Source organism: Agathobaculum sp. LCP25S3_E8 (genome assembly GCF_052117165.1).
Lineage (GTDB): Bacteria > Bacillota > Clostridia > Oscillospirales > Butyricicoccaceae > Agathobaculum.
In genome coordinates, this window is record NZ_JBQKJR010000019.1 from 1 (window position 1) to 50371 (window position 50371).

Sequence of the window (50371 nt, forward strand, 5' to 3'; positions counted from 1 at the left end):
CTTCCTTAAATTCTTTGCTGTAACGTTTCATTGCGATCCCCTCCGTCTCTGTTCGTTCAGTTTAACAGATTTTTGGGGAATTTGCGACTGCACTTACAGGGTACTACTCCAGCGCTCTATGGTGGTGTCCTGACCGACTGGCACCGCACTGCGTACGGAAAAGCTGCGCCGCAGTAGGCTGAGCATCTGCAGTATCCGCCCGTTGAGCGCCGCCGTGTCGGCCGCACCGCTTTGAAAAAAGTCCTGAAATACCACAGCATACAGTTCGCGCAGTTGCTGGTAATCCGGCGCATCCTGCTCTCTGCTCTGTGCGTAGCAGGAGCAGTGCAGATCATCCGGCCAGCCGGCAAACTGCAAAAACTGCCGCGAGATACGCATGCAGAGCAAAGATCCGCCCTGTTCGTTATGCAGACGGTACAGTTCAAATGGATTGATTACCAGTATGCCTGCCGCGCCCAGCTCCACTTCGTCTGTACCATGCAGAATACGACTGCTGCCGGAAAGGCCGAAAAAGAGCAGCAGTCCCTGATCGAAGGCAAATGGCTGCTCCTGATTCTGATATACCTGAAACCGAATCTGATCGACCATATGTCTGCCCTCCTAGAAAAATCAAACCAGCCATGACCTGCATGCTGCATGTGCAGTATCCTGCTGCTATTTTTTATTTTAAAGCTAGTTGCACCCCCATGCAACTCACTTTTTCTTTCGGGTCACAGCTATGTCTGCTGGTTTACCCGACAAATATACAATAGCCTCTGCTCCTCGTGCTGCGAAAATATGAATCAGAAACTGAGAAATATTTTATAAGCAGCTTAAAAATCATTCGTCTGGTGCCTGACCCTCATGTGCCAACCACTTGCATTCAGACAATTGCATGTTTGTAAAAATAGCGCGGAAAGAAGACTCTTCTGGGCTGCAAGCGTATATGCCAAACTGGATTTTCCCCGTTGCTTTATACAAATGGCAGACACGCATCTGATGGAAGATAACACCGTCCTCCGAGCATTCAATACAAAAATCATCCTCCCGGCGGCTCAGGCGATACCACATGGATTTTACGTCAGCGGAAATTTCCGTGGTCGCCCAGTCTGAATACCCGTGATTGGTCACAACGCTGCCCAAGTGCTGGAAACTTTCGTTTTCATACTCAACCGAGCCTTTGATCCAGTTTTCACTGTCCAAATACAAAACCACACCGCACTGGTCAAAGCGATGGTGGCTTTCGGCAAATTCTGTTTTAACCACAAAGGAGAAGAACTGTTCTTCCAAAGACATCTGAAGTACTGGCGCGTTGTCATTGCGGAAATGGTAATAGGTTCTCTGCCACAGATCAGTATGTGGTTTCGTTACAATTTCAATCCGTTCCTGAGAAATGGCAAAGCTCTTCGGTTTCCTTGTCCACTGCAATTTTTTCACATCAAAATTCATTTTTCATTCCCCCAATATTTTTATGCATCAAGAACCCTACTCTAAAACTCTCCGGAACATTGCAATAGTTCGGGAGAATGTGAGTGGTTCAGAAAATTTATATATTCGTTTCCCCACGCCTCAAGCACGGATAGTACATCCTTAAATTTTTCACCGATTTCACTTAGATGATACTCTACTTTAGGCGGGATCTGCTGATATTCCACACGCACGATCAAACCCTCGTTTTCCAGAGCTTTCAGCTGCCTTGACAAGGTAGTATGGGTCATCTCCTCAGGCATACGCTGTTGCAGTTCGTTAAAGCGCACTGGTCCTTCAGATAACAGATACATGATGTAAATCGACCACTTGCCTGTTAAAATTTTTTGGGCCGTCACGTAAGGACACTTTCCAAATAGATTTTTCTTTTCCATAGACACGTTCCTTTCTGATACCGGTATCAAAAAATATCGTACTTGTAATATAAATCCTGTGAGATATAATTATACCCGTAAACAGGAAAAACGACAACCTGCATTTTGAAAGGAGTTCTAATCATGAAAGAAGCACTGGAATATTTGAAGTCCTGTGGTACCTTCTATCTGGCCACCGATGAAAACGGTCGGCCCCATGTCCGTCCCTTTGGCGCTGTGTGTGAATTTGAAGGCAAGTTGTACATCGTCACGAACAATCAGAAGAAAGTGTACCAGCAGATGGAGGCGAATGGCAAAGTGGAAATCTGTGGGATGCACAAAGACACTTGGATTCGTGTGGAGGGCGAGGTTGCGGAAGATACCCGTCGTGAAGCTCGCGTCGCTATGATGGATGACAATAAGGCTGCTCTGAGCAGTATGTATACAGTGGATGACAATCTCATGACTGTGTTCTACTTCGAGCATGGCACGGCTACAATCTATTCGTTTACAGATGAGCCCAAGGTGTTTAAACTGTAAAGACCGATAGAAATAACCAATTATTGCATACAGCCTCAAGAAAGAATTAATCTGTTAGTGTGTAAACAAGCAGTCAGAGGACGAATGCGCTCGAAAAGAGCGCTGCGCCAGCTGGCTGCTTGTTTTATATGAACATCAGGCTTATCTTACAGACCAATTATTCTCCGACAAATGGATCACTGCTGTACGCATTTGATGCGTCTCTCGAATCCAGCCTTGCACAGTTTTCAGTAGAGGTTCCATCTCAGCCGGGGCGAGACTTGCAAGATTTTCCAAAGGAAGGTATTCGGTCAGGGTGGAGACGATGATCTCCAGCGGCTTCTTGCTGTCGATGGATTCCTTCTGCACACGCTCTATGTCTATCGTGCTCGTGTTCGGGTGCCAGCCCTTATCCCAATTCTGAGGGAAAACCAAGGTGCCCGTCAAGCCCATTAGATAGCTCATAGACATACCAAAATACTCGGCAAGCTTTTCCCACACGGACTGGTCGCGCGGTGTGCTGCTGTCGTTTTCGTAATTCGTCAGCATGCTTTGTGCAATCCCAAGTGGTTCTGCCAATTTCTTGTGCTGGTGTCGCCGTATGAAGAACGCGGTATATTGCTCGAACTCAGGGGCAAAGGGGCACTTATCTCAACGGGCAGGGCCGCAGCTGGGGCGTATTCTTCCAACACTGCCTTGATGCTAAAGGCATATTCAAGCGGCTGGATATCGCCATAGACGACAGGGCGGGCTTTCTGGATATCCCGAAATTCGTGGAAAAATGCGACCGCGGCGAATGTGTCACACGGTTCCGCCGCTATGAGATTCATAAATCAAGCGTTGTTGCGCTGCGGTTCGTCTGCACCATCTTGATGTTGTCACCGTTTTCCAGCGAGATTGTCGCAAATGAATGACGCAAGGAATGAAGGGTATATTCGCTCAGCCCATTTTCAATCAGTGCTTTTTTTCAGATGTTTATAGACCGTGCGGCGATTGGGCGGGCCACCGAGCTTATTAGTGAATATAAGATCAAGCCGGTTCTCCCAAAGCGGGCCAGCGGCCATACGCTTGAAGACCAAGAATTTCTGATACACACAAGCCGGAGAAAACGTCGAAGAAATATACAAGATGACGAGCAAGCGGTTCAACTTCCAAACAGGTTATTTCTTTGCTTCCAAAGGCCGCACGAAATAACCTGTTCTCTTTTTTTTACGCTGCTTGCCTTAAAGCAGCAGCGTACAGGAGGTCTCCTTGCGGGTTGGGAAAATAAAAAAGCGAAAGTGCCTGTGGCATTTTCGCTTTCTTTCAAACAGCATCGTTCCGTATCCTCTCAGTAATTAGTGATTATTACTTCTTTTCCGGATCGTTTTGAAGCATCTCTGTTAATAGCTCTGCGGACATTTACCTCTTTAATCGTAAAGCCACTATATAATTCATGCACAAGAGGAACGTTATTGTTGCTTAACATCACTTTGACCCCTTGCTCTGAAAGCCTCTTATAAAGAGTCGCTAGCCTTTTATGATCTTCCAATGTGAAGCCATCTTTGGTATAATCAGTAAAATTTGCCGTCTCGCTCACTGGCACATAAGGAGAATCGAAATAGATAAAGTCTCCCGGTTGGACATCAGCGCACGCAGCTTCAAAATCTCCTTGATGGATTGCAACATCTTTAGTTCTAAGATAAAGGCCGATGTTTCTAAGGTTAGTTGCATCGATTGAAACTCCGCCTTGTTTATTATTATAAGGGACATTGAATAGCCCCTTCGAGTTCACCCTGTAAAGTCCATTGAAGCAATGCTTGTTAATCCAAATCATAAGGGCGGCACATTCAGCGTCTAATTCATGCGCTTGGATTTTCGCATTATAGGCTTGGCGAGTTTCCATGTAGCGGTCTACATCACAAGGTTTTGCGTCAAGAGCATTTACTGCAGCAATAACAGCCTCTGCGTCTGTTTTCAGTTGCCTATATACATTTAAAAGTTGTTCGTTAGTATCGTTGATTACCGCTCTTTCGGGTTGCAGGTGAAGTAAAAGCGCACCACCACCTATGAATGGTTCGTAATATCTCCCATACGTTGCTGGCATATGGGCTTCCAATCTATCAAGTAACTGCTTTTTTCCTCCGGCCCATTTCACGAACGGTCCTGTCTTGCATTGCATCTTAGATTTCCTCCTAATTCCAAATTGGGTTGTAGTATAGATGCCATATCTTTTTCCGTTTATTTAGCCCATTTCGGAATATAGTTTCTGTATGGTGTGTTTCTGAATCGAAACCATGCCACTATCTATCGATGTGGCGAATGTCATAAACAAACTGCTTCTGAAAATAAAAAGCGTGGTTCTTGTTAGATACTTTTCTTTTGTATATCTGCGAATAAATCGGATGGTAGTTACCGCTTGCGCCACGAGCATCTTTGCTTCTGACTTGAAGATGTGTTCCATTCGATGTATGTATAAAACCGTCTGAGCTATTCTCAATATGGAATCTGAGCTGTTCACAGATAGAATAATAATCGTTGCGCCAAATATCTCTTAATGACGAAAACTCTGGGAGTGACAGATCAATATGAATGCTGGGTAAAAACTTCCAATCTTCGGGTCTGCCATCTTTGCAAACCGGGACATAGAGAATGTTGCTTATTTTCTCATATAGATGAGTTTGTTCAAATGGCTTTTCTTGTATCAACTCGTCAATAACACCGCTTATCTGTGTGATAAAAACAGTCTCCTTCGGATTTCCGGACGCATCACACTTGTTCGTTTTCAACTCGCCATCATCAAAATCTAAATTCGTGTTTGAAAGATGCATTCCAAGGGATAGCTCAAGTAATTGTCCGGTCTTTCCTTTGTTTCTGATAATCGTATTCATGTCATCCGGAGAGAAAAGATCTCCAAACCTGATGTCAGCGAGTTTATTAATGCGTCTACATGCTTCCTCAAGTTTCATGATTGCTCATCCATCCCAACGGGTGGTACCAACACCCGTGTCATATTCCTGCTGGAATAGCCCAGTCACAAATGTCTTGTTCGATAAAGAATTTCTTTATCGCTTTGAGAATATGAGCGACCGACAATTCGGTGTTGAATTGAATCGTCTCCATCTCAGCCATAGAAACATCGTCACATTCAAACACTCGTCTCAACATCAGAGATATACATATCGTATCACCGAACTGCATATTTTTCAATCTTGCATTTGTATTTTATGCATTCCAACTTTGCAAACTCAAAGTTGGGTGCTAATTTTATTACTGTCCAAGTCAATTACAAGTATCTTACAAGTCAACTCCATGTAGTTGAGGACAAATATTTATTAAAATTCGGTTGTGAGTCAAATTTTACTATGCGGAGGTGCTAACGGATGCCACTTGAAACATATGCAACACTCTCCGCTCCAGTGGAAAACCACTGCGCCTGCGTCCCCAAAGGATTCATGCGAAACCGTTGTAGCCACGGTTTGCGTGCAGAAAGGTAAAACCAAGATGTAATTTACGAAGATGCAAACGCTGATCTGTTTAAGGAACCACAGCTGTATTGTCAGCGGGTACCTTACTAACGGCGAGCGCTGCGGTGGACAGCAAAGATACACGCGCATATTGCGAAGCGGTGGATGATATACCCTATGCAAGCTCCTATCTGGTCGACTTTGACGGCGACGGATCGGACTGGTTGCTGAGATGAACGCCAAATATACGCGTGTGGGGATGCTCTAGGCCGATCATTCCGACCGAAATGCGGTGATTGCTGTGATTGGCGCGCCGAGTAGTTGGGCATAGGCCGAGCTGTGGCATGCGGCAGGCTATATCCAGCAGCAGACCAGCGAGCGGGTGATGACCGCGGGCAGGTCGCTTACGGGTTACACCGATGCGAACCAGGTTTCAGCATACGCGAAGGAGGCGATCGCTTCTCTGGCGCAGCACAGTATTATGAAGGGCATCAGCACAACCAAATTATTTCCGCAGAAAAACTGCTCGGTCGAGCAGAGCGTGCTGTTTGCTGTTGGCTTATCGCATGATGCGGAAGCTGGGCTGAGGGTCAAATAGAGGAAAATGATGATTTACCATCTGTCTTGCCGCCGCAATTCTGCACGGTACGGCAGGATGCATGGTACAGCAGATGCCTGAATAAACCGAAGCCGCGCAGGAGAAGCAATCCCGTCTTGTTTAGACTTTTATACCCTGCGTCTGCTGCCACCTCTTGCTACCAGACATAGTGAAATCGCTTCAGCAGTTCGGACAGGTGTTCCCATTTCTTTTGCTCCCGACTTTTTTGCCTGCCGCTTCCACGCACAAAAGCGATGGATTGGGCAGACTTCTCCAACCATACCCGTGGTTGCGTTATGCAAGTGCAGTTGATAGATTGCAGCACCTACTCCTTTACCTTGGTCAGGTGCTTTTCTACACTTTTTCGTCACACAAAGCTATAACGACTCGCATCACTTTCTATCTTTGCTCCGCCAATGAAGATGGCTTGACGGTCTACCTCCCCTGAAAGTACGTCCTACAGCCTAAAAACATAAAAATAACTGCGTCCAAATATTCTGGATATCACGACGCTTTATACGAAACGAAACGGGATAACATAGAAACAGCCCGCAAGTTCAAAATTTGGCTCTTCAAATCCCAGACTCTACGCGAAAAACCGCACTTTATCTTACGATGAAGTGCGTTTTTTGCGAGATGTTGTATGCAGGCCGAAAAGAAGCGTGATGACCGCCTGTATCTGTAAGGTGATCAACACTTGCAGGTTTACCTGATGTCCGGATACTGTAGTTTCGTATCACAGCTTTATAATGCTTTCTGGAATCAGGCTATCTGGTTTCAGTATTTTTTTGTTTGCATACAGTATCGGTTTTATCGGTGAAAACACTTAAATCGCTGTTGTATTTGGTGCGGATGGCGATATCGGTATAGATCAACGTCTGCGCGGGTTTTTTCTTGTGCATCAGATATTCATAGAGCAGATAGGGGGAGCGATAACCTTGCTCAAACGCCTCTTGATCGAGTACGCAGCTCAGGCTGTCGTGCTGCAGCAGCCGCAGATTGGGGGCGTTGAGATCAAACGCAATCACCTTGACACGCCGCTTGCGCCCCATCTCTTCGACTGCCCGACATACGCCCTGCTGTCCATTTGAGGCGACATAAATGCCTGCAAGGTCAGGCTCGGACTGCAGCACATGTTGCGTGATTTCGTAGGCGTAATCGTCGCGATCGAAGCAGGGCTGGAACGGCAAAAGTGTAATATGGTAAGCGGTCTCTTGATGCAGTACGTCGAAAAAACCGTTGAGACGATTGTTGTGCGCGGTGTTGTTTAGGTGTCCGGCCAGCGGGAACACCTTGCCGCCGTCCGGCAGTAACTGACACATCAGGCCGGCTGCGGTCTGTCCGCCGCGGTAATTATCCATACCGATAAAGCACAGCCGTTTGCTGCCTGGCACATCTGAGTTGAGCGTGACAACCGGAATATTCTGCTCATACAGGTCGTCAATACAATGTCGGATCTCACTTTCGGTACTTGGTGCGATGGCTAAGCCTCGAATTTCAAGCCCAACCAGCTCATCAATTGCCTCAAGGACTAGCTCGGTATCCAACCCGACAACCTCGCGTAATACCAGCTCAACTCCCGAGGCGCGCAGCTCCTCGGCGGCCTGACGCACACCGGCAGACACAATCTGCATGGTTGGTGTTTCGGCCGATTGTAAAATGACGCCGATCCGGAAATCCCGGGGCGTTTTGACCAATGCCTGTCCAATCGGATTAGGCCGATAACCCAATTCGTCTGCAACCTTACGGATGCGTGCGGCGACCTCTGGTCTAACGCGGCCGCGGTTGTGAAGTGCGCGATCGACCGTTCCGCGCGAAACACCTGTCAGATCCGCGATCTGCTGGGCGGTCACTGCCATGTGATTCACTCCTTTCTTGTGATGTGTTAATTATATCACAATGCACGCACGATGCAAGTCGCAGTTTTTGCAGTTTTTTCGAACTTTTGTGTAGCAAAAGCAAGCTGTACAAGTTGTTCGCCTAGGTTTGTGTTATATTGTACATAAGATTGCACGCAAATGCACGCAAAAATCGATTTCCTTCCGTCACTTTCACGAACCGCCGGACAGCTTTTTGTCCGTTAATAACGAAAATGTTTTTTTGCTTTTTTCTGCTTGAAATATCGTTTTTGTGGTGTTATTCTTGACTCAACAAAGAGATTCCGACACGATAAGAGACTTGATGAACATCCGATTTCCTACGATGACAGAACTTCCGAAACGTGCGGATTTTTCTTTCCTACATTGCGTTCACGTGAACATATTGTAAAAACTTTGATTGGAAACGGGGGATACCAAATGACATTTTTTCATTCACTTGCTTGGACAGGAATTTCCTTTCTGCTCTTCACCGCACTGGTCGCTGTGGTTTCTGCGTGGAAAACTCGTGACGACAAATTGGACACTGCCGAAGGTTATTTCCTCGCCGGACGCGGTCTGCCGGGCGTAGTCATCGCCGGCTCGCTGTTGCTGACCAATCTGTCGGCTGAACAGCTGGTCGGTCTGAACGGTCAAAGTTGGAAAACCAATATGGGTCCGATTGCGTGGGAGGTCGGCTCAATGTTTACCCTATTGGTACTGGCCTACTACTTCCTGCCGCGCTATCTCAAAATGGGTGCAATGACGATTCCGTCTTTGATGGAGCAGCGCTATGGCCGCGCCACTAAGACCATGTTCTCGCTGGTTATTGTGGTCATGTATTCTATCCTCAATCTACCGGTCATTCTGTATTCCGGTGCAGTCGTATTCGAACAGATCTTCGATATTTCCGGTATGCTGGGCACCAGTAAATTTGTTGCCGTTGCCATCATCTGCGTGATCATCGGCATCATCGGCGGCTGTTATGCAATTTTCGGCAGGCTGAAAGCGGTCGCCGTGTCCGACACGATCAATGGTATTGGACTTCTGATCGGCGGTTTGATGGTTCCGTTCCTTGGTTTTGCAGCATTGTCTGCGGCAACCGGCGGCGACGGCATTCTTGATGGCATCCGCTATATGATTGAGGCTGATCCCGCAAAGCTCAACGCTATCAATGCATGGAACGCACCCGAACCCGAGGTGCCATGGGTGCTGATCATCACCGGTATGTTTTTCAATAACCTATACTGGTGGTGCACCAATCAGTCCTTTGTCCAGCGTGCGCTGGCAGCTAAGAGCTTGAAAGAAGGCCAGAAAGGCGCCATCTTCTGTGGCTTCCTCAAGTGCATTGGTCCGCTGTATCTGGTTATCCCTGGTATCATAGCCTTTTATCTGCCTTCTATTCAGGAGCAACTTACGGCTGTTGGCGACAAAGCAATCGACTTTGCTTATCCCGCTTTGATTGCCGAAATCATTCCCGCACCAGTGATGGGCTTCTTCGCTGCGATTATGTTTGGCGCGATTCTTTCGTCCTTTAATTCGGTACTGAATTCCGCGTCCACCATGTTCACCCTTGACCTGTATCGCTCGTCGATCAATCCAAAGGCATCCGATATCCAGTGTGTGCGGATCGGCAAGATCTATGGCACGATTGCGGGTTGCGTGGCTATCATTATCTCTCCGTTTATCATGAATGCAGGCGGTATCACGACCTTCCTCAATTCGATGAGCCAGTTCGTGTCGCTCCCTGTGCTGTGTACCATTCTCGGTATTTTCCTATTTAAGCGCAGCCCCAAGTGCATGCCCAAGGTCATTACGATTTTCCATGTGGTATGCTATGGCGCGTTTTTGCTGCTCAAACCCTGTTATCCGGGCAGCGATAACCCCATTCATTACTTATACGCAATGGCAGTACTGTTCCCGATTGAGCTGGGAATCATGTGGTGGCTCAACAAGTACCATCCGGGTGACGTTTACGAAGTGCAGGATGTCGGTGCGGTCGATATGACGCCATGGAAGTACCGCCATATCGTATCTATTATCGGTCTGTTGTTCGCCATTGGCGTTTATGTTCTGTTCTCCCCGCTCGGCATTGCGGCATAATGGACAGAAATTGATTTCTTTTTGCTGAATAATTGCTTGCTGGCCTTTCAGTGTGCATTATTTCATATCGTTAATCACAAATCTACATAACATTTTCAGGAGGAAAAAACAATGGAACTGAATATTGCAGTAATCGGCTGCGGCATGATTGGCCGCGAACATATCGAGCGCATTCAGAACCGCATTCGCGGTGCGCAGGTTGTCGCTGTATGCGACGTATTTGAGGAAGGCGCGAAGAAGGGCGCGGAAATTGCTGGTGGAAACGTCAAGGTATATACCGATTTCCACAAGGCAATCAACGATCCGGATGTCAACGCAGTTGTTGTCACCACGCCGGGCGCATTCCACAAGGAGCCGGTTATCGCGGCGATTGAGGCAGGCAAGCCGGTATTCAGCGAGAAGCCGCTGGCCAACACCGCGGCGGACTGCAAGGCAGTTGTGGATGCTGAAATGGCGTCCGGCAAGCATCTGGTACAGGTTGGTTTTATGCGCCGCTACGACCGTGGCTACAAGCAGGTCAAGGAACTGATCGACTCGGGCAAGTTCGGCGCGCCGATGGTGATCAAGTGCACGCACCGCGCAGACGGTGTCGCTCCGGACTATACCACTGCAATGGCGGTCACCGACACGGCGATTCATGAAATCGACGTGCTGCCGTGGCTGATTGGCGATGAGTGGGACGAAGTACAGTGCATCATGCCGAAAACCTCTTCCAAGGCGCACGAGGGCCTGAAGGACCCACAGATCATGATTATGAAGACCAAGGGCGGCATTGTCAATGTGCTCGAAGTTAACGTCAATTGCGGCTTTGGCTATGATATCAATTGCGAAGTGGTATGTGAAAACGGCGTCATCAACCTGCCGTGCCCGTCTTTCCCGACTGTGCGGTACGCAAACAACGTATCCACCAAGATTGAGGACAATTGGATTCTGCGCTTCATCGACTCTTACGACGTTGAAATTCAGGACTGGGTCGACCACGCCGTTAAGGGTGAGACCGGCGGTTCTTCCGCATGGGATGGCTATGTCGCTTCCATCACCGCGGACGCATTGGTAAAGAGCCAGACCTCCGGCAAGGCGGAAAAGGTCGTCACCGGCGGCACTCCGGATTTCTACAAGAAGTAAACACCACGAAGGGAGAAAACTACCATGAAAATCGGATTTAATGAAGGCTGCAACCGCTTCTGCGAAAATCATTCCGTGCTCGAAGACCTCGATCTGTGCGAAAAATACGGTTTTGACTACATTGATATCCAGTCCGAATGTCTTGACCGCGAGATTGCGGCGGGCAAGTACACCATCGACGACTTGGCGGCATGGTTTGCAGACCCCAAGCATCATCTGAAAATGCTGTCTTATAACGCGCTGATCTTCTTCAATATGAAGCAGACGCAGGAGGAAAAGAATGCCGTTATGGATAAACTCGACCAAATTATTGCGGACTGCCTCAAGCTGCAGTGCAAGATGATTGTGGTTGTGCCGTCTATGGATTTGCCGGTGCCGGCAACGGTAGACGAAATTAAGGAGGATGCCGTAGCCGTACTGAAGGAAATGGTCAAGAAAGTGGAGCCGCACGGCATCAAGCTGTCACTTGAATTCTGCGGTGCGCCGGGGATGTCCATCAATCGCTTTGAGTATGCGTATGATATTGTGCAGGCGGTCGACTCTCCACTGGTCGGCATTACGCTTGACCAGTACCACTTCCATGCGATGGCGTCCGGCTGGGATGCGCTGGAAAAGGCAGACGGAAAGAAGATTTTTGTCTGGCATCTCAACGGAATGGAGAACATGCCCTGCGGCGCGGCATATAACAACGATGAGAAGCGTCTGTGGCCAGGCGAGCCGGGTGACTGCCTCGACCATAAGCGTTATGCCGATACGCTCAAGAAGATTGGCTTCGAGGGTGATGTATGCACGATGGAGGTGTTCCGTCCGGACTACTACAAGCTGACCAACGAGGAAAACATCAAGAAGGCTGCGGAAGTCACCCGCGCACATGTTGAAAAATACTGGTAACTGCCATTCCTCTCTATTCATTATTCATTGCGGAAAGCAGGCGCATCAATTAGGATGCGCCTGCTTTCGGTTTGCTTGGAAATGAAACAGAAAATGAGTGAAAGGGGGCGGCGGATAACAAACTATACTGGATATTTGCGGAACAGACCGGGGGAAATACCCACATGCTTTTGAAAGCTGTGGATAAAATTCTCCTCGCTGTTGTAGCCGGTGGCATAGGCGATTTCTCCTACCGTCTGCTCGGTCGATGTCAGCAGATATTTGGCCTTGTCGATGCGCCGCAGCACAATATATTCATAGGGCGAGTAACCGGTGCGCGCTTTGAACTGTCGTGAAAAATGCGACGGACTCAGGTTGACCGCTGCCGCTGCGTCTTGCACACTGATTGGCTCAAACAGATGCCGATTCATAAAGCGAATGGCTTGGGCGATGCGGTCGCTGCCGTCCGATGTGCGTTTCCCCTCGCCCAGCAGCAGGAGACATAGCAGCCGATGAATCAGCTGCGAGCAGGCCGCTTCACTCGGACGTTCATCCGCGGCGCAGCTCTCGAGCAGCGTGCTGAGCGCCTGTGCTACCGGTGCGACGGCATCCGGCGTAAAGCACTGTCTTCCGCCATGCGCTTGCAGAATGCGTCGGTAAAATGCGCGTATATTCAGACCGTTGAACAGCAGCCAGGTAAATTCCAGTCCGTCTGATGCGACATACTGGTACGGCTCACGGCAGTCGAACAGCACGACTTGCCCCGCCGCCGCCAGCACCGGCATACCGGCAAGCAGTAACTCCATCGCGCCGCCTTGGATGAGGAACAGCATGATATTTCGGTTGTGATCGCCCTCCATCGCGATTTCCGAGCGATGGCTGAACGAATACCGGCTGTCGCAAAAATAATGCCCGCAGCGCGTTGGATAATAAAAAAGCTCGCGTGCAAGCGAAGATGGGGTGAAAAAATAACGTTCCGATGTTTGATGAACCCCCGCTTCGGGAATCAGCATAGTCCTCACACTCCTTTTATTTATCGTATCAGATGCGTGTCAGACCTGCAAGATAAAACAGCAGGATTTCGCAGGTTTTAGGTGGATTGTATCATTGGAAATCGGCAGGCACCGCCGTATAATAAGACCATCGAAAGGGCCCGAAAGCAAATCCAAACAAAGCCGACAAGGAGGGCGCACAAATGAAAATCGCATTTGACGTGGACGTACTGGCCAAGCAGATGTCCATCAATGACTATGTACATAAGGTAGCCGATTGGGGCTACAAATATATTGAGCAGTCCCCGCACCCGCGCATCAACCCGTTTTACAAGCACCCGCTGTTCTCCAAGGAGTGCGAGGAGGAATACCGCCGCGCGCTGCGTGAGACAGGTGTCGAGATTTCGTCCTTTATTGTGGTCTACCGTTGGTCCGGACCGACCGAGGAGCAGCGTCAGCACGCGGTCGCCAACTGGAAGCGCATGATCGAGATTGCCGTTAATATGGGTGTTCCGGTAATCAACACTGAATTCTCGGGCGACCCCAACCAGCAGGAAATCTGTAACGGCATGTTCTACAAGTCGATGGAGGAACTGCTGCCCATCATCGAGCGCGAGGGCCTGCGCGTTGAAATTCAGTCCCACCCGTATGATTTCTGTGAGCTGAACGACGAGACCTGCGACATCGTTAAGTCCTTCCGCTCCAAGAACCTCGGCTATGTTTATTCGGCGTCTCACGGATTTTTCTACGATCAAGGCAAGGGCGATGTGCGCCACATGCTCCGCTACGCGGGCGACGAGTTGACCCACGTCCTGCTTGCGGACACGTGGAACCAGACCAAGGATTGCCGCTACATCCTCAATCCGCCCTGGCTCAACAGCCGTGGCCGCGCGGATGTCACCATTCATCAGCACACCGCCATGGGCGAAGGCGAGGTCGACTTTGACGGCATCTTCGAGACCCTGCGCGATATGGATTTTGCCAACAAGCAGCTGAAACCTGACGCGCCTAAGGTCGGCGGTGACAACATCATCTGCGTATCCTACTTTGGCTTCCCGGAAAAGATGGATAAACAAGCCCCCGAAGCGCTCGAACGTATCAAGCGCGAACTGCTGTAAAAGAGGTTTCTTTCCAAGCGTTTGTTTGCGAAGATGGATGGCAAATAAACAAAGAATGTGCGAAACCATAAGGTGCAATCCACAGAGCAATGCGGCGCAGCTTGCAATTGCAGCAATTCCGGCGCGTTTCTGTGAAAAATTTGTATAGGGAAACAGCATAAGAGCCGGACCTTGGTCCGGCTCTTGAACATGATGCATGCTAATATATTTTTTGCGCAGGTCTGGTTATCAAGCCAGACTTTTTGCATTTTTACATCCGGTATATATCCGCCGGATTTTTGCCTATCCTTTGCATCAGTAAAACGGTGCGTCATGAGCAGTTTTTATTCACCTGAATACTCACAGATGGTCCGACACCGAAACCTAGAGGGTTTCCGGAAATACCATGTCAAATATAACAGACAGATATTGTGCTGATATGCTATAATAAAGGAAAAGAGCGGCAGTGATTCAACAACATGAGGAGAACCAAGTATGATTCGAGAAATCTGCAAAGACGAAACCTTTTTGGCACAGAAAGCGGAGACTGCTACGCCGGCAGATTGGCAAATTGCAGCTGACCTGTTGGAAACGCTGGAGCATCATAAGGCGGGCTGTGTCGGCATGGCGGCTAACATGATAGGCGTGAACAAGCGCATTATTGCCTTTGATAACGAGGGCAGCTATATGGTCATGTTCAATCCGGAGATCATCAAAAAGTCCGAGCCTTACGACGCAGAGGAGGGCTGTCTTTCTCTTGTCGGCACACGCCCTGCCAAGCGTTGGCGGTCCATCAAGGTGCGCTGGCAGAATGAAAAGTTTCAAGAGCGCGTGAAAGCCTTTACCGGTTGGACGGCGCAGATCATCCAGCATGAGCTCGACCACTGCGAGGGTATTATCATCTGATATGAAACTTTGACAAAGATGCAAACATAGGGGGAAAAAGCCATGTTCAAAAATAAGGTTGCGGTCGTTACCGGAGGTGCGAAGGGAATTGGCAAGGCCATCACAGAGGAGTTTCGCAAAGCGGGCGCCGAAGTGTGTGTCATTGATGTTTTGCCCAATGACTACTATGAAGGCGATCTGGCCGACCAAACGGTTCTGGAAGACTTCGCCCGTAAGGTCATTGCGGACTATGGGCATGTGGATTACCTTGTTAACAATGCACTGCCGCGGATGAGGGGCATTGACACGTGTACCTATGAGGAGTTTAATTATGCCCTACGGGTGGGCGTCACTGCCCCTTTTTATCTTACGAAGCTGTTTGCACCTCATTTTGCGCCTGGCGCGGCTATCGTGAATATCTCTTCTTCCCGGGACCGGATGAGCCAGCCTCAGACAGAAAGCTATACGGCAGCCAAAGGCGGCATTTCAGCGTTGACCCATGCTCTGGCGGTGAGTCTGGCGGGCAGGGCGCGGGTAAACTCCATCTCTCCCGGTTGGATCGACACGGATTATACCGTTTACGAAGGCCCGGACGCCTATCAACAGCCAGTCGGTCGGGTGGGTAATCCGCTGGACATTGCGAACATGGTACTCTACCTCTGCTCGGATAAAGCCGGTTTTATCACGGGTGAGAACATCTGCATCGACGGCGGCATGACGCGCCAGATGATCTATCACAATGATTTTGGTTGGGCGCTGGGAGGAAACAACCGATAAAACTGCCAAGTCTGAATATGTTACCAGCTTTTTGAGCATCACCTTCCGCAGAGGACACGGCGTATTGCAGCATTGCAAGTGCCGGATAGGCGTGTTCTGGATCGTACAGACAGTCAAGACGGAAAAATGTAAAAAAGCGCCGATTCATTTGAATCGGCGCTTTTTCTATGGATTGGCGTTGGAGGATTATGAAGAAGAGGAGACGACTGCAAAGTGCAGTCGGTCATGTGAGAGGAAAAGAGAATGGAAATGGTGTAGGTGAACACCTTCAGAGGGGTGAAGCGCGGTTATCATTGTCCGCTTACCCAATCGTTGATTGCCAGCACACTGCCCAAGACGGTATTTCGCTCGGAAGCATACAGCATAAGATTCTGATCAGGCGTTACAAGCACGCCTGCGCCATAGCGAAAATGTACGCCCATGACGCCCGGGAAACCGCCCTGGCTGGTCAGATGCCGCTCTTCCAGTGCTTCTCCGAGGGTCCAGTTCTGTGTATTCAATTCATAAAGATACGCATAGTCGGCAAAGGTTGCGCCTTCGCTTGGCGACCAGAGACCGATCATATAAACCTTTCCGGTTTCCGCTTCGGTAACCAGACCAAATCCCTGAAAATCTTTGTCCAGCGGGAAGCTGCCTACCTTTTCGAAAGTGGCCTGCTCCAGACTGTTTGCCGCCGGTGCGCGATATGCATGGTACACGCTGTTTTCTCCATCCAGATGGGCTACAAGCAGCAGATAATATTCCGTGCCATCTGCGTCTTTATAAGAAGTAATGCCAAGCGCGCCTGCCTTATGATTCACCGTCAGGTCAAATGTTTCTACTCTGCGCAATTCCTGTACGGAAAGTGTCCGCATATCATACAGGGCGATGTGCGCCTGATTGTCGTGCTCGCTGGGCACAAGCAGATAATCGCCAATGCTCTGTACGCCGCCCGGATGCTGCCAGTTCTGCAAATATGTTTTAAAACCCCACATTTCTTCGCCGTTTTTCGGACCGACAAGAATATGTGCATACGGTGCTGTTGAAACGCTGTGTGTCAAAAGTGCGTAATCTGTTCCGTTTGCAGCCGGATATTGCGCATAACCCTGTATGTGATTGACCGATGGGTCATAATTTCCGCCAAATCCCTTCAGTTCGCTGCGGATGCCTGTGTCCGGCAGTGCTTGAAAAGCCTGCTGCACATGCGGCAGCATTACCGCACGATCATTTTCCGTACCGGCCGGAGAGATGGCTTCCAAAGAAACGGCATTGACTTCGTTTCCGCCGCGCAGGAAGGAAGCGAATACTGTATTTCCGGCTTCGTCCACGCCGATTGCCAGCATCCGATCCGGACCGTCTGCATCTCTTGTATGCTGTCCATTCAGCTGACCAAACCACCAGTTGTTGCGAAATGCGGTGCTTCCCTGTGCAAAGGCGACGCCCTCAAAGGTGACAGAGCATCCTTCTGGAAAAGCTGGTGCTTTGACCGTGAGCTGCAAGTCTCCTACAAAGGCGAAATTCAGTTCATCCGCTGTTTGATCAAAGGTTGTCCGATCGCCGGTCACTGCCGGATCGTTATATCCGGAGAATTTTTGGTTAAACCATTGCGCCACTTCCTGCGAGCCCTGACGGCCACACGTAAAGGTAAAGGAATTTTCTGTCAGTTCATGAACTTGGCCCACATGATTTTTTCCTTCGGGATCTTGCCCCTCCGTGATTTTCAGCTCCTCGACACGAAAACTGCCGCTTAGTATTTCAATATCTTTCGCGCTTTCGACCAGCACGCTGTTATCCCGATACGTCATTCCAAACCATGCTGCACTATTTGTCTGCGGTGTATCCTGTGCAGCAAGAGCCGTGCTTGCCATCATACCGGTCAACAGGCATACCGATATCGCTTTTTTGATGGAATTTCTCATACGCGGTTTTCTCCCTTCTGAATAAAAAAAGCGGCGGCTGCATAATGACAGGATCCCGCCGCTTTTTTATATCGAACATAATGTTTGTGATATTTGGGAATGCGTTTAACCGTTGGCCTGCGCGCTCTGTACCTTTGCCTTGTGGTTACGCCATGCAAACAGCACAATCGAGCCGACTGCGATTACAAGGAATAACAAGCTGATCGGCCGAGTGACAAAAATGCTCAGGCTGCCATCCGACAGGACGATAGCGCGGCGGAAATTGTCCTCTGCCAGCGGCCCCAACACGATGCCGAGCAGAATCGGAACCAGTTGGAAATCCATGCGGCGCAGGAAGTAAGAGATGATACCGAAAATCAGGATAATATAGATATCATACAGACGGTTGTTGGTAGAGTACGAGCCTGCAATGCAGAAGGTGAGAACGATGCAGGCCAGAATCTCATACGGAATTCGGGTGATATGCGCATAGAATCGGGTGAATACGCTGCCGATTATATACATGAAGACGTTGACGACAATCAGGCCCAGCATAATTGCGTACAGGATGTTGCCCTGATCCTTGAACAGCATCGGGCCGGGCACCATGCCGTGAATCATGAACGCGCCCATGAGAATGGCAGTCGCGCCGTCTCCGGGAACGCCCAGCGTAAGCATGGGGATCATGGTAGCGCCGCACGCGCCGTTGTTAGCCGATTCCGAAGCTGCGATGCCTTCAATCTCGCCCTGACCGAAGGTTTCGGGGTGCTTGGAGGACTGCTTGGTCTGATTATAGGAGATGAACGCAGCCAGACCGCCGCCCGTGCCCGGAGTAGCACCGATGATAATGCCGATGAGTGAACCAAGCGCGATGGGCTTGCGGCAGCGGCGATATTCGTCGCGGGTTATCTTGTCCTTGGTGAGGGAAGCCGCATTGATGTTCTGCCGATCGAGTCTGGGGTTGTACTGCGATTTCATCATGATTTCCGAGATCGCAAACAGACCAATCAGGGCAATGATAAGATCAATGCCGCTCATAAGATTGATGTTACCAAAGGTAAAGCGGGTAGTGCCGCTGATGTTATCCATGCCGATAGTGGACATGAAGATACCAATGCATGCGCCGATAAGGCCCTTTAACACGCTCTTGTTGGATACACCTGCGATGACCGACAGACCGAAGACCGCCAGTGCAAGATATTCGGCAGGACCGAACAGCAGGGTGATCTTGGCGATCTGAGGAGCGAGGAAGAGCAGGGCAAAGGCGCTGAGCAGACCGCCGATGGTTGAGGCGAACAGCGCCATGGACAGCGCCTTGTACGCATGTCCCTTTTTGGCCATCGGGTAACCATCAAACAGGGTCGCAGCGTTGGCTGAGGTACCGGGGGTGTTAATCAAAATAGCGGTGATGGATCCGCCGTATGTACCGCCGCAGTAGATAGCCAGCAGCATCAGGATGGCCATGGTCGGATCCATGCCGTAGGTCAGCGGGATACACAGAATAATACCGAGGTCAGAAGTCAGACCGGGAATGGCGCCAACAACTATACCAAGCGCCAAGCCGATCGGTATAATCAGAAAGTTCTGCCATTGCAGCAGAATTTGTAGGCCTTGAAAAAATAAATCCACAAAAATCCTCCCTTCTCACAATCACGGCAGCGAGATGCGCAGCAGGACGCCAAATACGTAGTAGACGACGCCTACCATGACGAGTGGGATCGCATAATAATACCACTTGCGTGCACCATAAAACAGCAAAATGGAAATAACCAACAGAATGGTCGAAATGATGAAGCCGAGCAGGGTGACAAGAAAGCAGTAGGCGATTAACATGAGGGCAAAAATAACCGAGCGCATTTCTCGGCGGAAGCCTTCAGAGTGAAATGTTTCGCGCGTGATGACGATTTCTTTTTTGTCATGGGACAACAGTCCCTGAATAAGCAGACCAGCCGAGCATAAAAACAGGCCGCCAATGGCAATGCGGGGGATAGTCTGCGCGTTGATCGCGGATTTCTCGAGAGTCTGAATCTGGGAGGGGATAAGCAGCCAGAGGATGGCGGCAACAATAACAAAGACCAGACCGGAGATGATTTCAGTATTGTATTTGATTTTCATAGTCGGTCACCTCAACAGGGAGTTCCTGGTGACCGGATGAACCGGTCACCAGGCGCGGTTGTGGCTTACTGGATGAGCGGGATATATTCTTTCATGGCGGTAGTCTGATCTTCGATCATCGTGAGGATCTCATCCTCGGTCGCGCCCCAGGCTTCCATGCCCATTTCGCTCATAAACTTCTGAAAATCAGGATCTGCATAAACATCCTGAATGAACTTGGTCAGAACGGCCTTTTTGCTGTCATCTACCGACGAGCGAACAGCAAAGTAATCCATGCCGGTGAATTCTACATCAATGCCTTGCTCCTTAAAGGACGGGATATGACCGATGCCCTCAACGTCGATGCCCTCGGGAATGAAAGTGCCCAGGCAGTTGAGCTCGCCGCTGGCAACATAGTCGCGGTATACCGGGGGAGAACCGATAGCAACGTCCACATGCTCGCCGACCAGTGCGTTGATGGCATCCTGACCGCCGTCATAGGGGATGGCCTCGGCAGGGATATCAAGCAGCTTAAACAGTACCGAAATCATGGTATAGCTGTCATTGCCGGGGCCGCCGGTGGTGGCGTACTTGATGGTTTTGCCCGATGCAGCGTATTCCTTGAGCTGATCAATCGTGGTGATGCCGCTTTTTGCATTGGTCAGTACAACAAATTCCGTAATGCGCATGCCGATGAGCGGGGTAATATCATCAAGCGAGTAGGAGACATTCTGGAAGCTGGGGGTCAGGGAGAAAAGCGGGCCGTTTGCAACTACCATTGAGTAGCCATCATCGGCTGCCTGTAAAACTGTGTTCATCGCGATTGTTCCTGCGCCGCCCGTCTTGTTTTCTACAATGACCGGAACACCCAGATACTTTTCGCCGTATGCAGCTACCTGACGTGCAATCGTATCAGGGCCGCCTCCCAGACTCCACGGCATGATGATGGTGACCTGCTTGGAAGGGAAGTCCTCGTCCTTGTCGCCGCCTCCCGCACTGCCGCCCAACGGACCGCTGCATGCTGCCAGATTCAGTGCAAATAATCCTGCCATAAGCGTTGCTAATAACCGTTTTCTCTTCATCCTTGTTCCTCCATTCTAAACTATAAATTCTTTGTCAAATTTTTATAAATTCCGGTACTATCTTGCCGGAATCTACAACAAGTGTGGTTGCCTGAAACCCTTCAGGCTGTGAAAAATAGGGCGGATATTCCCGTTCGTCGGTAAACAGGAACCGCAACGGCGCGCTTCCCTGATGCATGGCTAGTAAGCGCTCATATACTTCGGGATTGGCGCTGTGATACCGCCGGTCGGAAGCAGAAGTTGTTACGACGATTTCGAGTGGCATTATCTGCATATATTGTTCCGAAACTGCATCCTTTTGCCCGTGATGCGGCAATTTGAGAACGTTTACATTTTTGAATAAATCAATAGGAACGTCTCCCCATTCCCGCGGGCAATTGTCTGCTGCTGCCAATAGTGACAGACCGGCGGTTTCGAATTTTATCAGCAGGCTTGTGTGGTTGGATGTTGCGTCCAGCTCACCCAACAGCCTTGTCACCTCCTCCTCACTTTCACTCTTGAATACTTGCTCGATTCGTCTCAAATAATGCTGGATTGAAGCCGGTTTTGGCCCCAAAATGGTTGCGGTGAGTCCTTCTGTCAATGGGAGCTGCTCACCGGCTTTGAGCACGTGAATTGCTTGACCACTTTGCATACGCTGTTTCAGTATGCGACAATATGCGTTCAACGCTTTGGTGTACAACACCACACTGCGGGGAGCTTGTGGTCCCGGCGTCAATGGGCGCGCAGATGAAAACGGTTCCAAAAAATAAGACACATAAAGATGATCTGTCGGAATAAGACGAAGAATCTCTTCTAAACCACAAACATGATCTTCGTGAATATGTGAGATGATGACATCGTTCAGATGGGTGATTCCCTGCTTCTGTAGGTAATCCACCGCACGAATCCGAAAACAATTGCCTGCAAATTCCTCCTCCAGATTTCCGCCGCCATCCAGCAGCGCGGTATAACCGTTTTCGCCTTGGAACAGAATGGCATCTCCGTATCCGACGTTGATAAATGTTATGCGCATAGCATCCCTCCTTGTTTCCTTTATTCGTTCTTTTGCGACCGCAGCCCTGTGAAATGGCCTCTCGGGGGTATTGATATTCCCTCATGCTGAGCCACGTACAATCAGACTTGTCGGCGTCTCTATCCATGTTTCTTCCAAATTCTTTCCGTTAATGCTGTCAAATAATTTGCAAGCAGCCAGTTTTCCCATCAGCTGTTTATCAATTTGCACGGTTGTCAGTTCCGGTTCAATCACACGGCTGATCTCACTGTCGTCAAAGCCTACCACAGCAAGATCCTGCGGCACCCGAAGTCCTGCTCGGATTACAGCCTTGATTGCACCAATCGCTATCGTATCATTGGTGCAGAAAACAGCGGTCGGACGATCCTCCAGATGCAGAATGGAAGAGATATACTGTTCTGCCGCTTCCACTGTCGGTTCGATATCCTGTACAAAACGCAGATCTTCAGCCAATCCGTGTTTTTTCAGTACGCTGATATAGCCATTGTAACGGGCGGTATAGATCTGGGGAGAAAACCGTCCGGCTAATAAACCAATCCGGCGATGCCCACGCTGGTATAAATGCTCAACCGCCTGCACTGCGCCGCCAAAGTGATCTGCTGTAATGCAGAGCAGGTCATCCAAGTCAATGCGATTATTCAGCAGCACCATCGGGATATTCTGTTTGCGGTAGCTCATAATGGTCTGGCTGTCTGTTTGTCCCGCCAGAATGACGCCATCCATGTGCTTTTTCAAATAAATTTCACCGTTTGGCAATCGCACATCATGATCAGTGGAAATAAACAAACTGTAACCGCGTTTGATGCCTTCCTGCAGAATTGCTTCCAAAATGGGAGAATAGAACGGGTTTAAGATAACCGGATATTGTTTTTCGTGAATGATAAAAGCAATGTTCTCGGTCTGCTTGGTGACCATTGCCCGGGCAATGGCGTTGGGCGTATAGTTCAGCGCCTTGGCCGCTGCATAGATTTTTTCCCTTGTTTTGGGGCTGACACGCTCGGGGGAAGCATATGCACGCGATATGGTGGCCTTGGAATATCCGCATAGATTTGCCACATCAATAATTGTCGCTGCCATACCTCTCACCTCAATGTAAACGTTCTCATAAACTCGGTTAAAAAAATGCCTGCTATAGGCGGCTGTAAATTATGTGTTCTTGTTTTGTTGTTTTCATCTTACACCCTATGTTTTGGCAAAGTCAACTTTCTTTTCATAAAAACAACACTTTCTCCATATTACCCAATCTTTTGCGTTGATATTTTTAATTATGGATATGGCTTTTTGTGTCTTTTGACAAATTCTTCAGTTGGCCTCCGTGTATATTGCCCAGTACGCTTTTTCACAGTTCTTTTGATGTAGTATTTGTGGTCCCGCTACAGAATACGCCGAAGCATCGGGTTTCTTCGCAATACTTCCCCTGTGCTGATGGATGGATTACATATTATGCAAAGCGATTCCAATCCATCCATATTATGCAGCACAGTGGATGAAACTATATTAAGTTCCAGTAAAAAAATAAAGATTTGGCTATTTTTCGGGTGTGAACGGCTTAATCTCCGGTTTGATTTGGTTTGATCAGCTGATACTCACCTGAGCGGAGCAGCTGCGCAAGGCCGTAGCCATCTTCCGGCAGGCTATCGGTCAGGATGCCGGACTGTCCTACATCTTCCGGGCGGTGACAGTCTGATCCTGCGGTCATCAATAGTCCGTGTTGCTGCGCATAGGTGTATGCGAGGGCGTTGCGGCTGTCGTGCCGCGGGTTGCAGTTGAGTACTTCGACCCCGTCCAGATATTCTGCCGGAGCAGGCGTACATTTGGGGCGAAAAGGATGTGCCTGCACGATCAGTGCGCCCTCTGCGTGCGCACGTGCGGAAAATGATGCCAGCCCACCACGCATGACGGCATCTGGATCGGCAAGCAGATCGTGTGAAAAACCGTACAACAGATAGTCGTTTTCCGAACCGTCGAAGCGCAGCTCCGCGCCTTCATAGATGCGGATGCCGTAGTGGGCGGCTTCACGCTGCATGCGACGGAAACCAAGCAGGAAAGCATCTGTTTTGCTGCCGGGCTTGGTCAGATCGATGTCTGCGTAGTCGAAGCATTCGCGATTGTAGTGGTCGGTGACGCAAATTGCGTCATAGCCCGCAGCGGCATAGGACTTGACCAGCGCCTGTGCGCTCATCCAGCCGCAGCGCGAGATATAGGCGGTGTGCAGATGGGTTTCGATTCGGTACATGGAAAAACCTCCTGTTATAGAGTGGAAAAGGTGAAAATAAAAATGCCGCCAACAGGCGGCATTTGCTGAAAAGCACAGTAAAGATTCCGCCGGCGTGTATGAAGTGTGTGTTAAGAGAATGTGTAATAAAAAAGGCGGAATGCGCTACGGCGCTTTGGATTCTGGATCGGCTTGCCGGCATGAATTGCGCACGACGAGCGCCGGCAAGATCAGGCGGTGGGTATATTCCTCGCGCGAAGGCGAGTCAATGATTTCAGCCAGCAGATTGACAGCAGCCTCTGCGAGCAGCTGCTTGCGCTGGTCGACGGTGGAAAGCATGATTTTTGGCAGGGAAGAATAAATGATGTTGTCAAAACCCAGCAGAGACAAATCCTCCGGGATGGAAATGCCGGCCTCGTCCGCCGCTTGCAGCACACCGAGCGCGATTGCATCGGCGGCGGCGAAAATAGCGGTGCTGTGCAGCGGCTGGGAAAACAGTTGCTGGCTGAGTGTGTAGCCGCTTGCAATTGAGGAAGAGTCGGCCGGGTTTTCCAGCACGGTTGGGCGTAGTCCGGCCTTTTCCAACGCTTCGGAAAATCCGCGGAAGCGCAGTTGATGGGTGATGCTGGACGGGCGATAGCCCAGATATACGATGTCTCGATGGCCCTGAGAGAGCAGATACTCAGCGGCGATTCTCCCGCCGACCAGATTGTCGACGCTGACTGAGTTTATCTCTTCGCCGCCTTCGGTTAAGGCTGTTCCGAGCAGCACAGTCGGCACTGACGGCGCAAACTGCCGCACCCAATGTGCGGAATCGTTGTGCGAACTGGCCAGAATGATGCCATCCACCTGATGGCTAATGAGGAACTCGAACAGCGATTCAGTGGTGGCGGGATCGTGCATGCTGTTGCACAGCATGACATTATATCCCAGACTGCGTGCCCGTGTCTCGATGCCGAGCGAAATTTCAGCATAGAAGGGATTGGTCATCTCGGGCACGATCAGACCGATAACATTGGTTTTGCTGCAAATCAGGCTGCGTGCGAGCGCGTTGACGCGATAGCCCTCCTGACGGCAGATTTCCAGAATCCGTTCGCGTGTTTTCTCGCTCAGCTCGGAGGAACCGCTCAGTGCGCGTGACACTGTCGAACAGGATACGCCGGCGATTCGTGCAATATCCTTAATTGTTACATGACGCATGGAATTGCGGCCTCCTTCCTTGTTTTCTATAGTTTCGTTACAGCATTATCATAGCGCATTTTATGCGGAAAAACAAGGATGGAAACGATTGTTTTACCGATAAAAGTCCTCAATATAACGTATCACATCTGCTTCGGTGCCGCGCAGCGGGCCGGGGGATTCCATTTTGAGTGATACAGCGGCGGTGGCGAACAGAAGTGCTTCATCAACCGGTGCGCCGGTAATACGTTTGGCAAGGTATGCGCCGAAGGTTGTATCGCCGCGGCCCGTACGGCCGGACAGATTGCGCGCCTTGACCGGACAGGTGTAGTAATCCTTTCCGTCGTAGACCAGCATCTCGCTGTTGTGTGAGATGAGAATTTCCTTGGCTCCCCAATCGTACAGCATTTTGGCTGCCGCACGGCGATCGTCCGTGCCGGTCAGAATTTCGGCCTCGGCTGCGTCGGTCTTGAGAAAGTCGAAGTAACGCAGATATTCCAGTTTGTCTTCCCAGTCATGGAAGTTCATCGTGCCGAGTTCGTTATGACGCAAAAAACCTTGAATGTCAGCGGAAACCTTGCCGCGGTGCGACAATTCTACGATCAGTTCATTCGGGAAATCGCCGTACAGCAGCCCGGCCAGATGATACAGGCTGCAATCGACAGAAGGAATCTGCTCGGGGGTGATCGGATCGGACTGCTTCAAGCATTCTGCTTTGCGGCGTTCTCGGTCAGCAGTAAAATAGGTATTGCGCATCAATGTTGTGTCCTTGGCAGGCAGCAGAAACAGATCTGACCGGTCAAGTGAGAATGCATCCAGGATGTCTGTGTCTGTAGGATGAATTTTAACAGAAGCGCATACCTTTGCGTTAGCTATCTTCGCAGAGAATGAGCAAAAAAAGACAGCTCCTCCTATCTCATTTACCGTATTTCCGGTGTAATCGATATTTATATCGCGTGTAGCAGGGCCTATTATCATGAGATCGTATTTCATATGCATCACATCTTTCCGAATATTACGGTAACGTTTGCGTAAATACAGTATAGGCAAAGACGGAGAGAAAAGCAATTATGCAAATTGGATAAAAATCAGGGGAATACATTCGTGAAAACGGTAAAATTTATGAGAATATGTTGACAGGAAACGGGGGCGGTGGTAGGATTGAATCAGTTAACGGAAACGTTTGCGAAGATTGCGATGTATAGACACTGAAAACTATGAAAAAGAGAAAGCGAGGGATGCCATGATCCGGGCGGTTTTCTTTGATATCGGCGGTACGGTACACGTACAGCATGCATCACCCGCATGTGACCGCAATTACGCGCAGAGACTGTGGGAGTTCTTGAATCGGCACGATATTGGGGGTGCAGCGGCAGGAAGCATGCTACATTGGGAATACCCTTTCTCGAGATGTGTGCGGCGCGCGTAACGTGAGGTGGCCGCTGATGATTCAAATTGATAACCCGCTGACTTATCATAAAGATGCGGCGTATCGAGAATGCGGGCTGGAGGCCGATGAGAGAATTCAGTCGCTGCCCGAACTAATCGATGCAGTCGAGTGTTTCAATAAAAAACTGAAGGAGGGGGCATAACAACGATGAAACCGAAGGAACAGAATTATTCCAGATCCAGGCGGCTGAAAAACCAGATCAAAGCAGTGGTGACCAACCCTTACAATGTGATCGTGCTGATTGCGATTGTGCTGCTCACTTACCTGATCGTGCTGCCGCTGCTGGATATGATTTCCACCTCGTTTACGCTGGCGCAGAAGGATGCAAGACTGGCCGGCGGCGCGGCAGGCGATTTTACGCTGTATTATTGGAAGCGCTTGGTGGCCAGCGAATTGACCGGACAGATGCTGCTCGAGCCGCTGTTCAACTCACTGATGATCGGCGTGTGCGTTTCGTTTTTCGCCATCCTGATCGGTTCGGTGCTGGCGTGGCTGATGGTCCGTACCGATCTGCCGTTCAAGAAATTCTTTTCGCTTGCCGTTATCATTCCGTACATGATTCCCAGCTGGTGCAAATCGCAGGCATGGCTGACCATGTTCAAGACCGAACGTATCGGCGGCGCACCCGGCTTTCTGATGAGTATGGGCATCAACGTTCCTGACTGGCTGGCCTATGGTCCGGTTGCGATCATCACGGTGCTGTCGCTGCACTATTACGCTTATGCCTACCTGCTGGTATCCGCAGCGCTCAACTCCATCAACTCCGAACTGGAGGAGATGGGCGAGATTCAGGGCGCAGGAAAAGCGACCATCCTGCGTAAGATCACCTTTCCGCTGGTGCTGCCGGCCATGCTGTCCGCCGTTATTCTGACCTTCTCGAAAGCGATCGGTACCTTCGGCGTTATCAATTACTTAGGCTCCAAGGTCAATTTTGTGACCCTGTCCAGCCAGCTGTATATGAACAGTAAGTCTCAAAACACACAAACCGCATTCGCTATGGCGCTGTTGCTGATCTTTATTGCTTCGATTTCGGTGTTTGTTAACCAGAAGCTGATAGGTTCGCGTAAGTCTTACGCTACCATTGGCGGCAAGGGCGGACGCAGCACCCCGATTCGCCTGGGGCACCATAAGCCGCTGATTACAGTGATACTGTTTGCGTTCTTTATCGTGGGCATTATCATGCCGATAGCACTGCTCGTGCTTGAGTCATTTATGCTCAAGGAAGGCAATTACTCGTTGTCCAACTTTACACTGCATTACTGGATCGGCGATCCGGTACCGAACATCATGGAGGGTCTGCCCGGTATCTTCAAGAATGATGACTTTATCAATTCGCTCATCAACTCGCTGAAACTGACCTTTGTCAACGGCATCTTCGGCACAATTTTCGGTCAGATCATCGGCTACATTTGTGCCAAGGGCCGCGGCAAGCTGTATGGCCGTGTGGTTGAACAGCTGGTGTTCATCCCGTATTTGATTCCGTCCATCGCGTTCGGCGGTATTTTCCTTTCGATGTTCTCCAAGCCGCAGACGCTGTTTGGCGTGACGCTGATTCCCTCGCTGTACGGCACGTTTGCACTGCTGACACTGGTTTCGGTTGTCAAGCATCTGCCCTTTGCCTCCCGTGCCGGCACATCCAATATGCTGCAAATCGGCGGTGAGCTGGAGGAGGCGGCCGAGATTGCAGGCGCCGGATTCTTTAAGCGTTTCGTGCGCATCGTATTCCCGCTGTCCAAGGGCGGCTTTATCTCAGGTTTCATGCTGATTTTTGTTTCTATTATGAAGGAACTCGACTTGATTATTCTGCTGATGACGCCGACGACTTCAACGCTGCCGTATTTGGCGTTCCAGTATCAGAACGGCAATGCCTCGCAGGCTTCGGACTGTGTTGCTATTGTGATGTTTTCTATCGTATTTCTGGTATACGCCATTGCCAATATCTTCGGCGATGCAGACCTCGCAAAGAGCATGGGCGGCTGATAGAACCGCGCGTAGGGAAGCCCGAAAAGGGATGTGAAGAGAAAGCTGTAAAGGAGTATGGGCCATGAGCAAAATTGAACTCAAGCATATCGATAAATACTACGGCAAAAACCATGTGTTGAAGGACGTGAATCTGACAATTGCAGACGGCGACTTTATGACGCTGCTCGGACCTTCCGGCTGCGGCAAGACCACAACGCTGCGTGTAGTATCCGGCTTGGAAAAGCCGCAGGGCGGTACCATTCATATGGATGACAAGGAAGTCGTCAACGCGGCGGAGGCATACTTTGCGCCGCCCAGTGAGCGCGGACTCAATCTGGTGTTTCAGTCTTATGCGCTCTGGCCGCACATGACCGTGCGTGAGAATATTGCCTTCGGATTGAACATCCAGAAACTGCCCAAGGCAGAGGTGGAAAATCGGGTGCAGGATTCGCTGCGCCGTATGCAGATTGACCAGTACATTGACCGATATCCGTCCGAGTTGTCCGGCGGACAGCAGCAGCGTGTTGCAATCGCGCGCGCTATCGCTTCCGAGCCGCATCTGCTGCTGCTCGATGAGCCGCTGTCCAATTTGGACGCCAAGCTGCGCGTCGATATGCGCAGTGAGCTTAAGCGTCTGCATACCGAAACCGGCACGACGATGATCTATGTCACGCATGATCAGGTTGAGGCACTGACTATGTCAACCAAGATCGCAATCTTCCGAGAGGGTGTGATCGTGCAGGTTGCACCGCCGCTGGATTTATACAACAACCCTGCTAACCTGTACGTAGCCGACTTTATCGGCAACCCGCGCATCAACTTTGTCGGCGGCACGGCTGAGCGTACTTCAGACGGTTTCTGTGTGCATAGTGCGCTAGGCGATATGCAGTTCCCAAAGTCTGATCTGACGCCTGAGGCGCCGGGCGACGAGCGATTCGATGTGGTGCTGGGTATCCGTCCCGAACAGGTCACCATCCAGGCTGCGCGCCGTGCGCCCTCGGATATCGAAGCACGTATCTACACCTCAATGCCCGCCGGTTCCGAGACTCTGGTTACGGTCAAGTGCGGTGACGCGAGCATGGTTGTGAAGGCACTCGGCATCACGCACTTTAACCCTGATCAGGAGGTTTATCTGTCTATCGACACCAAGAAAATCAATGTCTTTGATAAAAAAACAGAGAGCCTGATTAAGTATTCGGTATAAAAGAAAGGGAGGAAACAACCATGTTGCAGCATAAACGAGTTCTGGCCGGCCTGATGGCCGCGGCAATGATGGCATCCATGACCGCCTGCGGCGGTGGCGATACCTCGGTTGAGTTGATCGACAATCCCAATCAGGCGGCGGCCGACGGCACAATGGAGCTGACCGAGTGGGAACAGTCCTCAGGCATTTTTAATACCGACGATACGGATGAAGAACTTTACGAACTGGCAAAGCAGGAGGGCAAAGTGACGATTTACTCGATCTCCTCTCGTATTTCCAAGGTTGCGGATGCATTCATGAAAAAGTATCCGGGAATAGAGATTGAATCCTTCGATATTTCGAACAATGAGCTGCTTGAAAAAGTCAGCCGTGAGTATGATGCGGATCAGCATGTCGCGGATGTCATTCACCTCAAGGATGAGGACGGCACGCTGTACAACGAATACGTCAAGGCGCGCAAGTTCTACAATTATAAGCCTGCCGATATTCTCAGCCATATCGACGAGACCTACAGCGAGGTGCAAACCCCGATGTACATCGAGCTAATCCAGCTGTTCTATAATGCGGAAGCCTATCCGGACAGCGCGCCGATCAGCAATATATGGGAAGTTACCCTGCCTGAGTGGAAGGGCCGCGTGATGATGCAGAATCCGCTGGATAACCTGTCATGGGGCTCGTGGATCACCGGCTTCTGCGTGGGAGATACCCCGGACATGCTGGCCGAGGCCTATAAGGAGCTGACCGGAGAGGAGCTGGAGCTGTCCGAGGGCTGCGAGAACGCGGGCTATGAGTTCCTCAAGCGTCTGCACGACAATGAGCCTATTTTTGCTTCTTCTTCTGATGAAATCGCCGAATCGATTGGCACAAAAGGACAGGATAATCCGCCGATTGGCTTCTGCTCGTCTGGCAAGCTGCGCAAGAACGTGGATAACGACTGGTGTCTGGCACCGATTAATCTGTATCCGACCACCGGCATCCCGGCGATCAACACGCTATATGTTGTCGGCGAGTGCGAACATCCGAACGCAGCCAAACTGCTGATCCGCTTCATGATGGGCGGCGTAGATGGCGATACCTCGGGTTATGACGAGTTCAATACGCTGGGCGGCTGGCCGGTACGCGATGATATCGAGCCGGCGGAAGGATCGACTCCGTTTGATGAGCTGAACGTATCGGCGTTTGATCCCACCGCGATTTATGAAACCATCAACCCGGTACGTGATTTCTGGACCATGATGGGCTGATTACCGCATGAGTGCTCCGGCGACAGGAAAGGAGAGTTTGCTATGGCATTGTTTGTCACCAAGGACGGCAAAAGGAAAAGCCCGATGGTGTTGACGGTTTTCTTTACGGCGCTGTTGGACTGTCTGGTTTTTGTGGCGGCCTATGCGCTGCTGACCGATCCGCTGCACCGGCTGCTGCCTTTTGAGAGCAGCATGCTGGAAAACATGCTGCACGGCACACTGATCTCACTGGCTGGCACAGCGGTGTGCTGCTTGCTGTTCCTGCTGCCGGATAAACGTATCGTCCCCTATGGCTTTGCCGGGCTGCCGGTGGTGACGCTGATGTGCGTGGCCGCTGCAACCCAACTCGCACCTGAGCAGCGCAGTCTGATGATTTACCTCACACTGCTTTACACGCTGCTGCCGGTGCTGGTGGGAAATCTGGTCTCGTGGACGCTGTATTACAGGTTCTGGCGAGGTAAGCGCCGGATGCGTTCATTTTGACCGCATTCCAGACCGGGGCAAGTGAAACGGCCGTGCAAAGGTTCGGCAGCGCCCCGTCTGTATCATTACAATAAAAAGGAGGATGCAGCCTTGATCAATACAGTTTTATTTGATATGGGAGGCACACTCGAGGATATTTGGTACAACGATCAGACTGTGCAGACCGTGACAGGAACCCTGCTGGATATGCTGCGGGAACACGGCTTGAACGCGGGCTGCACAGAGGTAGCCTTTTGGAATCGACTCAACAGCGGCATTTTACGCTACAAAAAGTGGAGCGAGGTCCATGAGCTTGAAAAAAAGCCGGAGGAGATTTGGCCGGAGTTCTATTTGGCGGATTTCGACATCGATAAGCGCAAGGTTGCGGACATTGCCGAAAAGCTCGCCGGTATATGGGAGGTCACTTACTATCATCGTGAGCTGCGTCCAGGCGTCAAACAGATGCTGGAAACGCTGCGGGAGCGCGGCTATAAGCTGGGCGTGATTTCGAATACCGCGTCGCTGTATTCGGTGTTTGATGTACTGGAGGGTTACGGCATCCGTGATTATTTCAGCGACGTGACGCTTTCTAGCGTAACCGGCTATCGCAAGCCGCATCCGTCTATTTTCCGTATCGCGCTGCGGCAGATGCAGGCGCGTCCTGAGGAGTGTGCCTATGTAGGGGATACGCTTTCGCGCGATGTAATTGGTGCGAAGCGCCTGCATTTTGGTGCAGCGATTCAGATACATTCCTTCCTCTCCGCGCAAAAGGATGCGGCGGTGGCTGATGTGTGGCAGCCTGACCGTGTTGTGGAGAATATCGGTGATGTGGTCGACTATCTGGATGAGCTGAACCACAACGCGCAGCGCCTGCATACCGGCGCATGATCAGTTGATAATCTTCTCTCTTCTTCTCTGGCCGTGTTCCGATTTGTCCGGGACGCGGCCAGATACTTCCCCGGAAGAACAGGAGAGACCGGCAGCACAGGGAGGTGTTCCAGTCCGTGGGACAGATTACTATTGCGGATATCGTGATGCGTCTGCTGGGTGCAGTTGCGGTGGGCTTTTTCGTCGGGGCACAACGCGCGCGCACCTCGCATCCGGCAGGCATCCGCACACATATCTTGGTTGCGCTCGGCTCGTGTGTGGTGATGATCACAAGCTGTATCATGTATGTGCAGACGATAGAGCTGTTTGGCACTTCGCCGTCCGACCCGGCGCGATTGGGCGCGCAGGTTATCAACGGCATCGGTTTTCTGGGTGCGGGCGCAATCTTGCGTGAAGGGTTTACGGTCCGTGGGCTGACAACGGCGGCTAGCGTATGGGTGGTGGCCTGTCTTGGCCTTGCAGTCGGGATGGGGTACTACCTGCTCACTGCACTGGGAACAGTCGTGTCGTTTATCACACTGATTGCATTCGACGGTATTCAGGACCGTATTCGCAAAAACCGCAGCACTGAGCTGGATTTCCAGATTGAATGTGAACATATCGGCGATCTGATGGTCGAGCTGACGCACTTATCCGAGGTGCATCTTGTTTCTATGACCGATCTGGCATTTGACCGCACCAAGCATAACACCTATGTTATCAGCTTTCACGTCAGGCTGCCTGCAAGCAGCCACGAAAAGGAGATGAACGCCTTTCAGCAGCAGGTTGCGGCGATTCCGGGGCTTATCCGCATGGAGCAGCATCGAGAGTGAGTGTACGTTTCTCGAAAAAACGTCGGATATCGTAGGCCGTGATAGGCTGCGTATCCGGTGCTTCGTGCAGGTGTGATAATTGGTTCGAACGCCTGCGCATTGCCTTAGTGCAATGCGCGGGCGTTCGTTTTTTATACAGCACGGCGCGGAGGGGCAATGGCACGTTTCGCAACAACGGAATACGAAGATAGAGAGGCAGCTGGGCAGCATCGGGGTGAGAGAAAGCGAGCAAATGCGGTTCACCATTGTATTTGGAAGACGGAGAGATCTATAATAATATATATAGTGTCTGGGGAGGAATGACATATGTGGATTCTCTTTGCGGTGGGTTCTGCGTTTTTTGCCGGTATTACCGCTGTCTTGGCAAAATGCGGCATTCAAAAGACCGACTCTGATGTGGCAACGGCCATTCGCACCATCGTGGTGCTCGCGTTCTCGTGGCTGATGGTGCTTTTGGTGGGCTCCGCATCACAGATTGCTGCCATTTCTGCGTATACATGGACCTTTTTAATTTTGTCCGGTCTTGCGACTGGTGCATCCTGGCTGTGCTATTTTCGCGCGCTGCAGCTGGGGGATATCAATAAGGTTGTGCCCATTGATAAATGCAGCATTGTTTTGACCGTGCTGCTTGCATTTATCTTGCTGCGGGAGCCGATCAGCTTATGGAAGCTGATCGGGCTGCTGGCAATCACCGGTGGTACGCTGCTCATGATTCAGAAAAAAGAAAAGACAACGGAGAGTATCGGCGTTTTGTGGCTGATTTACGCGGTTTTGTCTGCGGTTTTTGCCAGTCTCACTGCGATTTTTGGCAAAATCGGTATCACGGGTGTGGAGTCCAATCTTGGAACGGCGCTGCGGACCGGTGTGGTGCTGCTGATGGCGTGGTTGGTGGTTTTCGTGAAGGGAAAACAGACGGCCGTCAGGCAGGTTCCGGGCAAAGAGTTGATTTTTATTGTCCTTTCGGGAATCGCGACCGGCGCGTCCTGGCTGTGTTACTATAAAGGCTTGCAGGACGGTCTTGCCAGCGTGGTGGTGCCGATCGATAAGCTCAGCATTCTGGTGACCATTGCATTTTCTTATGTGGTATTTCAAGAAACGCTGTCGAAAAGAGCCGGTATCGGTCTGCTGTGCGTGGTAGTCGGGACGCTGCTGATGCTGTAAGCGAAAAGTACCCATAAAAAAGCTGCTTTCGAACAACGAGAGCAGCTTTTTTTTACACGGTGTCATCCCAGTCGCCGGAATGTATATCCAGCAGTATGGGAGGTCCCCTCTTATTGTCGGCGAAATTTTCCACAATAAGTATTTTCAATTTTTCGTAATTGCGCTATTATGTAAATGACGATTATCCACACCATAAGAGAGGAATCGCATATTATGAGCAGGCAATCAGAAAAAATGTGGAAAAAGATTTTTGATTTGCTCCCATCGCGGCAGAAGTTAGGATTTTTTTTCATTTTGATCATATTGGGCGTTTCGGCTGTTTTAAGCCAGTTTACGCCCCTCGCCATCGGTTATCTGACCGACAGCGTTTTGGCGGGTGAGCATGTTGCATTCTGGTCGGTTGTCCCGATTCTGATTGCGATTTTGCTGGTCAATGTCATCAATGAGGTCATTAAGGTGATTCGCCGCCTGATTGTAGAGGATACGGCAACGCAAGCGGAAAAAAATGCACGGCAAAAAGCCGCCACATCGCTGCTGCTTGCGCCGCTTTCCTACTTTCGCAGTCATATGACAGGCAATATCCATGGCAGGCTGAACCGGAGTCTGGAGGGGACAGTCAAGCTGATTAAGCTGCTTTTTATGGACTTTGCACCCGCTGTGACCACCGGCATAGCCGCTATCGTTACGATTTTTTTGCAGCTTCCCGTTCTGGTTGCTTGTCTGGTCGTTCTGGTCATTCCCATCGGTACATTCATTGTGCTGCGGCAAATCAGCACGCAAAAAGGCATCCGCGTTGAACTGATGGAAACCAAGGCCGATTTGGATGGGACTATGGTGGAGCTGCTGGGCGGTATTGAAACCATTCGTGCACTGGACAGTGCACAGGCTGAGAGTGCGCGCATTCAGTCCTGCTCCGAGCAGCTCCGAAAAAAGGAAATGCGGCACCACAAGGCGATGGCCTTTTATGACTGCCTAAAGTTTATCAATGAGGCCGTGTTCAGCGTGATTATGATTGGCACCTCGGTTTTGTTGGCATCGCAGCAGATTATCACTATCGGCACCGTGCTCACGGCATACCTGTGCTTTACCCAGCTAACCGGCCCGCTGCGCGAGTTGCATCGGATTCTGGACGAATTTTCCGAATGCACTGTGCTGGCGGCAGACTATTTTCAGATGGTTGATATTCCGATGGATTTTTCCTATCAGGAACAAACAGCCGTGCAGGATATTGCTTTGCCATCCAATGAAATTGAAATTCGACATGTGCGCTTTGCCTATCCCGAAAAAACCGATCAGGCCATTTTGCACGATATCAGTCTGTCCATTCCGGCAGGGAAATTTACCGGTATCGCCGGACCGAGCGGCTGCGGGAAATCCACGCTCATCAAAATCATTGATAAGCTGGAACAGGCGGACGGAGAGGTCTGTTTGGGCGGCGTCGCTTTATCGCAGCTTTCCCGACGGAACATTGCGGAGCATATTGCTGTCGTTCCTCAGACTCCGTTCCTGATTGCGGATACGGTGTATCACAATATCTGCTATGGTATGGAGCGAGAGGTCAGTCTGTCCGAGGTAAAAGAGGCTGCAAGAAGGGCGAATATTGCATCCGACATCGAGAAGATGCCGGATGGGTATGAGTTTATGCTGTCGGAGGGGGGCCGAAATCTGTCAGGCGGACAGCGGCAGAGAATCGCTCTGGCGCGCATTTTCCTACGTAAGCCGAAAATCCTGATTTTGGATGAAGCAACCTCGGCGTTGGACAATACATCGGAAAAATGGATTCAGCAGGAGATTGAAAAGCTGAAAGAAGAGTGCGGCACCACAATTTTGTCGATCGCTCACCGCCTGTCCACTCTGCAAAATTGTGACGAAATTATCGTGATGGACAAGGGGAAAATCGTGGAAAAAGGCACCTTCCGTGAATTGGAAAGCAGGCCGGGTATCTTTCGGGACATGGCGTTGGGCATCCTGAAGTGACAGCCGACAAGTGCGGAACGGGTATATAAATCGAGGATGGCAGCCGGGCAACCGGCTGCCGTTTTTTGCGTGCGAGCCGCAAAATGCAATGTGCTGGGAATGGCAGAGTCTTGCGCATAAAATGGCTGTGCAGAGGTTCAAGTGGGGAAAGAAAATGCGGAAGTTTCATTCCGGTATCAGTATGACAACAATGTTGTTACCTTTGTTGTTTTGGTTCTACGTTTGTGGTATAAAATCCTTTGCCACAAGATTCGACAAGAAATGAGCAATGAAGGGAACGGATGAAAATGAGGGCACAGTCCATGTTGGCTGGTGTTTTGGCAGTGCTTTGCCTGACCGGTTGTTCCGGCCGGATGCAGACTACAGAGGAAACGGAATTGGCCGACGCGTCGGGTGGACAGCAGGCTACCTATGAGGATACCGCGTTGGTCGGCAATTCGTATATTGATAGTTTTTATATCTACGATGCAATGCCCAAAGCGGCATATTATTACCGCGTGGGACTTAATGTGAACAGTGTTTTTGACCAGCCGATGCTGCAGGGGGAGGATACCGAGACCCCGGTTATCGAGCTGTTGGAGGGCAAGGATTTTGCAAATATCGTCTTTTTCTTTGGAGAGAATGAGCTCGGCTGGAGCAACCGTAATGCTTTTATGGAGGAATACGGCAAAGTGATTGACAAGGCACGCTCTTATTGCCCGGATGCCGTCATTTATCTCTCGGCAATTCCGCCGGTGTCGGAGGAAGTGTCTGAGAAAAATAAAGATAATACCAATAACGCCTCCATTCAGGCCTGCAATGCGGAGATAAAGCAAATTGCGCAGGAGAATGGCGCGGTATATGTGGATGCTTTTTCTGCGCTGGAAGATGCAAACGGCTGTCTGCCTTCGGACGCGGCGGCGGACGGCATTCATCCTGCCAAGGACTATACGGAAAAATGGGCGGAACTTCTAAAAGAGAGCATTGCGGAGGCGGAAGAAAAATGAAACAGCAGATGAAACAGTGTGCGGCAGCGCTCGCTGCCGCCCTTTGTGTGGCAGTGACAGGCTGCGGCAAGCAGCAGATGGAGATTAAACCGGCAGAGGCTGTGCAGCAACTAAAGGAAAGCGTGACCTTTACCGATCAGATGACCGACATGGACAGCGCGGGCGCTTGTCGGTTTTACGATGTCAGCACGGATTTGGTGCAGGACAGCGCAGCCAGTGTCGGCAGCGGCGCAACCGCAGAGAGTCTGGCAGTATTCGAGGCGTCGGATGCGGATGCAGCGCAACGCATTGCCGATACGCTGCAGACTTTTACAGACAGCTGGATCAAGGGGTACTCGGACTATAAGCCGGAGGAAGTGCCCAAGTTGGAAAGTGCGGTGCTCGAACAGGACGGCGTTTACGTTGTGTTTTGCGTGACAGCGGACAATGCTGCGGCTAAAACGGCCGTGCAGGATTTGCTGAATCCATAAAGGCGGTGCGGAATTGAGCTTCGCCGGTTTGGCTTTTCTGTTTTTCTTTCTGCCCGTTGTTTTGGTGGGATATTATTGTTTTCCGTGCCGATGGCGCAATGGGTTTCTGTTGGCGGCAAATCTGGTATTCTACGGTTGGGGAGAGCCGTGGTTCCTGCCGGTTATTCTGTTGACGGCAGCTGCCAATTGGCTGATTGGGCGGCGGATTGCCGCCTGCGCCGAAATCGGTCTCCGGCGGCTTTGGTTGATAACGGCGCTGGTGCTCGATTTGGGCCTTCTGCTCGTGTTCAAATATGCGGGCTTTCTGCTGAAGAGCGTCGGACTGGAACATCTGCTTTCCAGCGCAATCCCGCTGCCGCTGGGCATCTCATTTTACACCTTTCAAGTGGTATCCTATGTCATCGATGTATATCGCAAAACTGCATCTGCGGAGAAGAGCGCGGTTTGTTTTGCGACCTATATGACCTTCTTTCCGCAGCTGATTGCAGGGCCGATTGTGCGCTATGAGGAGCTGCGCGGACAACTCACAGGGCGTAAGGAAACCTGGAATAAAATTGCCAATGGTTTCTGTCTGCTGATGATCGGCCTTGGCAAAAAGATGCTGCTGGCCAATCCTATGGGACAGCTATGGGACGGTCTGCGCACGCTGCCGGACGGCATCGGTATACTGGGAGCGTGGATGGGAGCGGCCGCCTTCACCCTGCAAATTTACTTTGATTTTTCCGGTTATTCGGATATGGCGCGCGGACTTGGCGGTATGTTCGGATTCGATATTCCGGTCAACTTTCGCTATCCCTATGCGGCACAGAGTATTAAGGAGTTTTGGCGGCGTTGGCATATTACACTCAGCCGTTGGTTCCGGGATTATGTGTATATCCCGCTGGGCGGCAGCCGCCGCGGGACAGTGCGGACATTTGTCAATCTGTTTATTGTTTGGTCGCTGACCGGCCTGTGGCATGGAGCGGCTTGGAATTATGTGCTGTGGGGGCTTTATTATTTTGCGCTGCTTTCTGCGGAGCGTCTGATAGGGGAGGCACGGCTGGCGCACATTCCACGTGCGCTGCGGCATGTGCTGACCATGGTGCTGATTGTGCTGGGGTGGGTGCTGTTTGCCATTGAGGATTTCGGCGCGCTGGCAGGCTATCTGCACGCGATGTTCTCCCTGTCCGGCGGCCTCATCAGCGCGCAGGCGGTGGTATGGGTGCTGTCCTATTTGCCGCTGTTTGCGGTGGCGGCACTGGCCTCACTGCCGCTGGCCGCTCGAGTGGTGCAGCGTCATGAAGAGGACCGTTGGACCCACTGGGGTGCGCCGGTTTGGTGTTTGCTGCTGCTTGCAGCAAGCTGTGCGGCGCTGGTAGCGCAGAGCTATAACCCATTTTTGTATTTTCGGTTCTAAAAGGAGACAAGACGCATGCAATTTGGGCATCCCCGTGCAGTGGCGCTGCTGTTTGCCGGGGTTTTGATTGGTACACAGGCGGCATTCTGGCTGCTGCCGCACCGGTCTTTTTCGGAAAATGAAAAACGTGTGCTGGCGCAGCCGCCCACTGTCAGCGCAGAGAGTATTGCCGACGGCAGTGTGTTTCAAGACGTAGAAAAATATCTGTCCGATCATTTCCCGGGACGGGATGGATGGGTTGGTGCGAACGCCTATCTGGAGCAGGCAGAAGGGCGGGGCGCGGTGCGCAGCATTGTCAGCGGATCGGACGGCTGGTTGTTTTCCGCCCCGCTTTCGGATGACAGACAGATATTGCAGGATAATATGCAGGCGATTACTGCATTTGCGCAGACACAGTCTGTACCGGTTTATCTGATGGCCGTTCCCACATCGGGCGCAGTGGTGGAGGACAAACTGCCTGCACTGCATCTGACGTACCCCGATGCGGACATGCTGGAGCAAGCGCGGCGGATTGCGGGCGACAGCCTGAGCTGGTTGGATGTGATGGGGGATTTTTGCGGCACCGAAGATCCGGAAACACTTTATTACCGTACCGATCATCACTGGACAACCGAGGGGGCCTATCGTGCCTATCGGTTGTTGATGCGGGAAAAAAGGGAGTCATCCGTGATGCGCGACACCTTTTCCGTAGAACGGGTGCAGGATTTTTACGGCACCTCCTATTCCAAAAGCGGCTTGTGGCTGACCCCGCCGGATGAGATTGAGCTGTGGACGAATCCCGCTTTGCGAACGATAACCAGCGTATATGACGGTAACAGTCGGGAACCAGTTGTGCAGGAGGGAATGCTGTTCCGGGAGTATCTTAGTGAGGCAGACAAGTACCCGGTGTTTTTGAGCGGGAACCATGCACGTATCCATATCGAGACCAATGCAGATACCGAGAAACGGCTGCTGGTCGTGAAGGATTCCTATGCCCATTCGCTGGCACCTTTTCTTGCGGAGGAATACCGGACGATCGACCTAATCGATCTGCGGTATTTCAAGCGGCAGACGATTTCCGACTGGTTGCAGGGACATCCGGTTGATGAAATCCTGTTCGTTTATGGACTGAGCAGTCTGGCAGAGGATAAAAACTTGCAATGGCTGGCATAGTGGATTGACAAAAGAACAAAGCCGATGCGCAGACAGTCTGCGCATCGGCTTTGTTTGTATAAAGATAAGCATTCGGAATTATCGGTTGAGTACCGCGTCCCGCAATTGGGATAGGTCAGCTGCATCCGGATGGGACAATGCAGCGTCAAAGTTATCCAGCATCATCTGACGGCGGGGGCTATCCTCCATCGTCTCATAGCGGGCGCGCACGGCTGCGGGCATCTTGCCCTGACACATGTAGCTGCCGCACAACGTCACACCGTCCGGCAGGTTCTGCCGCGCAGCGGCGAGGATTTTGTCGAAATAGGCAGGGGCGCCGCCGAAGCCTGCCGTACCGAACAGGAACACCTCCTGCGTGGTTACGCGCGAGAGAAATGCTGCGGTGTCCGCATCACAGGTTCCCTTGTCTGTCCAGAAGCCGACATAGATGCGTTCGGCGTGCAGCGCTTCGTCGCTGGGCGTGCCGAAGTACAGGCAGTCGCCGGCGGGCAAGGTATCGCGCAGGGTTTCGGCCAGCAGACGGGTGTTGCCGGTCTTACTGCTGTAAACAATTGCGTAAGTCATGCGTTGTCCTTCCTTTCATAGATGCAGTGTACACCTTGGTGAGCCATCATGCCGCCAAGGCATTTTTTATTGCAGCGCACGCAGCGCCGAATCTCGTTTGCGTGGTCGGAGCATACTTTGCGTGGCCAGTCCGGGTCTGCAATCAGCTGGCGGCTCATGGCGGCGCAGTCGATGCGGCCGGAGGCAAGCTGCTGCTCGACGAAGTCGGGTTGCGTCAATCCGCCGACGCCGCAGATGGGGAGCTTCGTCAGCTTGCGCACCGCGTCGCAGAACGGCAGAAAGCAGCCTTCCTCGTGGAAATACGGATGCTTTGCGGGCGGAATAGTGTCGGTCAGTTCGCCATGATTTGCCAGTGTGACATGGAAACTGGTTACGCCCGCCTGCTCGAGCAGCGGGACGAATATGGGCAGTTCCTCCTGCAATACACCGGCATTGCCGTAATGCGGATTTTCCTGACGCACGGCCAACTTGTAATCGATTGGCAGGTCGGGCAGACGGCGGCGCACCGCCTTGATGGCCTCAATAGCAAAACGCGCACGGTTTTCCGGGCTGCCGCCGTATTCGTCTGTGCGGTGATTGTATACAGTCGAGCTGAAACTGCCACACATGCGGTCACCATGAATCTGCACCATGTCGAAGCCTGCTTTGCGTGCGAGTACGGCGGCTTCGCCGAAGCTCTCGGTGATTTCGTGAATTTTGCGAGTTGACAGATTGGTGATATACGGCCCGACCTGCTCGTTAAGCAGCGGACGCAGATCGGCCATGCTGATGCGCTTGGTCAGTATGCCCGGGATGTATTTGAGCATCGCTTTGATGTTGGAATCCGACTGGTGCAGCTGGGCGCACAGCAGGCAGCCTTCAGCGTGAACGGTTTCGGCAATGCGCTGATAGAGAGCAAAGCCCTTTTTGGTGTAGAGCGACGGGCCGAAGCCGTGCTTCAGCACCGGCACATCGCCGATAATGATCATCGCGCAGCCGCCCGCAGCAATGGCACGATAGCGGGCAATCAGTTCGTCCTCAGGCAAGCCCATTGAGGTGGGGGCAAAAATAATGCGGTTTTTTAGAGTTAGCCCGCCGTAGTTGACCGGGCTGTTTATCGTCTCGTACATAGCTTGGTATTCGCTTCCTTTTCTTTGACTTTGGCGAGCAGCGTCAGCAGCTGTGCGCGTTCTTCTTCACTGAGCGATTGCAGCATATCGTTATCCCAGTCGAAAAAGACCTGATGACTGATGTCAAACGCCTGTATGCCTTTTTCGCTGAGGGTCAGGCGATAGGCCCGACCCTGCTTTTCTCGAAGAAAAAATCCGTCTTCCACCAGCCGCAATGTGCTGCGCTGGCAGTAGCCCCAGTCCAGACCGAGCGCACCGGTCAGCTCGGATTGCGTGCAGCCCGGATGCCGTCCAACATAGAACAGTGGGTACAGCAGCCCCTGACTCAGCCCGATTTGTTCGAGCGCATGCGCAGCATAGGCCGAAAAGCTGCGGGATAATACGGTGGAATAGTATGCCAGAGTATTGACCATGTTGTGTGCTCCTTTCTTGACTTTGTCAAGTATAAGTCCATTACTTGATAAAGTCAAGTATAAAAACACAAATTTTCTTTTTGTTCACAAATTGTGTAGATGGAATGGAATCCAGCTTGACAGCAGCCGAGCGACGCGGTATAATACCATCCGAGGGAATGAGGTTCTCCCGTGGCCAAGGCCAAACCGCTGATTAGCTGATGACTTCTGCAAATTTTTTTGCAGGGTTATCAGCTTTTTTTGTGCCTGCAAAAGGGGAAATGAGGAGGAAAATACAATGCTTACAAGTCTTGCGCTGATTTTTCTGGTGGGAATGAGTCTGGGGTGGATTGTGACGCGGCTGCGGCTGCCCAGTCTGCTGGGCATGCTCCTGACCGGTATTCTGCTTGGGCCGTATGTGCTTGACCTGCTCGATGCGTCTATTTTGGGGATATCGGCTGACCTGCGGCAGCTGGCGCTTATCATCATCCTGACGCGCGCGGGTCTGTCGCTCAATCTGGAGGATTTGAAAAAGGTGGGCCGCCCGGCTGTGCTGATGTGCTTTGTACCTGCGTGCTTTGAAATCGTGGGTATGGTGACGCTTGCGCCGCGGCTGCTCGGCATTTCGGTGCTGGATGCCGCGATTATGGGCGCGGTGGTAGCAGCGGTGTCGCCTGCAGTCATTGTGCCAAAGATGCTGCGCCTGATGGAACTGGGTTTCGGTACGCGCCGCAGCATCCCGCAGATGATTCTGGCGGGTGCATCGGTGGATGATGTGTTTGTCATCGTCATGTTTACAGCGTTTACTGGTCTGGCGCAGGGCGGTACGTTTTCGCCTGCGACTTTTGTGCAGATTCCGGTGTCGATTGTGACCGGCATCGCGGTCGGGCTGGCCGTCGGTGTGGCGTTCGGCGCGGTGTATCGCCGCATCCACGTGCGCGATTCGGTCAAGGTGGTGGTGCTGCTTAGCCTGTCGTTCCTGTTCGTCGCGCTGGAAAACGCGGTCAAGGGCATTGTGCCGTTTTCCGGTTTGCTTGCAGTGATGAGCTGCGGTATTGCAATCAACCGGCGCCGTCCGGAACTTGCCGCGCGGTTGTCGGGCAAGTATAATCGCTTGTGGGTAGCGGCCGAGGTGCTGCTGTTCGTGTTGGTCGGCGCAACGGTGGATATTGGCTATGCAGCGGCAGCAGGCGCGGCTGCTGTATTGGTTGTATTGGGGGCGCTGGTGTTTCGTATGGCGGGTGTGTTCGTCTGTTTGCTGCGCACGCCTCTTTCTGCCAAAGAGCGTTTGTTCTGTATGATTGCATACACGCCCAAGGCGACCGTGCAGGCGGCAATCGGTTCGGTGCCGCTGACCATGGGATTGGGCTGCGGTCAGATTGTACTGGCCGTGGCAGTACTCGCTATTCTGATTACCGCGCCGCTCGGTGCTTTCTCGATTGACCTGACTTATCGCCGCCTGCTCGGACAGGCGGAAACACCGGAGGAAACTGCGGCCTGAACAGAAAAAGACGGCTTGAGAATATCTCAAGCCGTCTTTTTTATGATTCTTTCACCTGCTGGCGCAGCTTATAGTGCATCAGCTTGCCGGTTGCCGTGTGCGGCAGTTCCTTAACGATGTGGTAAATACGGGGCCACTTATAGGAGGACAGCATCGGGCTGTGCACACAGTAGTCCTTGAGCTCTTCCACGGTCAGACTGTCATCCGACGGGACAACATAGGCCGCGACAACTTCGCCGCGCAGCTTGTCCGGTATGCCGATGACCGCGCTTTCCGCGACCTTGGGGTGTTCGTTGAGTACCGCTTCGATCTGCGTGGGGTAAATGTTTTCGCCCGCGGACACGATCATGTCGTCCTTGCGGCCGGATACGGTGACAAATTCATTTTCGTCCCACACGCCGACGTCGCCCGTGTACAGCCAGCCCTTGTAGAACTTCTGAGCAGTCATCTCCGGGTTGTTAAAGTAGCAGAACGCGCTCTTGGCAGGCGAGGAAATGATGATTTCCCCCGGCGTTTTGCTGTCGTGCGGTACGGTCTCCTCCGGTTCTGCATGGCTGCCGTCCTCGCGGATGGCGACCAGCCGCACCTCGTCATCGGTACACGAGCGTCCGGCGGAGCCGGCCATATCCGGCAGGTCGAACGGGCGCAGGAAGGTATTCCAGAAGGTTTCGGTTGTGCCGTAGCCGTTGAAAATGTTGGGGGTCAGAAGCTGCATGTACTTTTCGCATGCGGCTTTTTCAAACGGCGCGCCCATCGTGACAATACCGCGCAGCGCGGACAGATCGGCCGGGGTGCGCTCCTGTGTGCGAGCGAGCATTGCAATGATGGTGGGCACACCAATGAGGAACGAAATCTGATACTTTTCCGCATATTCCAGACAGCGCTTGGGTGCAAAGTCGCGCAGAATCACGACCTCGCCGCCTGCGTACAGCGTGGGACACGGACCGCCCGAATGGATGCCGCCGCGGTGGAACCACGGGGTCATATTCATCGTGCGGTCGGTCGGACCGAGCGGGAAGTGCATCATTACATCGTGCGCGGACAGCACTTCGTTTACATTGTTGATCGGCACACCCTTAGGCCGGTTGGTCGTGCCCGAGGTGTACAGACGGGTGGTTTCATCATAGATATGCGGGGCGAAGTCGATCGGGGGATCAGTTTCAGGCTGCCCGGCGACATAATCTACATAGCGGGCATGGTTTGCGGGTGCCGCGGCATCGCCTTTGTAATCGACCATAACGACACGGGCGGGTTTATGCTCGCACAACTCGAGCGCACCGCTGGAAAGCTCTCCGAATTCTGCGTCATAGATAAATGCCTTGGGGCGGCTGTCATCGATTACGAGCGCAATTTCGCCTGCGCCTTGACGGTAGTTGACCGGACAGGCGATGGCGCCGACCTTGTGCGCCGCCAGATAGCAGAACACAAACTCGGGTGAGTTGAGCAGCGTAAACATGACCACATCATTTTTGCCTACGCCATCCGCGCGCAGTGCGTGCGCCAGACGGTTCGCTTCAGCATTGAGCTGGGCGTAGGTCCAACGGCGGCCGGAGAGCGGGTCGTGCAGCGCAGGGCGGCTGCCGAAGCGCGAAACATTGCGCAGGAAACCATTCAGATAGGTGAACCGTGTTTCGAACGTCTCGCGGAACATGGTGACATCATAGGTGTATTGATTTTGCAAGGTGGGATTCCCTCATTTCTAGTATTGGCTGACGATCACGCTGGAGTTTTGTCCCCCGAAGCCCAACGAGTTGGACATCGCAGCGGAAATTTTGGCCGGACGGGCGGTGTTCGGTACATAGTCGAGGTCACAGTCCGGATCGGGGGTGGTCAGATGCAGCGTCGGCGGCAGCATACCGGTCTGGATCGCTTTGATGCAGGCAATTGCCTCGGTCAGGCCGCCCGCGCCCATCAGGTGACCGGTCGCGGATTTGGTTGAGGACATCGGGGGCGCACTTTCCCGTCCGCCAAACACAGATTTGACGGCGAGCGTCTCGGCCTTATCGCCAAGCATAGTCGAAGTGCCGTGCGCGTTGATATAGCCGATGTCAGACGGCTGCATATCGGCTTTTTTGAGCGCTAGCCGCATGCAGCGGGCTGCGCCTGCCCCATCCGGACAGGGCGCGGTGACGTGGTGCGCATCCGAGGTGTTGGCGTAGCCCGCCAGCACGGCGTGGATTTTCGCGCCGCGCGCCAGCGCATGTTCCTCGGTTTCGATCAGCAGCGCGCCGCCGCCCTCGCCGATGACAAAACCGTCCCGCTCCGCGTCAAACGGACGGCAGGCGGTTTCGGGGTCGTCGTTGCGGCGGGAGAGTGCCTTGGCCTGTGACAGGCCGGACACCACAATCGGACACAGGATGCTTTCGCCGCCGACCGCCAGCACAGCGTCGGCTTCGCCGGAGCGCAGCAGCATCGCGGCGGTCATGATCGCGTCGCCGCCTGCTGAGCAGGCGGTGTTGAGCGTCAGGCTCGGACCGAGGATGCCGCGCGCAATTGCTATCTGTGCGGCGGCGATGTTGCCGATGGTCATAGGTACAAAGCGCGGTCCGACACGATGGCCGGCATCGTAAGCAGCCTGTGTCTGTGCGACTGTGGTCACGCCGTCCATGGCAGTACCCATAACGATGCCGATGCGCTCGGCTTCCGGTTCGATAGCAAGACCGCTATCCTCCAGTGCTTCCTGTGCGGCCACGAATGCAAACTGCATAAACGGGTCCATTGTGCGCGCAAGGGTTTTCGGCATGTGATTGGCAGGGTCAAAGTCCTTCAGCTCAGCCGCGATTTGTACCGGAAGGTCGGATGCGTCAAAGCGTGTGATCCGACCGATGCCGCAATGGCCGGAAACCAACGCCTCCCAATAGGCGGAAACCCCGATGCCGATGGGAGTTACCGCACCCATGCCCGTGATAACCAGTTTCTTCTCTTTCATAGTATTTCCCCATTTGATATAAGGCTTCCATGCGTTTTTGTGTGGCAGTTTTATGCTGTCCATGTAGCAAAAACGGTGGATACCGATGCATTATTTTTATCTATTATACCAGAAAGTGACCAAAAGTAAAAGTGCATTTCGGGCACAGATTGCACATTATGTAGTGCTGCGGCCCTCCACTGTACGCATATCCAGCAGAAATGCGACCGATGCTATACACGATGGCAAAAGGCGAGGAGGATTCATGAGAAAATTTTGTCACATATGCAAAAATACGGGCCGGTGAGAACCGGTCCGTATTTTGGGAAGCAGAGAAGGGGCAGAAAATGCTTTTGGAGATAGCCTATTCCTCTGTCCTCAGGCGTTCGACAACGGTGCGATGCATGGCGCTGTGGCAGGTGATACGTGGGATGGCAAGCCCCAGCAGTACGAACACCGGCAGCAGCACGATGATCGGCAGCAAGGTGAAGCGATAGGAGAAAAACCAGAACATGGATGAGCAGCCCATGCCGATGACCGGGCCGAGCGTCACGCTCAACGCAAAGCTGAGTATAAGCGCAAGCATGGCGTAGTACAGCCCTTCGAGCATCAGCATATGCTTGAGCTGTTTGCCCGTCATGCCGATGGCTTGCAGCACTGCAAACTCGTGTCGCCGCGTGATGATACCGGTCAGCACGGCGTTTAGGAAGTTAAGCACGCCCACCAGCCCGATAATCAGACTCAGTGTGCTGCCGAGTGTCAAAAACATAGCGCGGAAACCTTCAAACTCAGCCTGATAGGTCGCCTTGCTTTCATAATCAAAGAGTGGCTGCACATTTTCCGTATAATTTGCGAGAAAGGCTTCCATGCGGTCGGTCGCCGCGTCCTCGGTGTCGAACACATAGGTCATGACCGAATTTGTCTGCGTGTCCTGCGTAAACTGCGCCGCGCCCATGACGAATTGGTCCGCGCCATAAAAGCGGTAATCGAGCGAGCTTGGAATTAGCACCGCCGCGGCAACCGTGTATTCTTTGTCGCGGTAGGTCTTGGCGCGTGAGCCGATGGCACGGTCGCCCATATAGACCGCATCGACCTCATCTGATGGAATCACTTCACCCGTATCTTCGTAATAATATTCGAACTCCTCCACATACCGCAGGTGCACGGTGTCGCCCACCTTCGCCCAGTGGGACTGCTCTTCTGGCTCGCCATAATCGTCGGCGGTATAGACCGCCGCAATGGCGTTTTGGGTTGGATCGGACAGGGCGGACAGGTCGCCGTCCAGCACAGTCAGCTTGGACAGCGGAAAATCCTCCATGCCATAAAGCTGAGCGCGGTCGGCCAGCAGGTCATCCGGCGTATGCTCCATGTCTTCGCTCATCTGGTTAAGCGCGGCTTCGGTGTACCACCGTGCCCGGCTTTGGCGGTACCAGTCCTCGGTGACAAATTCCTGTACGCTGGATACCTGCCCATAGATGCGGCCGGATTCTGTGATGCCGCCCTGCGCGTCGATGTCTGCAATGACGTTTTCGGGCACGGCTTCGTCGGTCGAAGAAAAGCCGGAGCCAGTCTGGAAATAAGCTGCGTCTCCCACGACGAAATCCACGGCGGATTTGTCCGCCAAATACTTATCCATATCAAAGCCGATAGCAAAGGTGTAGGTTATCTGCATGAGCACGACCGCGAGTGAAAGCGAAACAACCGTAATGATGGTTTTGCCGCGGCTGCGGCCGAGGTTTGCCCACGCCATGCGCGGCAGACGTGCGCCGGAGGACTTACGGGCGGCATGCTTGCCGTGGCGCGCTTTGGGCAGACGCACGCTGGCATCGGTATAGCGCACGGCTTCGACGGGTGAGACACGTGAAGCCATTTTGCCGGGCTTGCGGCAGGAAATGCGCACAGTCAGCAGCGAAAACACCGCTGCGCCGATAAAGATCAGCGGATTAAACGATACAAAAGTTGTGGTATACGATGTTTGTTCCATGATAACCGGCGTCAGCTTGACGCCGACCAGAAAACCGATGATCCACCCGAGCGGAATACCGAAAAGCGAAAGAATATAAGCCTGTCGCCTTATCATGCGGCGAATTTGTTTGCCAGTTGTGCCGATGGTTTTCAGAAGGCCATAAAACCGAATGTCGTTGGTAACTGAAATCTGGAACACGTTATAGATGATGAGGTAGCCGGTGAACATAATGAGCAGCAGCATGGCGAGAATCGCAATGGCGGACATGGGATCGATTGTCGCGTCGATCTGTGCGGCGGTATAGCCCCAGTTAACGCCAATGGCGATGTAATTGTCCGCCGTTGGATCGTCGCACTGATAGCCGTGGTTTGCCAGCACCTGTTCGGCCTTTTCACGGATATGGAATGCGCTGTCAAACATCACGTCCAGATGCCATTTTCCGGTCTGGCTCTGGGGGTCACCGGCAGAAAGTGCGCACAGCTCTTCCGCCGCCGAGCGGGGAAGAATGACATTGGATGCGACGATGGCATTGTCATATTCCCACCAGCCGGAAAGGGTAAAGGTTCGCTCTACGTATTGCGCATCCTGTGTGTTTTCATCGATACCGACTGGAATCGTAAATTTCGCGCCAACCTTTGGCTCAATGCCGAGCAGGGCAAGTACGCGGGTGTCGGTTGCCGCCTCGTCCGTGCCTTCTCGGGGCAGACTTCCTTCCACCGGCTCAATGAAATAGTGTTTGGCTTCGTTTGCATCCATGTAGCTGATTTCAATATGAGATTTGTTGAACGGCGGCTCGCTGTCAGTCATGCCGATGAACAAACGCGCGCCGTATTCTTGTATCAGCGGGTCGTCCTTAAGCTCCAGCAGCTGCGCTTCGGTCAGATTCTTGAAGGTAGCGTGCATATCTCCGCCTGCCTGTCGGAAGTTCTGCTGCTGAAAAGAGTAGTTGATGGATGCCCCAATGGTAAACAGCGAGGTAAACAATATGGTCGTCAGCGCAATGGCGATGACTGCGATGATGTTGCGGGTTTTGGCCGCCTTCAGGCTTCTGTCAGACAGGCGGCGGATGCATTTGCGGTTGGGTACACTCAGCATATTGCGCACCTCCTTGTATTATAGAGTAGTAGTTTTTAGGGACCCTCTCCAAGGTCTGTGCTACACTGTAAGGGATGCTGTGGATTGGTTCGCACCTCCTACCGCAAGACGGTTCACGAAAG

46 protein-coding genes and 1 riboswitch are annotated in these 50371 nt (G+C 51.9%); of the genes, 23 read left to right on the forward strand and 23 right to left on the reverse strand.

Going from position 1 to position 50371, the window contains the following annotated elements; translation table 11 throughout:
- Nucleotides 1-93: 93 nt before the first annotated feature.
- The 3 genes from ACTQ34_RS08410 to ACTQ34_RS08420 form a co-directional block, all read right to left on the reverse strand.
- Nucleotides 94-588, reverse strand: a complete 495-nt coding sequence (locus tag ACTQ34_RS08410) for a hypothetical protein (protein WP_441363393.1) — start codon at nucleotides 586-588, stop codon at nucleotides 94-96.
- A gap of 231 nt (nucleotides 589-819) precedes the next feature.
- Entirely contained in the window at nucleotides 820-1428 is a 609-nt protein-coding gene (locus ACTQ34_RS08415; protein WP_441363394.1) for a DUF1349 domain-containing protein, read from the reverse strand.
- Between the two features lie 41 nt (nucleotides 1429-1469).
- Nucleotides 1470-1841, reverse strand: coding sequence for a winged helix-turn-helix transcriptional regulator (locus ACTQ34_RS08420; protein WP_441363395.1), 372 nt, complete (start codon nucleotides 1839-1841; stop codon nucleotides 1470-1472).
- Nucleotides 1842-1964: 123 nt separating this feature from the next.
- Between ACTQ34_RS08420 and ACTQ34_RS08425 the strand changes: the two genes are divergently transcribed.
- Nucleotides 1965-2360: a pyridoxamine 5'-phosphate oxidase family protein gene (locus ACTQ34_RS08425; protein WP_441363396.1), complete on the forward strand. Its 396-nt coding sequence runs from the start codon at nucleotides 1965-1967 to the stop codon at nucleotides 2358-2360.
- Nucleotides 2361-2501: 141 nt separating this feature from the next.
- Here the strand turns inward: ACTQ34_RS08425 and ACTQ34_RS08430 are convergent, their stop codons facing one another.
- Nucleotides 2502-2918, reverse strand: coding sequence for a helix-turn-helix domain-containing protein (locus ACTQ34_RS08430; protein ID WP_441363397.1), 417 nt, complete (start codon nucleotides 2916-2918; stop codon nucleotides 2502-2504).
- A gap of 143 nt (nucleotides 2919-3061) precedes the next feature.
- Here ACTQ34_RS08430 and ACTQ34_RS08435 point away from each other — a divergent pair, with 143 nt between their 5' ends.
- Nucleotides 3062-3253: a replication initiation factor domain-containing protein gene (locus ACTQ34_RS08435; RefSeq protein ID WP_441363437.1), complete on the forward strand. Its 192-nt coding sequence runs from the start codon at nucleotides 3062-3064 to the stop codon at nucleotides 3251-3253.
- A gap of 416 nt (nucleotides 3254-3669) precedes the next feature.
- Here the strand turns inward: ACTQ34_RS08435 and ACTQ34_RS08440 are convergent, their stop codons facing one another.
- On the reverse strand, nucleotides 3670-4500 hold the full coding sequence (locus ACTQ34_RS08440; protein WP_441363398.1) for a DNA adenine methylase: 831 nt from the start codon (nucleotides 4498-4500) through the stop codon (nucleotides 3670-3672).
- 121 nt (nucleotides 4501-4621) lie between these two features.
- Entirely contained in the window at nucleotides 4622-5287 is a 666-nt protein-coding gene (locus tag ACTQ34_RS08445; protein WP_441363399.1) for a MutH/Sau3AI family endonuclease, read from the reverse strand.
- Between the two features lie 883 nt (nucleotides 5288-6170).
- Between ACTQ34_RS08445 and ACTQ34_RS08450 the strand changes: the two genes are divergently transcribed.
- Complete coding sequence (locus ACTQ34_RS08450) at nucleotides 6171-6383, forward strand: S-layer homology domain-containing protein (RefSeq protein ID WP_441363400.1); 213 nt, start codon at nucleotides 6171-6173, stop codon at nucleotides 6381-6383.
- Between the two features lie 767 nt (nucleotides 6384-7150).
- On the opposite strand, the gene ACTQ34_RS08455 is transcribed toward ACTQ34_RS08450, so the two are convergent.
- A complete protein-coding gene (locus tag ACTQ34_RS08455) occupies nucleotides 7151-8242 on the reverse strand; it encodes a LacI family DNA-binding transcriptional regulator (RefSeq protein WP_441363401.1) in 1092 nt (363 codons plus the stop codon).
- A gap of 438 nt (nucleotides 8243-8680) precedes the next feature.
- Between ACTQ34_RS08455 and ACTQ34_RS08460 the strand changes: the two genes are divergently transcribed.
- From ACTQ34_RS08460 to ACTQ34_RS08470, 3 genes are all read left to right on the forward strand, one after another.
- Nucleotides 8681-10342, forward strand: coding sequence for a solute:sodium symporter family transporter (locus ACTQ34_RS08460; protein WP_441363402.1), 1662 nt, complete (start codon nucleotides 8681-8683; stop codon nucleotides 10340-10342).
- A gap of 111 nt (nucleotides 10343-10453) precedes the next feature.
- Nucleotides 10454-11467 (forward strand): Gfo/Idh/MocA family protein, encoded by a 1014-nt coding sequence (locus ACTQ34_RS08465; protein WP_441363403.1) that lies wholly within the window; start codon nucleotides 10454-10456, stop codon nucleotides 11465-11467.
- 24 nt (nucleotides 11468-11491) lie between these two features.
- A complete protein-coding gene (locus tag ACTQ34_RS08470; protein WP_441363404.1) occupies nucleotides 11492-12358 on the forward strand; it encodes a sugar phosphate isomerase/epimerase family protein in 867 nt (288 codons plus the stop codon).
- A gap of 122 nt (nucleotides 12359-12480) precedes the next feature.
- Here ACTQ34_RS08470 and ACTQ34_RS08475 read toward each other — a convergent pair whose 3' ends face one another.
- On the reverse strand, nucleotides 12481-13350 hold the full coding sequence (locus ACTQ34_RS08475) for a helix-turn-helix domain-containing protein (protein ID WP_441363405.1): 870 nt from the start codon (nucleotides 13348-13350) through the stop codon (nucleotides 12481-12483).
- A gap of 182 nt (nucleotides 13351-13532) precedes the next feature.
- Between ACTQ34_RS08475 and ACTQ34_RS08480 the strand changes: the two genes are divergently transcribed.
- From ACTQ34_RS08480 to ACTQ34_RS08490, 3 genes are all read left to right on the forward strand, one after another.
- Nucleotides 13533-14447: a sugar phosphate isomerase/epimerase family protein gene (locus tag ACTQ34_RS08480; protein WP_125115330.1), complete on the forward strand. Its 915-nt coding sequence runs from the start codon at nucleotides 13533-13535 to the stop codon at nucleotides 14445-14447.
- A 474-nt stretch (nucleotides 14448-14921) separates the two neighbouring features.
- On the forward strand, nucleotides 14922-15332 hold the full coding sequence (locus ACTQ34_RS08485; protein WP_441363406.1) for a peptide deformylase: 411 nt from the start codon (nucleotides 14922-14924) through the stop codon (nucleotides 15330-15332).
- Between the two features lie 42 nt (nucleotides 15333-15374).
- Nucleotides 15375-16088 carry an SDR family oxidoreductase gene (locus tag ACTQ34_RS08490; RefSeq protein ID WP_441363407.1) on the forward strand — a complete coding sequence of 238 codons (714 nt, stop codon included), beginning with the start codon at nucleotides 15375-15377 and terminating at the stop codon, nucleotides 16086-16088.
- Between the two features lie 290 nt (nucleotides 16089-16378).
- On the opposite strand, the gene ACTQ34_RS08495 is transcribed toward ACTQ34_RS08490, so the two are convergent.
- The 9 genes from ACTQ34_RS08495 to ACTQ34_RS08535 form a co-directional block, all read right to left on the reverse strand.
- Nucleotides 16379-17986, reverse strand: a complete 1608-nt coding sequence (locus tag ACTQ34_RS08495; protein WP_441363408.1) for a hypothetical protein — start codon at nucleotides 17984-17986, stop codon at nucleotides 16379-16381.
- A 105-nt stretch (nucleotides 17987-18091) separates the two neighbouring features.
- A complete protein-coding gene (locus tag ACTQ34_RS08500; RefSeq protein ID WP_441363409.1) occupies nucleotides 18092-19594 on the reverse strand; it encodes a tripartite tricarboxylate transporter permease in 1503 nt (500 codons plus the stop codon).
- A 21-nt stretch (nucleotides 19595-19615) separates the two neighbouring features.
- Nucleotides 19616-20080: a tripartite tricarboxylate transporter TctB family protein gene (locus tag ACTQ34_RS08505; protein WP_441363410.1), complete on the reverse strand. Its 465-nt coding sequence runs from the start codon at nucleotides 20078-20080 to the stop codon at nucleotides 19616-19618.
- A 65-nt stretch (nucleotides 20081-20145) separates the two neighbouring features.
- On the reverse strand, nucleotides 20146-21141 hold the full coding sequence (locus tag ACTQ34_RS08510; RefSeq protein ID WP_441363411.1) for a Bug family tripartite tricarboxylate transporter substrate binding protein: 996 nt from the start codon (nucleotides 21139-21141) through the stop codon (nucleotides 20146-20148).
- Nucleotides 21142-21175: 34 nt separating this feature from the next.
- Nucleotides 21176-22156 (reverse strand): ComEC/Rec2 family competence protein, encoded by a 981-nt coding sequence (locus tag ACTQ34_RS08515; RefSeq protein WP_441363412.1) that lies wholly within the window; start codon nucleotides 22154-22156, stop codon nucleotides 21176-21178.
- 81 nt (nucleotides 22157-22237) lie between these two features.
- Nucleotides 22238-23233: a LacI family DNA-binding transcriptional regulator gene (locus tag ACTQ34_RS08520; RefSeq protein ID WP_441363413.1), complete on the reverse strand. Its 996-nt coding sequence runs from the start codon at nucleotides 23231-23233 to the stop codon at nucleotides 22238-22240.
- Nucleotides 23234-23705: 472 nt separating this feature from the next.
- Nucleotides 23706-24392, reverse strand: a complete 687-nt coding sequence (locus tag ACTQ34_RS08525) for a PHP-associated domain-containing protein (RefSeq protein ID WP_441363414.1) — start codon at nucleotides 24390-24392, stop codon at nucleotides 23706-23708.
- 144 nt (nucleotides 24393-24536) lie between these two features.
- Nucleotides 24537-25571 (reverse strand): LacI family DNA-binding transcriptional regulator, encoded by a 1035-nt coding sequence (locus tag ACTQ34_RS08530; protein WP_441363415.1) that lies wholly within the window; start codon nucleotides 25569-25571, stop codon nucleotides 24537-24539.
- Nucleotides 25572-25664: 93 nt separating this feature from the next.
- A complete protein-coding gene (locus ACTQ34_RS08535) occupies nucleotides 25665-26306 on the reverse strand; it encodes a PfkB family carbohydrate kinase (protein ID WP_441363416.1) in 642 nt (213 codons plus the stop codon).
- 689 nt (nucleotides 26307-26995) lie between these two features.
- On the opposite strand from ACTQ34_RS08535, the gene ACTQ34_RS08540 reads away from it, so the two are divergent.
- From ACTQ34_RS08540 to ACTQ34_RS08600, 13 genes are all read left to right on the forward strand, one after another.
- Entirely contained in the window at nucleotides 26996-27142 is a 147-nt protein-coding gene (locus tag ACTQ34_RS08540) for a hypothetical protein (protein WP_441363417.1), read from the forward strand.
- Nucleotides 27143-27147: 5 nt separating this feature from the next.
- A complete protein-coding gene (locus tag ACTQ34_RS08545) occupies nucleotides 27148-28980 on the forward strand; it encodes an ABC transporter permease (RefSeq protein ID WP_441363418.1) in 1833 nt (610 codons plus the stop codon).
- Nucleotides 28981-29044: 64 nt separating this feature from the next.
- The gene (locus ACTQ34_RS08550) at nucleotides 29045-30166 is read left to right on the forward strand and encodes an ABC transporter ATP-binding protein (RefSeq protein ID WP_441363419.1); all 1122 of its coding nucleotides are present in this window, start codon (nucleotides 29045-29047) and stop codon (nucleotides 30164-30166) included.
- Between the two features lie 20 nt (nucleotides 30167-30186).
- Entirely contained in the window at nucleotides 30187-31410 is a 1224-nt protein-coding gene (locus ACTQ34_RS08555) for an ABC transporter substrate-binding protein (protein ID WP_441363420.1), read from the forward strand.
- Between the two features lie 42 nt (nucleotides 31411-31452).
- The gene (locus ACTQ34_RS08560) at nucleotides 31453-31893 is read left to right on the forward strand and encodes a hypothetical protein (RefSeq protein ID WP_441363421.1); all 441 of its coding nucleotides are present in this window, start codon (nucleotides 31453-31455) and stop codon (nucleotides 31891-31893) included.
- Between the two features lie 90 nt (nucleotides 31894-31983).
- Complete coding sequence (locus tag ACTQ34_RS08565; protein ID WP_441363422.1) at nucleotides 31984-32760, forward strand: HAD family hydrolase; 777 nt, start codon at nucleotides 31984-31986, stop codon at nucleotides 32758-32760.
- 116 nt (nucleotides 32761-32876) lie between these two features.
- On the forward strand, nucleotides 32877-33572 hold the full coding sequence (locus ACTQ34_RS08570; protein WP_441363423.1) for an MgtC/SapB family protein: 696 nt from the start codon (nucleotides 32877-32879) through the stop codon (nucleotides 33570-33572).
- Nucleotides 33573-33878: 306 nt separating this feature from the next.
- On the forward strand, nucleotides 33879-34733 hold the full coding sequence (locus ACTQ34_RS08575; protein WP_441363424.1) for an EamA family transporter: 855 nt from the start codon (nucleotides 33879-33881) through the stop codon (nucleotides 34731-34733).
- Between the two features lie 294 nt (nucleotides 34734-35027).
- Entirely contained in the window at nucleotides 35028-36710 is a 1683-nt protein-coding gene (locus ACTQ34_RS08580) for an ABC transporter ATP-binding protein (RefSeq protein WP_441363425.1), read from the forward strand.
- Between the two features lie 281 nt (nucleotides 36711-36991).
- Nucleotides 36992-37696 (forward strand): GDSL-type esterase/lipase family protein, encoded by a 705-nt coding sequence (locus ACTQ34_RS08585; RefSeq protein ID WP_441363426.1) that lies wholly within the window; start codon nucleotides 36992-36994, stop codon nucleotides 37694-37696.
- A complete protein-coding gene (locus ACTQ34_RS08590) occupies nucleotides 37693-38166 on the forward strand; it encodes a DUF4358 domain-containing protein (protein WP_441363427.1) in 474 nt (157 codons plus the stop codon). Before ACTQ34_RS08585 ends, ACTQ34_RS08590 begins: the two co-directional genes overlap by 4 nt.
- Before the next feature lie 109 nt (nucleotides 38167-38275).
- On the forward strand, nucleotides 38276-39562 hold the full coding sequence (locus ACTQ34_RS08595; RefSeq protein WP_441363428.1) for an MBOAT family O-acyltransferase: 1287 nt from the start codon (nucleotides 38276-38278) through the stop codon (nucleotides 39560-39562).
- A gap of 15 nt (nucleotides 39563-39577) precedes the next feature.
- Nucleotides 39578-40714: a DHHW family protein gene (locus ACTQ34_RS08600; protein ID WP_441363429.1), complete on the forward strand. Its 1137-nt coding sequence runs from the start codon at nucleotides 39578-39580 to the stop codon at nucleotides 40712-40714.
- Between the two features lie 78 nt (nucleotides 40715-40792).
- Here ACTQ34_RS08600 and bilS read toward each other — a convergent pair whose 3' ends face one another.
- The 3 genes from bilS to bilQ are packed head-to-tail and all read right to left on the reverse strand — an operon-like array spanning nucleotide 40793 to nucleotide 42800.
- Nucleotides 40793-41278 carry a flavodoxin family protein BilS gene (gene bilS / locus ACTQ34_RS08605; RefSeq protein WP_441363430.1) on the reverse strand — a complete coding sequence of 162 codons (486 nt, stop codon included), beginning with the start codon at nucleotides 41276-41278 and terminating at the stop codon, nucleotides 40793-40795.
- Nucleotides 41275-42387 (reverse strand): bilirubin reductase, encoded by a 1113-nt coding sequence (gene bilR, locus ACTQ34_RS08610; RefSeq protein WP_441363431.1) that lies wholly within the window; start codon nucleotides 42385-42387, stop codon nucleotides 41275-41277. The genes bilS and bilR overlap by 4 nt, the downstream gene beginning before the upstream one ends.
- Nucleotides 42372-42800 carry a bilirubin utilization transcriptional regulator BilQ gene (bilQ, locus tag ACTQ34_RS08615; RefSeq protein WP_441363432.1) on the reverse strand — a complete coding sequence of 143 codons (429 nt, stop codon included), beginning with the start codon at nucleotides 42798-42800 and terminating at the stop codon, nucleotides 42372-42374. The genes bilR and bilQ overlap by 16 nt, the downstream gene beginning before the upstream one ends.
- A 145-nt stretch (nucleotides 42801-42945) precedes the next feature.
- Nucleotides 42946-43017, forward strand: a riboswitch (Fluoride riboswitch).
- Nucleotides 43018-43077: 60 nt separating this feature from the next.
- Between bilQ and ACTQ34_RS08620 the strand changes: the two genes are divergently transcribed.
- Nucleotides 43078-44280: a cation:proton antiporter gene (locus ACTQ34_RS08620; RefSeq protein ID WP_441363433.1), complete on the forward strand. Its 1203-nt coding sequence runs from the start codon at nucleotides 43078-43080 to the stop codon at nucleotides 44278-44280.
- 40 nt (nucleotides 44281-44320) lie between these two features.
- Here ACTQ34_RS08620 and ACTQ34_RS08625 read toward each other — a convergent pair whose 3' ends face one another.
- From ACTQ34_RS08625 to ACTQ34_RS08635, 3 genes are all read right to left on the reverse strand, one after another.
- Nucleotides 44321-45961 (reverse strand): class I adenylate-forming enzyme family protein, encoded by a 1641-nt coding sequence (locus ACTQ34_RS08625; protein WP_441363434.1) that lies wholly within the window; start codon nucleotides 45959-45961, stop codon nucleotides 44321-44323.
- Between the two features lie 18 nt (nucleotides 45962-45979).
- The gene (gene fabF / locus ACTQ34_RS08630) at nucleotides 45980-47209 is read right to left on the reverse strand and encodes a beta-ketoacyl-ACP synthase II (RefSeq protein WP_441363435.1); all 1230 of its coding nucleotides are present in this window, start codon (nucleotides 47207-47209) and stop codon (nucleotides 45980-45982) included.
- A 343-nt stretch (nucleotides 47210-47552) separates the two neighbouring features.
- Nucleotides 47553-50249, reverse strand: a complete 2697-nt coding sequence (locus tag ACTQ34_RS08635) for an ABC transporter permease (RefSeq protein ID WP_441363436.1) — start codon at nucleotides 50247-50249, stop codon at nucleotides 47553-47555.
- Between the last annotated feature and the right edge of the window lie 122 nt (nucleotides 50250-50371).

Excerpts from the sequence above, each read along its gene's own strand:
- ACTQ34_RS08410 (WP_441363393.1), bottom strand. The coding sequence starts at position 588 with ATGGTCGATCAGATTCGGTTTCAGGTATATCAGAATCAGGAGCAGCCA.
- ACTQ34_RS08415 (WP_441363394.1), bottom strand. The coding sequence starts at position 1,428 with ATGAATTTTGATGTGAAAAAATTGCAGTGGACAAGGAAACCGAAGAGC.
- ACTQ34_RS08420 (WP_441363395.1), bottom strand. The coding sequence starts at position 1,841 with ATGGAAAAGAAAAATCTATTTGGAAAGTGTCCTTACGTGACGGCCCAA.
- ACTQ34_RS08425 (WP_441363396.1), top strand. The coding sequence starts at position 1,965 with ATGAAAGAAGCACTGGAATATTTGAAGTCCTGTGGTACCTTCTATCTG.
- ACTQ34_RS08440 (WP_441363398.1), bottom strand. The coding sequence starts at position 4,500 with ATGCAATGCAAGACAGGACCGTTCGTGAAATGGGCCGGAGGAAAAAAG.
- ACTQ34_RS08445 (WP_441363399.1), bottom strand. The coding sequence starts at position 5,287 with ATGAAACTTGAGGAAGCATGTAGACGCATTAATAAACTCGCTGACATC.
- ACTQ34_RS08450 (WP_441363400.1), top strand. The coding sequence starts at position 6,171 with ATGACCGCGGGCAGGTCGCTTACGGGTTACACCGATGCGAACCAGGTT.
- ACTQ34_RS08455 (WP_441363401.1), bottom strand. The coding sequence starts at position 8,242 with ATGGCAGTGACCGCCCAGCAGATCGCGGATCTGACAGGTGTTTCGCGC.
- ACTQ34_RS08460 (WP_441363402.1), top strand. The coding sequence starts at position 8,681 with ATGACATTTTTTCATTCACTTGCTTGGACAGGAATTTCCTTTCTGCTC.
- ACTQ34_RS08465 (WP_441363403.1), top strand. The coding sequence starts at position 10,454 with ATGGAACTGAATATTGCAGTAATCGGCTGCGGCATGATTGGCCGCGAA.
- ACTQ34_RS08470 (WP_441363404.1), top strand. The coding sequence starts at position 11,492 with ATGAAAATCGGATTTAATGAAGGCTGCAACCGCTTCTGCGAAAATCAT.
- ACTQ34_RS08475 (WP_441363405.1), bottom strand. The coding sequence starts at position 13,350 with ATGCTGATTCCCGAAGCGGGGGTTCATCAAACATCGGAACGTTATTTT.
- ACTQ34_RS08480 (WP_125115330.1), top strand. The coding sequence starts at position 13,533 with ATGAAAATCGCATTTGACGTGGACGTACTGGCCAAGCAGATGTCCATC.
- ACTQ34_RS08485 (WP_441363406.1), top strand. The coding sequence starts at position 14,922 with ATGATTCGAGAAATCTGCAAAGACGAAACCTTTTTGGCACAGAAAGCG.
- ACTQ34_RS08490 (WP_441363407.1), top strand. The coding sequence starts at position 15,375 with ATGTTCAAAAATAAGGTTGCGGTCGTTACCGGAGGTGCGAAGGGAATT.
- ACTQ34_RS08495 (WP_441363408.1), bottom strand. The coding sequence starts at position 17,986 with ATGAGAAATTCCATCAAAAAAGCGATATCGGTATGCCTGTTGACCGGT.
- ACTQ34_RS08505 (WP_441363410.1), bottom strand. The coding sequence starts at position 20,080 with ATGAAAATCAAATACAATACTGAAATCATCTCCGGTCTGGTCTTTGTT.
- ACTQ34_RS08510 (WP_441363411.1), bottom strand. The coding sequence starts at position 21,141 with ATGAAGAGAAAACGGTTATTAGCAACGCTTATGGCAGGATTATTTGCA.
- ACTQ34_RS08515 (WP_441363412.1), bottom strand. The coding sequence starts at position 22,156 with ATGCGCATAACATTTATCAACGTCGGATACGGAGATGCCATTCTGTTC.
- ACTQ34_RS08520 (WP_441363413.1), bottom strand. The coding sequence starts at position 23,233 with ATGGCAGCGACAATTATTGATGTGGCAAATCTATGCGGATATTCCAAG.
- ACTQ34_RS08525 (WP_441363414.1), bottom strand. The coding sequence starts at position 24,392 with ATGTACCGAATCGAAACCCATCTGCACACCGCCTATATCTCGCGCTGC.
- ACTQ34_RS08530 (WP_441363415.1), bottom strand. The coding sequence starts at position 25,571 with ATGCGTCATGTAACAATTAAGGATATTGCACGAATCGCCGGCGTATCC.
- ACTQ34_RS08535 (WP_441363416.1), bottom strand. The coding sequence starts at position 26,306 with ATGCGCAATACCTATTTTACTGCTGACCGAGAACGCCGCAAAGCAGAA.
- ACTQ34_RS08540 (WP_441363417.1), top strand. The coding sequence starts at position 26,996 with ATGATTCAAATTGATAACCCGCTGACTTATCATAAAGATGCGGCGTAT.
- ACTQ34_RS08545 (WP_441363418.1), top strand. The coding sequence starts at position 27,148 with ATGAAACCGAAGGAACAGAATTATTCCAGATCCAGGCGGCTGAAAAAC.
- ACTQ34_RS08550 (WP_441363419.1), top strand. The coding sequence starts at position 29,045 with ATGAGCAAAATTGAACTCAAGCATATCGATAAATACTACGGCAAAAAC.
- ACTQ34_RS08555 (WP_441363420.1), top strand. The coding sequence starts at position 30,187 with ATGTTGCAGCATAAACGAGTTCTGGCCGGCCTGATGGCCGCGGCAATG.
- ACTQ34_RS08560 (WP_441363421.1), top strand. The coding sequence starts at position 31,453 with ATGGCATTGTTTGTCACCAAGGACGGCAAAAGGAAAAGCCCGATGGTG.
- ACTQ34_RS08575 (WP_441363424.1), top strand. The coding sequence starts at position 33,879 with ATGTGGATTCTCTTTGCGGTGGGTTCTGCGTTTTTTGCCGGTATTACC.
- ACTQ34_RS08585 (WP_441363426.1), top strand. The coding sequence starts at position 36,992 with ATGAAAATGAGGGCACAGTCCATGTTGGCTGGTGTTTTGGCAGTGCTT.
- ACTQ34_RS08590 (WP_441363427.1), top strand. The coding sequence starts at position 37,693 with ATGAAACAGCAGATGAAACAGTGTGCGGCAGCGCTCGCTGCCGCCCTT.
- ACTQ34_RS08600 (WP_441363429.1), top strand. The coding sequence starts at position 39,578 with ATGCAATTTGGGCATCCCCGTGCAGTGGCGCTGCTGTTTGCCGGGGTT.
- bilS (WP_441363430.1), bottom strand. The coding sequence starts at position 41,278 with ATGACTTACGCAATTGTTTACAGCAGTAAGACCGGCAACACCCGTCTG.
- bilR (WP_441363431.1), bottom strand. The coding sequence starts at position 42,387 with ATGTACGAGACGATAAACAGCCCGGTCAACTACGGCGGGCTAACTCTA.
- bilQ (WP_441363432.1), bottom strand. The coding sequence starts at position 42,800 with ATGGTCAATACTCTGGCATACTATTCCACCGTATTATCCCGCAGCTTT.
- ACTQ34_RS08620 (WP_441363433.1), top strand. The coding sequence starts at position 43,078 with ATGCTTACAAGTCTTGCGCTGATTTTTCTGGTGGGAATGAGTCTGGGG.
- fabF (WP_441363435.1), bottom strand. The coding sequence starts at position 47,209 with ATGAAAGAGAAGAAACTGGTTATCACGGGCATGGGTGCGGTAACTCCC.
- ACTQ34_RS08635 (WP_441363436.1), bottom strand. The coding sequence starts at position 50,249 with ATGCTGAGTGTACCCAACCGCAAATGCATCCGCCGCCTGTCTGACAGA.